This window comes from Ensifer sp., from assembly GCF_031989085.1.
In the GTDB taxonomy this organism is placed as follows: domain Bacteria; phylum Pseudomonadota; class Alphaproteobacteria; order Rhizobiales; family Rhizobiaceae; genus Ensifer.
In genome coordinates, this window is record NZ_DALZXU010000001.1 from 113,208 (window position 1) to 169,152 (window position 55,945).

The window sequence follows — 55,945 nt, forward strand, 5'->3', positions numbered from 1 at the left end:
TGAGCGGAAAATTCCACGGCACCACGGCGCCGACGACGCCGAGCGGCACCCGGCGGATCAGGCCGACATTGCCGACGGGCAGGGGAGCGACTTCGTCATAGGTCTTGTCGACCTCCTCGGCGTGCCACTGCAGGATGTTGATCGCGGTCGGTATGTCATTGCCGGCGGCGTCGCGCACCAGCTTGCCCATGTCGAGCGATTCCATCGCCGCCAATTGCTGCTGTTCGGCATTCAGCAGCTCGGCCAGTTTCAGGAGCACGCGCTTGCGGGCCAATGGGCTCTGGTTGCGCCAGTGGCCAGCATCGAAGCTTCGTCGCGCAGAGGTGACCGCATCGTCGACATCGGTTGCGTCGCCTTCGACAATGTCTGCGAGGGTTTCACCCGTCGCCGGATTGATCGTGGCAAAGCGCTTCCCGGAGCGGGCATCGACTTGCCGCCCGCCAATGATGGCCTGCGTGGGCAGGGGCACGGATTTGGCTGTTTTGTGCCAGTAGCTGCGATCTTCGATGTCTGCAATTTTAGCCATCTATCATTCACCCTGATCTGTAGTTTTTCCGCGCTAATTTTGGTCCGTGTCGAAATTTTATGTCGTTTTTTTAGTGCTTTATGGCATCTAAAAATGAAATTATCAAACATCATTGCGCGATTTGCGATCGCAGTATATTGATACCTTCAGAGCTTGCCAAGCGCCTTGTGTGTGCTGGCTGGCATAATCTTTTCGGCAGCCAGGCGGGGCGGATAGGCAATGGATGTGATGGCAGTTCGCCCCAACCTGATCGGTGGTGCGTGGATCGGCGGCGACGAGGTGCGCGAGAACCGCAACCCTTCCGATATCGATGAGACCGTCGGGCTCTATGCAAGCGGTACGAAAGCCTGCGTCGATGCGGCCGTGGATGCGGCGCGCAAGGCGTTTCCGGCGTGGGCGATGTCGACGCCCCAGCAGCGTTTTGAGATCCTCGATCGTGCCGCGACGGAAATACTGGCCCGGCGTGACGAGCTGGGCGACCTGCTGAGCCGGGAGGAAGGCAAGATCAGCGCCGAGGGGCGTGCCGAGGTGCAGCGCGCCGGCATGGTGTTCAAATACATGGCGGGCGAAGCCCTGCGCAACCCTGGCGACGTGCTGCCTTCCGTGCGTGCCGGCGTCAAGGCGGAGGTCACGCGGGAGCCTGTCGGCGTCATCGGCATCGTGACGCCATGGAACTTCCCGATCGCGATCCCGGCCTGGAAGATCGCCCCCGCGCTCGCCTATGGCAACACGGTGGTGTTCAAACCGGCCGACCTCGTTCCTGCCTCGGCCTGGGCCCTGGTCGATATCCTGCATCGCTCGGGCCTGCCGGCCGGTGTGCTCAACCTGGTCATGGGCCCCGGCCGCGTGGTCGGGCAGGCGATCATGGCGCACCGCGGCGTCGACGCCGTGTCGTTCACGGGGTCGGTCGCGACCGGTCGCGCCGCCATTGCGACGGTCGCCGGGCGCGGCGCGCGCATCCAGGCCGAAATGGGTGGCAAGAACCCCTATGTCGTGCTCGACGATGCCGATCTCGATACGGCCGTCGAAGCCGTTGTCAGCGGGTCCTATTATTCCACCGGCCAGCGCTGCACCGCGTCGAGCCGGATCATCGCGACGAGGGGCATCCATGACCGCCTGATGGATGCGTTGCGTCGGCGGATCGCCGACATTCGCGTGGGTCATGCGCTGGATGCGGCCACTCAGGTCGGTCCCGTGGTCGACGCACGGCAGTTGCAGCAAGACCTCGACTACATAGCGATCGCCAAAGGCGAGGGTGGGATACTCGAGGCCGGTGGCGAACTGGTCGAGCGGCCGACCAGGGGCTTTTTCCTGCAGCCTGCCCTGTTTTCGGGAACGCACAACGCCATGCGGATCAATCAGGAGGAAGTGTTCGGTCCGGTTGCCTGCCTCATTCGTGTCGAGGATTACGAGGAGGCGCTGGCCGTGTCCCAGGATACCGAGTTCGGCCTCTCGGCGGGGATCGCCACGACGTCGATCAAATATGCCGAGCACTTCAAGCGCCATGCCCGCAGCGGCATGGTGATGGTCAACGTACCCACGGCCGGCGTCGACTTCCACGTGCCGTTTGGCGGCACCAAGGCGTCCAACTACGGGCCACGCGAACAGGGTGCCTACGCCAAGGAATTCTATACCACCGTCAAGACGTCCTACGAGGGCTGGTAGGGGCATGGACACCAACCGCGCCCGGCTCGGCAGCATCCATATCTATCCGCTGAAGTCGGCCGGTGGCGTTGCCGTCGCCAGTGCCCGGCTGGAGGCGAAGGGCCTGGTCGGTGACCGTCGGATGATGGTCGTCGATGCGGATGGCGCCGCGCTGACCGCGCGAACGGCGCCGGCTCTGCTGACGGTCAACGTGCAGCTCGATCAGGACGAAGTGGTGCTGACGGCACCGGCAATGGCGCCGTTGACGATAGCGCTGTCGGAGTTGCTCCCGATGGCGCAGCAGACCAGCGTATGGGGCGATGTGGTGGCGACCCTGGATGGCGGCGACGCCGCCTCAGCCTGGATGACGTCGCTGCTCGGGCGTTCGTGCCGCCTGGCTGTCGAACGCTGGGACACCGAGCGGCAAGCGGGGTTGGCTGAGGGCGGTCCGGTGAGCTTCGCCGATACCGCGCCCTTGCTGCTGGTCAATGCCGCGTCGCTTGCCGCAGTCAATGCCCAACTCGAAACCCCCGTCGACATGGCGCGCTTCCGGGGCAATCTGATCGTCGACGGTGCTTCGGCCTTCGATGAAGACGAATGGGACACCATTCGTATCGGCGGTGTCGAGTTTACGGCTGCCGGGCCCTGCGACCGCTGCGTCATGATCACGCTCGATCCCGAAAGCGGCGCTGCCGACCCGGAGCGCGAGCCCCTTTCGGTTCTGGTGCGTCACCGGCGCGGCGCGGACGGCAAGGTCTATTTCGGCCAATTTCTTGTGCCGCGCTCGACCGGTCGCGTGTTCGCAGGCGATCCGATCGAGGTCCTCACCCGCAAGGTGCCGCCCGTCCTGTCCGGGCCGCCGCTCGTCGCGCCGAAATCCTTGGCTCCCCTGGCTCGGCCGGCAGCGAGCGGCAAGCGCTCGGAACTGATGCTGACCTGCGTCGCCCGGATCCGGGAAAGCGCTGACATGACGACCTTTCGCTTTGCCGCGGACCGGCCGGTCGATTATCTGCCCGGGCAGTACATCGCCATCTTCCCGGCGATCGACGGCAAGGAGACGCGCCGGAACTACACGATCTCGTCCTCGCCATCGCGTCCCTCGCACCTTTCCATCACGGTCAAGCGCGTGGCGGATGGCCTCGTATCCAATCATCTGCATGACAATCTGCAGATCGGCGATCGCCTGCGCGCCCAAAGCCCGGCCGGTAAGTTCCACCTCGGCTCCGCCATCGACGGGCACGGCATTCTCATGATTTCGGCCGGCAGCGGCATCACGCCGATGATTGCCATGCTGCGTTACATTGCCGACCACAACCTCGATCGAGATGTCATTTTCCATCACAGTAGCCGCAGCGAAGCTGACCTGCCGTTCCGGCGCGAACTGGAGGTGCTGCGGCGCCAAATGGTCGGATCGCTCACGGTATCCTGGAATGTCACGGGCGAGGGGCGCGGCGCGGGATCTGCCGGCAATATCCATCTCGGGCGCCTCGATATGGCCATGCTGGCCACTGTTGCTCCCGACCTTGGCCGGCGCTCGGTCCTGTGTTGCGGACCGGACGGCTTTCGCGCGCTGGTGCGCGAGCTGCATTCCAGCTGGCCGGCACCGATTTCCGGCCTCTATGCGGAAGAGAGCTTTGGCGGCGGAAGCATCGCAGCAAGCCAGTTGCCGCCGATCGCCTCCTACGACGTCGCTTTCCTCAAGAGCGGCCAGACGTCGCAAGGCGAAGGCGCCCGCACACTGCTCGAACTGGCGCGAGACCGGGGCATCTCGATGTCATCAGACTGCGAGGCGGGCATTTGCGGTTCCTGCCGTTGCCGCGTGCGCTCCGGTCAGTGGCAGCTGGCCGAAAACTGCGCCGATCCGGCTCGAAATGCCCTGTCGGAACAAGACAAGCAAGACGGTTACGTGTTGGCCTGCACCACCAATCCGGTTGGCGTTGTCGAGGTCGAACTCTAGAATTTTGCTTGTCTGAGCATGAACTTTCTTTGGTAGCATTGTGCGATCTGCGATCGCATTATATAGAAGCAATCAGGGATGGTCGGATCTGCAGAAATGCAATGTCCGGTTCGAGGATGGGAGGGTGTGATGGAGAGTGCGTTTGATGGTGCCGCTGCGGGTATCGACCATCTGAAGGAGCAGGATCGCTCTTCCTTCTTCCACCCGTTCACCGCGATCAAGGACCAGCGCGCCGGCAGCCCCATCGTCATGGCGCGGGCCAATGGTTGCTCCATCACCGATGTCGATGGCCGGACCTATCTCGACGGTGCCGCCGGCCTCTGGTGCGTCAATGTCGGCTATGGCCGCGAAGAAATTTCATCCGCTATCGCTGCCCAATCACGCGAGCTGCCGTATTTTCATTCGTTCAACGGCATCAGCAACGCTCCCAGCATTGCCTTGTCCGAGCGGCTGCTGCGTCTGGCGCCCGCGGGCATGAAGCGGGTGTTTTACGGCTCCTCGGGTTCGGATGCCAACGACACGGCCGTCAAGATGCTCTGGAGCTACAACATCTGCCGCGGCAAGCCGGAAAAGCGCAAGATCATCTCGCGCGCTTATGCCTATCACGGCGTGTCGGTCGCCTCCGGCAGCCTGTCCGGCGTGCCGATGGTGCATCAGCATTTCGGCCTGCCGCTGGATTTCGCGCGTCACGTCTCGCGGCCTGACGTCTATCGCGACGCGCCAGCCCGGCAGTGCCGCAGCGAAGTTGAATATTCCGCGCTGCTGGCACGCGAAATCGAGGACATGATCCTTGCCGAGGGCCCCGATACCGTTGCCGGCTTCATCGCCGAACCCGTCATGGGCACGGGTGGTGTGCTGCCGCCGCCCGAGGGCTACTTTCAGGCCATCCGTGCCGTGCTCGACCGCTACGACGTGCGGCTCGTCGCCGACGAGGTCATCACCGGCTTCGGACGCCTCGGCGCATGGTTCGGTTCGCAACTCTACGGCATGCAGCCCGACCTCATCCTGACCGCCAAAGGGCTCACAAGTGGCTATCTTCCGCTGTCGGCGGTGCTGGTCGGCGACAAGATATGGTCGGTTTTCGAGGAGGCCTCCGCCGACGGCCGGGTCTTTGCCCATGGCTTCACCTATTCGGGTCACCCGACCTGTGCTGCGGCCGCCATGGCCAATCTCGACATCCTGGAAAGGGAGGGGCTGGTCGACCGTGTCGCCGAGATCGCGCCGGTCTTTGTGCGTCTGTTCCGCGACACCCTATCCGGGCTGCAACTCGTCGGCGATATCAGGTCCGCCGGATTGATGCTGGGCGTGGAACTCGTCGCCGATCAGGCGAGCAAGGCGGCCTTTTCCCCGGCGCTCAAGGTCGCCGGGCGTGTGTCCCTTGCGGCCCGCCGCCGTGGCAGTCTCGTGCGGGCTCTGCCCAATTCCGACACGATTGCGCTCTCGCCTCCTTTCATCGTCAGCGAGGCAGAACTGGCAGCGCTGGCCGTCGGCCTTGGCGAGGCCATCAATGAGGTCGCCGCCGAACTGCGCGCGGAGGGGCATCTTTGAGCGAGCCCCAATTCCGGTCAGATCGCATTGCGACTGTCGCCATCATCGGCGGCGGTCTCATCGGCGGGTCATGGATAGCGTTCTTTCTCAGTCGTGGCCTGGCGGTGCGCGTCCACGATCCACGACCGGATGCGGAGGCTACCATTCGTCCGATCGTCGAGCGGGCACTGGCGGACCTGGCGCAACTGGCCCCGCTGGCGCCACTGCCGGCGATGTCCGCCGCCGCGCTGGAATTCTGCACTGAGCTCGAGGATGCCGTCGCGCGGGCCGATTATGTTCAGGAAAACGCGCCTGAAGTCCTGGACCTGAAGCGGAGCTTGCTGGCGCGGATCGACGCAGCCGCAGCGCCCGACGTGCTGATCGGCTCAAGCACCTCGTCCTTGCGCGCGACCGATCTGCAGCGCGACTGCAAGCATCCTCAGCGGGTCATGGTGGCCCATCCGTTCAATCCGCCCCATCTCGTGCCGTTGGTGGAGCTGGTGCGCGGCGACAAGACCGCGCCGGAGGCCCAGGACGCCGCCTATCTGTGGTTCGTATCGCTGGGCAAAGCGCCTATCCGCGTCATTAGGGAAGCCCGGGGCCACGTCGCCAACCGAATGAGCTCGGCCCTCTGGCGTGAAGCCGTGCACATTGTCGCCGAAGGCATCGCCAGCGTCGAAGACGTGGACCGGGCGATCCGCTTCGGTCCCGGTCTGCGCTGGGCCGTGGATGGTCCACATATGCTCTATCATCTCGGTGGTGGCGAAGGCGGCATGGCAGACTATCTCGCTCATCTGGGGCCGGCACAGGAGGCCCGCTGGGCCGAGCTGGGTGCGCCGGTGCTCGACGGCCGCACGCGTGAGCTGCTGGTGGCGGGCGTCACCGACGAAGCCGGCAGTCGCTCTATCGCCGACCTGGCGAGTGCGCGGGATCGGAGGCTGATCGCAGTCCTGCAGGCGCTGGACGAAACGTCATGATGACCTTGCCACAGATCATGGTGGCTCCAACGGGCGCCCGCCGCACCAAGACTGACCATCCCCAGCTGCCGATGACGCCGCGCGAGATCGCGCAGACGGCCCGGGCGTGTCAACTGGCGGGTGCTGGTGCAATTCACGTGCATGTGCGCGACGACGCGGGCGGGCACTTGCTTGAGGCTGAGCGCTATCGTCGCGTCATGGAAATGATCGCCGAACAGGCGCCGGGTTTGCTGGTGCAGGTCTCGACCGAAGCGGTCGGGCGCTATGAGCCACCGCAGCAGATCCAGCTCGTGCGCGACCTGCGTCCAGCCGCCATTTCGATTGCATTGCGCGAGATCGCTCCGACCAGCGCGGACGAGATGCGTGCGGCGCAGTTCTATGCCTGGTGCGCCCATGCCGGCATCGCCGTGCAGCATATTCTCTATGACGCCGCGGATCTGCAGCGGCTTGGCGGCATGATCCAATCCGGTGCCGTGGACGGGAGCGGTCTTTCGCTGCTCTACGTTCTGGGACGCTATACGTCGGGTCAGCAAAGCGCGCCTTCGGATCTCGACCCCTTCCTGACGGGTGCATCTCATCTGGCCAAGGCGCCCGATTGGATGGTCTGCGCCTTCGGGCAGGGGGAAACCGAATGCCTGGCGACGGCGCTGCGAGCAGGAGGCAAGGTGCGGGTTGGCTTTGAAAACAACCTGCTTCACGCCGATGGCAGTCTGGCTCCCTCAAATCAATCGCGCGTTGCAGCTATCCGGCAGATCGCCGACACGCTTCCATCAACCCTCCATCAAGGCGTTGCCCAATCATGATCGCCGTCTCAACCCCTTCGCCAAGCTGCCGGCGTTTTGAACTGCTGCGCCTATGCGCCCGCATCGGCTATTCGCCGCCCGTCCATTCCTGAGCGCGCTCCCGACCGATTTTCAAAGATAGCAATCAGGATAATGTGATGACCAAGACCGGTTATTCCCGCCAGCAACTGCAGCAGGCCGACACCCACCACTTGCACCCCTTTACCGACCACAAGGAACTGCGTGCCAATGGCGCCCGCATGATCGTGCGCGGTGAGGGCTCCTATATCTACGATACCGAAGGCCTCGAGCTGCTTGACGGCATGGCCGGCCTCTGGTGCGTCAACGTCGGATACGGGCGCAAGGAACTGGCCAATGCCGCGGCCCAGCAGATGGAAGAACTGCCGTTCTACAATTCCTTTTTCCGGTGCTCGACGCCGGCACCGGTCATGCTGGCCGCCAAACTGACGGAAATCGCCCCTGACAATATGAACCAGGTGTTCTTCGGCACGTCAGGCTCGGAGGCCAACGATACGGCTCTGCGCCTTGTGCGTCACTTCTGGGCGCTCGAAGGCAAGCCGGAGAAGAACATGGTGATCGCCCGTACGTACGGCTATCACGGCTCGACCATTGCCGGCGCATCGCTCAGCGGCATGCCGGACATGCACAACCAGCTCAATGGTGCTGTGCCGAACATCGTCCATGTCATGCCGCCCTATGCGTTCGAGCTGGCAAGGGCCGGTGAGAGCGATCACGATTTCGGTCTGCGCGCCGCCCGTGCCGTCGAGGACGCGATCCTTACGGCCGGAGCAGACAAGGTCGCGGCCTTTATCGGCGAGCCCATTCTCGGCGCCGGCGGCGTCAAGATCCCGCCCGCCAGTTATTGGCCGGAAATCCAGCGCATTTGCGCCAAGTATGACGTGCTGCTGATGCTCGACGAAGTCATCACCGGCTACGGCCGCACCGGCAATTGGTTCGCGGCTCAGACCTTCGGGATCAAGGCCGATACCATCACGACCGCCAAGGCGCTGACATCGGGCTACCAGCCACTCTCCGCACTGCTGGTGGGTGACCGGATCGCCAACACGCTGGTCGAAAAGGGCGGGGAATTCTTCCACGGCTACACCTATTCGGCTCACCCGGTCTGCTGCGCCGTGGCGCTCAAGAACCTTGAAATCATCGAGCGGGAAGGACTGATCGACCGCGTTCGCGAAGATACCGGCCCCTATCTTGAAACGGTGCTCAAGGAGCGGATCGCCAGCCATCCGTTGGTCGGCGAAGTGCGCAGCGTCGGGCTGATGGCGGCGGTCGAACTCGTCAGCGACAAGGCAACCCGCGCGCGTTACATGCCGTCCGGCATCGCCGGCTCCAAGGTGCGCGATTACGCGATCGCCAATGGCTTGATGGTGCGCGCGGTCGGCAGCTCCATCATCATGGCTCCGCCCCTGACCTGGGACCGCGCGACCATCGATCTGGCCGCAGACCGCCTGTCGAAAGCGCTCGATAGCGCCCTGGCCGAGCTGCAGGCCTGAACTGATGCGGGTCGGCCAGGCGCCGGCCCGCATCTCTGTCGGCCCCGACAAAGCGGGCTGATCGCCGTCCGACAAGGTTCTGACAGATGACAAGTGGAGATCCTATCCAATGACGCAGCCATTCAATCGTCGCGATGTCACGCTGAGCAATTGGCGTACCTTGCCCTATTCGCAATGGGCGTTTCAAAATGCCTGCGAATTGGTCCCGTCCGCCATCATCGCCTCCAGGCGCCAGGCTGAAACAGCGCCCCTTGATCTCGGGGCTTTGGCCACTCTTCCGGTTCAGTCGCTCTCAGGAGCGATGGTGACGCTGCCGGAATTCCTGACACAAAACTCCACTGACGCCTTTGTCGTGATGCGCAAGGGCGTGATCGAGGCGGAGTGGTATGCCCCCCACTACGATCCCGCCCAGCCACACCTGCTGTTCTCGATCACCAAATCGATCACCGGGCTGATCGCCGAAATCCTTGCCGAACAGGGCAAGCTCTCTTTCGACGATCTGGTCGGCGACCACATGCCCGATATGATCGGCTCCGCCTATGGCGATGTCAGCCTTCGGCACCTGTTCGACATGCAGGTCAGCGTCCAGTTCACCGACGATTTTCTCGATACCAGCGGCGCCTTCGATCGCTATCGCCGCGCCATGCTTTGGAACCCGGAAAAGCCGGGCGAGACAGCGCCTGATCTGCGGCCTTTCCTGGCCAGCATAGAGAGGGCGGCCCACGCGCACGGGACCTGCCATTCCTACCACTCCATCAACACCGACCTTGCCGGCATCCTGCTGGAAGTGATCACCGGTTCCCGCTTCGCAGACCTCGTTCGCGACATGATCTGGCTGCCGATCGGCGCCCATTCCGACGCCCACATCACGGTTGATCGCGCCGGCACGGCGCGGGCCGGGGGTGGCATGTCGGCAACGGCACGCGATCTTGCGCGGGTCGGCGAAATGCTGCGCCTCGGCGGTCTCGGCGTTGTCCCCGCCGACCGCGTTGCTGCGCTCTGGCGCGGCGGAGATCGCCAGATCTGGGCCGATGGGGACCAGGCTTACCTCTTCGACGGCGGCAGCTACCGCTCCTATTTTTATGAGGACGGGCACGGCGTTGTGGCTGGCATCGGCATTCACGGCCAATGGCTGTGGATCGACCCAGCCACCGAAACGGTCATCGTGCGGCTTTCGGCTGAACCCCTGCCGAGCAACGAGGAGCTCGACCACGTCGTCATCGCCATGTTGCGCGACGTCAGCAAGGCGTGACGTTCGGATCAGCCTGTCGAGGAGGCCTCTGGATGAACCACGGGCGTGACGCCAGCTGAATGTTGCGGGCCGCGACGTCGTGCGTTCATTGGCGCACGCCGTCGGCTCGTCAACCTGAGTTGACGGCGCGCATATCGTCAACTAACGTTGACGGCATGATTGATCCCGATGCCTTTCAGCCGTCCGAAGATCCCGCCGAAACGCTTGCCACCGTCGTGGCGCTCCGAAGGCTCGCTGACAGCCTGGAGCGCCAGGCCGTCGCGGCGGCGCTGGAAAAGGGGTGGTCGTGGGCAAGGGTTGCGCAGTGCCTCGGAATCTCGAAGCAGGCGGCACACAAGCGATTGTCGGATCTCGTCACGGTCAACAGGCGATAGGGAGCTCCATGTTCAAGCTGATCAAGCAGCGTCTCAACGATATCGGCACGCTAAAGGCGCTTTGTGAAGGCGCGGAGCGGCACGCCTTGCAAGACCAGCAGCGTGCTCCGGGAGCGGAGCACTTCCTGCTGGCCGCTCTCGATCTGCCGGACGGGACGGCGGGTCGGTCATTCGAGCGCGTCGGCGTCGACGCGTCCGGTCTTCCGCAGGCCATTCAGCGCCAATACGCCGAGGCGCTTCGTCCACTCGGCCTCGATCCCAGGATCGCAGCCGAGCTTGCACAGGCGCAGGCACCGTTGCCCAGCAATCGTGGTGCCTATGCTGCGGCCCCCTCGGGAGAAGAGGTGATGCAGGCACTGGCGGCCGACCGGGCAGGTCGAGGGCCGTTGCTCGGTGCCGATGTGGTGGCAAAGGTCGCCGGTCTCGATCGAGGCGTCGCCGCGCGCGCCTTGCGCCTGATGGGCGTCGAACCCGCTGCCCTCAGGGCCGCAGCCGAGGCGGAAGGCGATGCATGGCGCAATGCGCGTTGATCCGTCGCAGCGTATCGTTTTGCTCCGGCCGGATCCTGTGCGCCGACCTCACCGCGACAGCGATCGACCCCGCCGGCTGATCGTCGCAGCTGAATACTAATCCATTGCGCTAAGTGTCGGCATGTGATACTTAGCCTTATGGAACAGTATTCAGATCCACTCGACGGCATTTTCCAGGCTCTGGCCGATCCGACACGACGCGCGGTGCTGGCAAGGCTCGGGCGCGGTCCCGCCAGCATCAGCGATCTGGCAGGACCCTTCAGCATGGCCCTGCCATCATTCATGAAGCACATCCACGCCCTTGAAGGCAGCGGCCTGATCCGCACGCAGAAGCAGGGTCGGGTGCGCACCTGCGCCATCGAGGAAAGCCGCTTTGCCGCGATCGAAGCGTGGATGTCGACGCAGCGTGCGCTCTGGCAAGGCCGCACCGATCGGCTGGAGCAGTTCGTCACATCTGCAGAAAACAAGGAGAAATGACATGATCCGCTCTCCCGACCCCGATCTCGACCTGACGATATCGCGCCTGATCAAGGCGCCGCGGTCGGTGATCTGGCATGCCTGGACCGATCCAGCCCGCTTCGAACAATGGTGGGTGCCGGCGCCGGCCCGGTGCCAGGTGGTCGATATGGATCTGAGGCCGGGCGGCGCCTTCGTCACCCGGATCAGCGAGGGCGGCGGCGCTTTCGTGCCGCATCTGGATGCCTGTTTTCTGGCCGTCGACGACCACGCGCGCATCGTCTTCACCAATTCGCTGGTTGCCGGATGGCGCCCGGCCGAAAACCCTTTCATGACGGCGATCATCACGCTCAAGGATCATCCCGAGGGCACAGACTATGCCGCCCATGTCATGCACCGCAGCAATGCTGATCGAAACATGCACGAAGAAATGGGCTTCCACGATGGCTGGGGCACGGTCATCGGCCAGCTCGCCCGGCTCGTGGAGGGCAAGATCCAATAGCGGAGGCTCGCATGCGCAAGATTGTCCTGCAGATGATGACGACGCTCAACGGACGCCTCGACGATCCGCTCGCCTGGATGGGCACCGTCGGCGACGACCAGTACCAGGCGATCGACCGGCTCTACGCCGCCTATGACACCGTGCTCGTCGGCCGTGTCACCTACGAGGAGATGGCAGCCTATTGGCCGGGGGCCCTGTCGGAAGAGGTCGGCACCGAAACCAACCGCAAGATGGCGCGGCGCATGCACGACTATCGCAAACTGGTCTTCTCGCGCTCGGGGTCGCAGGCTCTGACAGAGTGGCATAATGTCGATCAGGTCGTTGCGGCCGACGACGCGGCACTGGCCGCCTGCCTTCGCGATTTGAAAGCGCGGCCGGGCGGCGACATCCACCTTTCGGGCGGTGCGAGCCTGGCGCGGAGCGTTGTCGGCCTCGGTCTCGTCGACGCCTTCCACTTCTTCGTCTATCCCGTCACATCGCCGGGCGTTTCATGGTTTTGCGGGCTTTCGCAACGGTACGACCTGCGCCTGATCGGCACGCAGACCTATGCGAACGGCGTCGTCGGTCTGCATTACGAGCCGCTCAAGGACCAGGGCGCGGAGCGGGCGGCGAGCTTTTCCGAACTGCTGGTTTGACGCCGCGCCGCCCGGCTTAACGGCGGGCCCTGTTTCATTCGTGCGCCTGACCGTCGCCGACGACACCGACCGCCCGCAGCAGGACGGCGGCAAGAACGGCGAGAATGCAGACGCCGGCGGCACTGACCATGGCGGCGCTGGAAAACCCTGCCATGAACGCCGCCTGTGCCTCCATGATCAGCCCGGCCGGCAGGGACAGGCCGGCCGCAGAGGCGGCCCACAGGCTGTCGGCGACCGCCCCCCGGACGTCGTCGCTCAGACCCGCCGGAATGCGGTCGAGGATGGCGCTGCGGTAGATGGCGGTCGCAAGGCTGCCCAGTATGGCGATGCCGAGCGAGATGCCGAGGTCCTGAACCGTTTCGGAGAGCGCCGCGGCCGAACCTGCCTTTTCGGACGGCGCCGATCCGACCACGAGGTCGGTGCCGAGCGCTGCGATCGTGCCCAGTCCGAGATAGGCAAGCGAAAATCCGGCGACGGCGATAATCGCTCCGGAAGCGTCACCGGCCACCTGGCTCAGCATCAGATAGCCGGGAACCGAGAGCCCCAGCGCGCCGGCCACCACGAAACCGGGGCGAACGCGCCGCGCAATCAGCGGTGCGGCAATACCGGCCGCAACCATGGCAAGGGCCGGCGGCCCCATCCAGAGACCGGCGACGAGCGGCGAGAAACCGGCCACGAGTTGCAGATACTGGGTCACCAGCAGCATCGTGCCGCCGACGGCAACGAGGCCGAAGAGGAGCACGATCAACGCGACGCTGAAGGCCCTGTCGGCAAACAGCGAAATGTCGAGCAGCGGATCGGCAAGGCGCCGCTGGCGGCGCACGAACAGGGCGGCAAAGACAAGGCCGACCACGATACCCGCCACCGGATCTGGACCAAGACCGCCTTTGGCGATCTGCTTGATGCCATAGATCACCGGCAGCATGGCGGCGAGCGACAGGCCGACGCTTGCCAGGTCCAGCGCGCCGGCCCGTGGCGCGCGATATTCCGGCAGAAGCACGGGCGCCAGGATAAGTAGTAGGCCGACGACGGGCACGGCGATCAGAAAGGCGGCCCCCCACCAGAAATGCGCCAGCAGTCCTCCGCCGACGACGGGGCCGAGCGCCATGCCGAGCGCGAACATCGTCGCCCAGATGCCGAAGCCAAGGGCGCGCTGGCGCGGATCGGCAAACATGTTGGTGATGAGCGCCAGCGTCGAGGGCATCAGGGTCGCACCCGCAATGCCCAGCAGCGCCCGGGCCGCGATGAGCATCGCGGCGGTGGTGGAAAAGGCGGCGATCGTCGAGGCCACGGCAAAGGCCGCCGCACCGATCATCAGCAGCCTGCGCCGTCCGATGCGATCACCGAGGGTTCCCATGGTGATGAGGAAACCGGCGATCATGAAGCCGTAGGCATCCATGATCCAGAGCGCCTCGGTGCTCGTCGGCTGCAGGTCGGCGGCCAGCGCCGGCAGCGCCAGATGAAGCAGGGTCAGATCGAGGCCGAGCAGGATGGTCGGCAGCGCCAGGAGGGCGAGCCCGAGCCATTCTCGGGCGCCGGCCGTGGCGGCGCGTGTCCGGGCTGCGCCTGTGGCATTGTCGGAAATCGTGTCGTGGAATTCGCACTGGGAAGTCATGTTGCCTCCTTGTTGTCGGCAGACTTTCCAGATGCAATCATCCTGTTACAATATGGGAAATTATCCTGTTACCAGAGGCAATAGCCATGTCCGACCGCACGCTTTCGCGCACGCGAGCCGATCTCTCTGCATTCCTGACGCGCCACCGCAAGAAACTCACTCCCCTCGACGCGGGCCTGCCGGCCACCGGCCACCGCCGCACCCCGGGGCTGAGGCGTGAGGAAGTGGCGTCCCTCGCGGGCGTCGGGCTCACCTGGTACACCTGGTTCGAGCAGGGGCGGGATATTCAGGTTTCGGAGAGTTTTCTGCTCAAGGTGGCGAAGGCGTTGAAGCTGGATGATGCCGAGTGCAGCCACCTGTTCCTGCTGGCGCACAGGCGGCCGCCGCCACCGGAAGCCTATCAGTGGCCATCGGTCAGCCCGCTGATCCAGCAATTGCTCGACGATCTCTCCGCCCGGCCTGCCTATGTCTTCAACCTGCGCTGGGACGTCGTCGCGTGGAACGGGCCTGCCGATGCCCTGTTTGCCTTTACCGGCCGCGCGCGATCGGATCGCAACATCATGCGGTTGATCTTCGCCGATCCGCAGTTCCGCCAACGGCTCCTCCACTGGCGAGACGAGGCGCCGAAGCTGCTGGCGCAGTTTCGCTATGATCTGGCGACCGCGCCCGACGATCCGGCGATGCTTCAGCTCGTCGACGAGCTGAGGCGGTTGTCGCCCGATTTCCGCCGCTGGTTCGACGAGCCGGGCGTGGAAAGCTGCGCGCGGGGCATCGAGGCCATGCTCGATGGCGGCGATGCCCCGCGGGCTTTCAAGCATGAAGTGCTGACCGTCGACGCGTACCGGCACCTCAGGATGGTCGTCTATTTCAGGCAGTAGCGCGGCCGCTCGCTGCGGCGGCCGTGCCACGTTTGTCGGGAGCCGGCTTATCCGTCGTGCTCCAGCGCCGCCTTCATGCGGTCATAGGTCGGGGCGAGGTCGCGCAGAATGGCGGCCGCTGCCGCATCCTTGTGCACGACCAGCGGATGCTGCAGCGCGCCGATGAGCCGGGCCTGTTCATCGGCAATGCGCGCCCCCTTCCGATAGCCCGCCCGTGCAAGGCAGGCGGCCGCGTCGGCCGCGCGACGGGCGCCGACGCCGACGGCAAAGTGGACCATGTGCGCGCGCAATCCCTTGTCGCAATTCGTCTCGATGCGTGCGGCAAGCGCTTCCGCGGCTCGCGAATTGCCGAGCGTCCCCGGGGGAACAGGCAGGGTTGTCTCCATCGACAGCCAGTGGATGGCAGCGGGGATCGACGCCCGGATCGTCTCGACCTCCGAAATCTCGGCAATACGGACGAAATCGGTGCGCATCGTATAGGCATCCCCATAGGTCAGCGTGTCGGCGCGCCAGGCTGCCATGAAGTTGGCAAGCGGCAGGCGCACATAGGGATGGCCGTGCGGATCGTGCATCAGCACGCTGTCCTCGTCCAGTTCGAGCACGACGACATAGTGGTCGGCCTCGATCGGCCCGCTCATGCCGGGCTGGTGGCGCAGGTGCCCCATCTCGACCGGGCCGATCCAGACCGGCCCGTCCTTGAGGGCCGAGCGCAGGCGCGAAAGCGCATCGTCGGCATCGCCGCCTTTGCTCAAGGTCGATGTCCAGCCGAGCGCGGCAAGCGCGCCCTCGGAACCGGCCTCCGGATCCCAGCCATAGGGGTCGAAAAAGGGCAGGGTGCCGCCGAGCATCTGCATGCCGAACGGACTGCCGGTGGCAAACTCGATCACCGCGGTGGAAGGCGCCTGCCCGCCGAACATCATCGCAAAAGAGTTGGCGTAGCAATAGGGGCCGGAGCCCGTATAGGCGAAAGGCGTCATGGTCATCGGTCCTTCTGGATCGTTTGAGACGTTGGATCGTGGGAGGTGATTCAGGTGATCGGGTAGGCGACGTCGAAGGATGCGCCGTGGCTACCCGGGGTGATCTCGTAAGGGCTGCCGCTGCCGTTGATGTCGCTTTGCGCATCGAGCCAGGCCTCGATGGCGTCGTAGACCCGCAGTATCCGCGGGAAGGCTTCGTAGGATGGCGGCACCGGCAGATAGACCTCGCGCCGTGTCGCCTGAAGGCGGATGCGCAGATCGTCGGCCGGTTCGACGCTGCCGGCATAGGCAATGGCGACCTCCACCAGTCCCTCGCTGTCGCGACTGACGGTGTCGTGGAAATGCACCGTCATGGCGCCGTCATTGGCAATGCCGCAGCGGCCGAGATAGCTGCGTATGTCTGCCTCGGCAGAGGCAACGAACGGATCGAGGCCATCGATCGCGACCAGCCGTTGGCGGTAGATCAGCTTGCAGGCGGGCACATCGCGTATCGCGATGGCTTGCGCCAGTTCGGCGTCTTGGCCATCGGTCTGGCGCGCGATCGCGTCCACCAGTTCGCTCTGCTCAACCAGCCGCTCGTTTTGCGCCGCGAGCCAGGATCGCAATTCGGCAAGCCGGCTTGTCGCATCGAGTTCGATCAGTTGCGCCACGCGACCAACCGGAATTCCGAGGCGCCGCAGGCGTGCGATCAGCCGCGCCCGGGCGGCCTGCTCCGGTGCATAGTAGCGATAGCCGGTCGCCGGATCGGTATAGGCAGGCACCAGCAGCCCCTGCTCGGCATAGAGCCGCAGCGCCTTCGGCGTAAGTCGTGTGGCCGCCCCGAAGCGGCCGGCAAGAAGATAGGATTCGCTCATGCAGTCGACTGTGGGGCTTGCCCCAGGGGCGAGGTCAAGAGCTATTCTTCGTCGTTGCGCGTCTCTGTGATCGCGCCTTCATTGATCCCCGGGCGACGGCGGGCACGGAGGTCTACCGCAGGGCGTTCCCACATGGCCGGAACGCCCTGCAGTGCTGTCATACGCTTAGGCCCGCGCTGCCCGCTGTCGCTTCAGCAAGCCGAGCGCGGCCAGCGTGACGACGGCCATCGTCGACGAATAGCCGGCTAATGGATAGGCGGTGTCGCCCCCGAGCAGCACCACCGCCAGCGTACCGAGCACCCCGACGATCAGGCTCTGGACGCAGAAATAAAGCGCGACCGCAGTTCCCGCCACGTGGCCGAAGGCCTCAAGCGCACCATTGGCGGTGACAGAACCGGTCAAGACGATGCCGACGGCGATCACCCACATCGGCGCCACGAAGGTTGAGAACGACGGGACGCCGAAGCTCTGCCCGATGACAAGCAGCACCGCGCCGACCATGAGAAGCGTCATGCCGCGGGCAAGACTGCCGGCAACGCCCCAGTGCGGCACGAGGCGTTTGGCGAAGCGGGTGGTGACGATCATCACCGCGGCCGCGGTCGCAAAGATCAGGCTGAAGGCGAGCTCGGAATAGCCCGCCCGGTCGATCAGCACGCGCGGCGCGGTCGAGAAGAACACGAAGAACGCGCCCATCGCCGCACTGAAGCCGAGCGTGTAGGTCCAGAACGCGCCGTTGCGCAGGATTGGCGCAAAGGACGGCCGGTGGCGGTCGATGCGGACAGGTCGGGTTTCCGGCCAGCGGGCGAGGGCGTGTGCGGTGGCACCTATCGCCAGCAGGCCGAGCGTGATGAAGATCGCCCGCCAGCCGTACTGGCCGGCGACAAGCGCACCGGCGATCGGTCCGAGCGCCGGCACGAAGGCGAGCATGGCGCTGAACAGAGCATAGATGGTCACGCCTTCGGGCCGCTCCGCATAGACATCGCGAACCGTGGCGAAGGTGGCGACAAGGGCCGCCGATGCGCCGATCGCCTGCAGCAGGCGCAGCGCGAGAAAGGCCGGGGCGGTCGACGTGGCAGCGATCATCAGGGACGCCGCCGCAAACAGAAGCGCGCCGCCGAGAAGCACCGGGCGCCGGCCGATGCGATCGGAAACCGGTCCGAAGACGATCTGGCCGACGCCGAGCACGATCATGTAGAGGCTGAGGCTCAATTGGATGACCGCCGGCGTGGTGCCGAGAATGCCGGGCATGGCCGGAACGACCGGCAGGTAGATATCCATCGCCAGCGAGGCGAGGATGTCGAAGGGCGCCATCAACAGCAGCGCTGCCGGCACCGAATAGGTCCAGTTAGGTGAATTGTGATTGGGCACGATAAAACATCCGCTCAAATGAATGACATTCGGCGGCGCTCTGCCTTGATATCGGGGCATTCAGTGACCGGACAGGCGCCGCAACAACGATTGGGACAGTTGTTGCGGCTTACCTGGTTGCTGTTTCAGTCGTCCCCATTCCGGTCTCCATCGAAATTCTGTGCGCCGTGGTTGACGCGCAATCCGTCATACCAGTCGAGCGGGCAAGCGACAACCGCTGGGCGCGGGTCTTTCCGGATCACGATTGCGGGCCGGGTTTCACCGTAAGCCGGTTCTCGACGGTCGCGACGCCAATGACCGATCGCGCCGCATCGCCCGCGCAGGCGACATCGGCCTCGCTTGGCACCTGGCCTGACAGCACGATCATTTCGCCAAGCGCGAACACCTCCATATCGGTGGTGTCGATGAAGGTGGCATAGCGGATGAAGCGCAGGACCTTGCCCGCCAGATCGTCATCCTTCAGGTGAGGATCGTCGTCTTGATGCGAATAGATCGGCTTCTCTGTTGGCATTGGCTTTTTCCCGGTGCTGTTCGGGAACGCTGGGGATAGTGGAATGTTCCGGCCTTTCGTCTCCGGCCCTGCGGCTGCGGCCGATGGATCCCGCAACCTTGCGGCGGGGCCGCGAACGGGTCTATCTCTGTCGGACCGATCGCAAGGCTGATGCATGTCCGATATTTTCCTGAACGTCCTGCCCGTCTTCATCCTCATCCTCACCGGCTGGCTGATCGTCAGGTTTGGCTACCTGAAGCCGACCGTCGGCGACGCGCTCGGCGATTTCGTCTTTCGCGTCGCGGTGCCGGTTCTCTTGTTTCGCACGATCGCGGAGGCAGACTTCAAGGACGGCTCGCCCTGGCCGCTTTGGGTCGCCTATTTTTCCGGTGTCGCGGTCACCTGGACCATCGGGCATCTGGTGGCAACGCTCGCCTTCGGGCGCGATGCGCGCATGGGCGTGCTTGCCGGCGTTTCCTCCGCCTTCGCCAACACGGTCTTCATCGGCCTGCCGCTGGTGTCGCGCATCGTCGGCGAGGAGGGGATCGTGGCGTTGTCGATCCTGTTGTCGGTGCATCTGCCTTTCATGATGATCGCCGGCACGGTGCTGATGGAGCGCGCCGAGCGCAAGGTGAGCGGCAAGCCGGGGCAAAGCCCGCTGAAGCTCTTGGCCGGCGTTGCCCGCAACCTCGCGCGCAACCCTCTCGTCATCGGTCTTGCCCTGGGCGCCGCCTTCCACCTCGTCGACCAGCCGCTCGTGGGCCCGCTCAAGAGTGTCGTGGATCAGCTTGCAGCCGTCGCGGCGCCAGCCGCACTCGTCTCGATTGGCATGGCGCTCGACAAGTATGGCCTTGCCGGCAATCTGGGTCTCGCGACGGTGACGAGCCTTCTGAAGCTCGTCGTCCTTCCGGGTGTCGTCTTTGCCGCCTGCCACCTACTCGGCCTCAACGATAACTGGACGACGGCGCTCGTCTTGACCTCGGCGGTGCCAACCGGCGTCAACGCCTGGCTGATCGCCAACCACTTCAATGTCGGACATGCGCTGGCGTCTTCGACGATCACCCTGACGACGGCACTCGGGGTCGTCAGCGTTTCGGCCTGGGCCTATGTGTTGATGTAGAGCAACGCGGGGCACGCGGGCTTCCCAGACGAAAGACAGCAAAAAGCCCGGCGCGGTGGCCGGGCTTCTCGAAATCGGATCTTGAAGATGCTGCGGCTTATTGCGCCGGTGCCGGCTGGCCTTCCGGAGCAGCCTGGCCCTCGGTCGGCTTGGCTTCGGTTGCCGGTGCTGCGGCCGGAGCCTGCTGGCCTTCGGCCGGCTTCTCGGCGGCACCTTCGGCAGCAGGAGCGGGTGCAGCTTCTGCGGAAGAAGCGGATGCGTCTGGCAGAGCGACCGGGGTGTCGGCATGTTCGCGCAGATAGGCGATCAGGTTGGCGCGCTCGTCAGGCTTCTTGACGCCGGCAAAGCCCATGGCGGTGCCCGGAACGTGCTTCTTCGGTGCTTCGATGAAGAAGCTGAGGTGGTCGTAGTCCCAGACGACCTTGCCGCCTTCGGCAAAGGTCTTCATGCCAGCCGAATAGCTGAAACCTTCATGCGAGGCGATCGGGCGGTCGACGAGACCCCACAGGTTGGGGCCGACCTTGTTGGCCCCTCCCTTATCCACGGTGTGACAGCTTGCGCATTTCTTGAACACGGTTTCGCCGGCCGCAGCGTCTGCCTTCAGCAGCAACGGCTTGATGTCGACTTCGGCCGCTTCCTGGGCGCCTGCGCCGGCGTCAGCGGTGCCTTCTTCGGCAACGATCGCGAAGCCTTCCTTTTCGGGAGCCTCGGAATGGAAAATGCCTTCCGACGCAATGGATACGGACATCAGAACGAAAACCGTACCCAGAAAGGCACCCACGCCCATGTTCACATATGAGTTCATCTGCAAACGCTCCCTTTGCCACCGGCGTAAACAAAAACCCGGCCCATCTTGAAATCGCGCGGAACCTATGTCTTTTGGCTCTGCGTTGCAACAGACATTATGGGCCCCGAACTGAGACTTTTTGACACTTTGGCGGGGTTTTTGAAGGCCACATCATGAATCGCGAAAATTCAGGCAAAGCCATCGTGCTCATTCCGGCGCGCATGGCCTCCACCCGTCTGCCGGGCAAGCCGCTCGCCGATATTTGCGGCCTGCCGATGATCGTCCAGGTTGCCAGGCGCGCGGCGGAAGCTGGTGTCGGACGCGTCGTCGTCGCCGTCGACGACCAGACCGTGTTCGATGTCGTACGCGACGCCGGCTTCGAAGCGATCATGACAAGGGTCGACCACCAGTCCGGATCCGACCGTATTTACGAGGCCCTGCAAAAGGCCGACCCGCACCGCGAGGCGGAATTCGTCATCAACGTGCAGGGCGATCTGCCGACGATCGAACCCGCTCCGATCCGCGCCTCGCTGCGGCCGCTCCTCGACAACGCGGCGACCGATATTGCCACCCTGACGGTGGCAATCACCGACGAGGACGAGAAGAAGAGCCCGAACATCGTCAAGATCGTCGGCTCGCCATTGTCCCAGACGCGCCTGCGCGCGCTTTATTTTACGCGCGCGACCGCGCCCTATGGCGAAGGTCCGCTCTATCACCACATCGGTCTTTATGCCTATCGCCGCCAGGCGCTCGAAAACTTCGTTGCCCTGAAGCCGTCGACGCTCGAAAAACGCGAATCGCTTGAGCAGCTGCGGGCGCTTGAAGCCGGCATGCGCATCGATGTCGAAATCGTCGACACGGTTCCGCTCGGTGTCGATACGCCGGTCGAGCTGGAAAAAGCCCGCCGCATCCTTTCCGAAAAAGCCTGAGAAGGAAGACAGTGTGACCACGAAGACCAACAGGATCTCCTTCCAGGGCGACTACGGCGCCAATTCCGACATGGCCTGCCGCGACATGTTTCCGTCGATGGAGCCGCTTCCCTGCCAGACCTTCGAAGACGCCTTCGTGGCGGTGGAAAACGGTGAAGCCGATCTGGCGATGATCCCGATCGAAAACACCATTGCCGGCCGCGTCGCCGACATCCATCACCTTTTGCCCGAATCGCGCCTGCATATCGTCGGCGAGTATTTCATGCCGATTCGCTTCCAGCTGATGGTGCTGCCGGGCGTGGCGCGTGACGAGATCCGCACGGTGCACAGCCACATTCACGCACTCGGCCAATGCCGCAAGATCGTGCGCGCCAACGGCTGGAAGCCGGTGGTCGCCGGCGATACGGCCGGTGCCGCCAAGCTGGTATCGGAACAGGGCGATCGCTCCATGGCGGCGCTGGCGCCGCGGCTTGCAGCCGATCTCTATGGTCTCGACATCGTCGCAGAAAATGTCGAGGACACGGAAAGCAACGTGACGCGCTTCGTCGTGCTGTCGCGCGAGGAGGTGCGTCACGACCGTCATGCCGATGACGAACTGATCATCACGACATTCGTGTTCAACGTGCGCAACATCCCGGCCGCCCTCTACAAGGCGATGGGCGGCTTTGCCACCAACGGCATCAACATGACGAAGCTCGAGAGCTATCAGCTCGGCGGCAAGTTCGTCGCCACGCAGTTTTATGCCGACATCGAGGGGCATCCGGATGACGTCGGCGTGCGTCACGCCATGGACGAGTTGCGCTTCTTCTCCGAAAAGGTCCGCATCCTCGGCATTTACAAGGCGCACCCGATGCGCGGAGTCCTCTAGGTCTCCGCAACTGCAGATCAGGCTTACCAATGCGTTAACCCGCTACGCGTCTGGTGCATGCCCGGTCTGCAATCGCGGAGGTACCTAAATAATGTGCAAATGCCTATTTGACACTCGTTCACATATGGAGTGTTAAAAATGAAGATCCGTCAGAAGATCGTTGAATATGCAAAAATGCGCCGTGCGATCCGCGAGCTGAATTCGCTGGACGACCACGCCCTGAGCGATATCGGTATCTCCCGTTCGCAGATCCAGGCTGCCGTTTACGGTCGCTAAACAGCACCATTCGCCGTATCCCGCCACCCAAGCTGGCGGGATACGCGCAACGCACTACGGCGTCCTTTGCACATCGCTACGATGCGCAAAGGACGCCGTAGCACTTTGAAGCGTCAGCATGATTTCATGCTGTGGACCTAGTCGTCGAAGAGGCACACGCGCAGGCGGTGTCCATCCGGGTCAAGCGCTACGAAGGTCGGTCCGAAATCCATCTTCGTCAGCTCCTGCGCGATCGCCAGGCCAGCACTTTTCCAGTTTTCATAGTGCGCGCGCACCGCGTCTTCGTCCTTCACCATGAAGGCCAATTCGCTGCGGCTGGCGATCTTTGAAGGTGGCGGCACGACCGTGTCCTGCGCCCAGAGCCCGAGCACGAAACCGTTCTGCAGGTCGAAGGACGAAAAGGTCGGGAAGGAAACGAGCGGCTCCCTGCCGAGCAGCTTGCGATAGAAGCCGACGCTTGCCAGCGGATCGGCGACATAGAAAATGATGAGATTAGCCTGAGCCATGATCTGTCTCCTTGTTGGGAGTTCAGACTAGCGCGCCATACTGCCAATTCCTGTCAGCATCGATGGGGCTGCGCTACGGCGAATTCGCCCCGGTGTCAGGGGCGGTAATCTTCTGGCTCGCCCGCCATTCGGCAAGCAGCGCCTGCCGCCGGCGACCATAGCGCGTGGCGCTCATATCGGCCCGCCGGATCCTGTCGGTGCGGAAATGCCGGAACCCCTGGCGCAGCTCGCACCATGCCACCAGCACCCGGACATTCTCGAAGAAGCCGAGCGCAAACGGCCAGACGGTGCGTCGGGTCTCGCCGCCATCGGTGTCGATATAGGCGATGTCGAGCTTGTGCTCTTGGCGGATGGCTTTGCGCAGAAGCGCAACGTCGATGCGCTCGGCTGCGGTCGGGGCTGGTCCGACAAGCAGCGTCGAGGCGTCGAGTTCGTCGCGAAGGTCTGCCGGAAGCACTGCGGCGATCTTGGCAAGCGCGTTGCCGGCCGCCGCCGCCAGATGGGTGTCGGCACGTTTTGCCACCCAGCGCGAGCCGAGCACCAGCGCCTCGATCTCCTCCTGCGAGAACATCATCGGCGGCAGCATGAAGCCGGGCTTCAGAATGTAGCCGAGCCCCGGCTCGCCCTCGATATGGGCGCCCTGCGCTTGCAGGCTGGCGATGTCGCGGTAGAGCGTCCTGAGGCTGACGCCGGTTTCCTCGGCCAGCCGTCGGCCGCTAACGGGCTGCCGGAAGCGCCGGAGAACCTGCAGGAGGTCGAGCAGCCGTTCGGAGCGGGACACGTCGGACCTCCACGTATCGGCTGGCGATGCTCAGCCGTTTTCGCCCCAGGCCAGCCAGTCGCGCATCAGCTGATGGGCGATGGCGCCCTTCGGCGGCGGGACATGTTGGTTGCCGGTATCGGCTACACCGGTCGTGCGTTCCAGCATTGCAGCGGTTTCTGCGCGCGTGAACCAGCGCACGTCCTCGAGTTCCTGTTCGTCGCGTTTGATGACGGTCGATTGCGCCTCCGCATAGCAGCCGATCATCAGCGTATGCGGCATCGGCCAGGGTTGAGAGGCATGGTAGCGCACCCGGCCGACGCGGATACCGGATTCCTCATGGGTCTCGCGGCGGACGGCATTCTCGATGGTCTCGCCCGGCTCGACGAAGCCGGCAAGGCACGAATACATGCCTGCGGTGAAGTGCGGGCTGCGGCCGAGCAGGCAAAGATCGCGCTCAAGGTCGATCGTCAGCATGATGACCACGGGGTCGGTGCGCGGAAAGACCAGGTGGCCGCAGGCGGTGCAAACCCGGCGATAGCCTCCGGCCTTGCCCTCCATCGGTCCGGCGCAACGGCCGCAAAAGCGGTTGTTGGCGTTCCAGGTGATGAGGCTCGATCCTTGCGCGAATTGCCCGAGAAGCTCTTCGCGCAGCATCTGCTGGCGATAGAGCGTGCGCCCGTCGGCGATCTTGAACGGCTCGGCGATCGTGTCCTCGGTCAGCCCGGTCGGCACGGCCAGTCGCGGCTCGCCGTTCGGCAGGTAGCCGAGCAGGATGGTTTCGTCGAGCACCGGGTCGAGCCCCTCGAGTTCATAGGGGGCAAACAGCGGATCGATGATCTTCTCGTCGTGCTTGACGATGAGCTTCGGTCCCGAGAAGGCGAGGAAATGCGCGCCGGGATGCTTGAGCGCGACCTCGACGCAATCGTCGGCGCGGTGCTCGGACTGGCGATCGAGGTGATTTTCGGAAAAGGCGACGAGGGTGCTCGGCTCCGGATGTGGGCTTCGAAGGTCAAAGATCGATTTCGTCATGTTCAGAGATTTTCCAGAATGCGGGCTGCAAATACCTGATGGTCTCTTTCGCCCCACGGCTGCGACGTGCCGAAGCCCCAGACGGGTCCGGGCCAGTTCGGGTCGCCGTCGCTGCGGGCGATGATATGCACGTGGAGCTGCCGGACGATGTTGCCAAGCGCGCCGACATTGATCTTCTCGGCGCCCGTCACCTTTTTCAAGGCCGTCGCAACCATGTTGGTCTCGAACGTCAGCATCGTCTGGTCGAGCGGCGTCAGATCGAAGATCTCGGAAATGCCCGCCCGTTGGGGAATGAGGACAAGCCAGGGCCAGCGGCGATCGTTCATCAGGCGCATCTGGCAAAGGCCGATCGAGGCGATCGGAATGCCATCGCGTTCAAGCCGCTCGTCAAGGGTGAATGTCGTCAAGCAAGTCTCCTTGGGCCGGCGGCAGATTCGTCTTGTTTTGCATATCGATATCAGTTTTTTGACGGCTTGGCTTGCATTTGCTTGCGATATTGCCGATATGGGAGCCGGGAGGTTGGTGGTGGACGAGCCACTCGCCAACCGGGTCAGGTCCGGAAGGAAGCAGCCCTAACGAGCCCCGGCACGGGTCATCGTGCCAGCCTCCCACCTGCCTGTTTGCTGAGGTCGAAACCGCTCTCAGCAAACAGGCAGAACCACACAAGGTTACGGCGATCAGGCGCATCCGTTGCGAGGCGCGGTCCCGTAAATCCGTCCTGTCGGGACACGAATTCATAAAGCGGCAGGGTCGATGAGCGACGAAACGTCCATTTCATCCGAACAGAAACCAGCCGCCTATCGCGTTCTGGCGCGCAAGTATCGCCCCAAGGATTTCTCCGACCTGATGGTCGGCCAGGAGCCGATGGTGCGCACGCTGACCAACGCGTTCGAAACCGGCCGCATCGCCCAGGCCTATATGCTGACCGGCGTTCGCGGGGTTGGAAAGACCACCACCGCCCGTATTCTCGCCCGCGCGCTGAACTACAAGACGGCCGATATCGATCGGCCGACGATCGACCTGCGCGTCCCCGGCGAGCACTGTCAGGCGATCATGGAGGGGCGCCACGTCGACGTCATCGAGATGGACGCCGCTTCCCATACCGGCATCGACGACATCAGAGAGATCATCGAGCAGGTCCGCTACCGTCCCGTGTCGGCGCGCTACAAGGTCTATATCATCGACGAAGTGCACATGCTGTCGACGCAGGCCTTCAACGGCCTGTTGAAGACGCTCGAAGAGCCGCCGGAGCATGTGAAATTCATCTTCGCGACCACCGAAATCCGTAAGGTTCCGATCACCGTTCTGTCGCGCTGCCAGCGCTTCGATCTCCGGCGCATCAGCGGCTCCGACCTCGTCGGCCTGTTTTCCACCATTCTCGGCAAGGAAGGCGTTTCGTTCGATCCCGAAGCGCTGGCGATGGTCGCGCGCGCAGCCGAAGGTTCGGCCCGTGACGGCCTGTCTCTGTTAGACCAGGCGATCGCCCATGGCGGCGGTTCGGTCGAGGTCGAGACTGTGCGCTCGATGCTCGGCCTTGCCGATCGCGCCCGCATCGTCGATCTGTTCGAGCATATCGTTAAGGGCGATGTTGCCGCGGCGCTCGGCGAATTCACGGCGCAATACGAGGCCGGCGCCAACCCGACCGTTGTTCTGACCGACCTTGCCGATTTCACCCATCTCGTCACCCGGCTCAAATACGTGCCGGATGCCGCCAGCGATCAGTCGCTGAGCGAGATCGAGCGCACGCGCGGCGCGGAATTTGCCGGCAGCGTCGCCGTCACCACGCTCTCGCGCATCTGGCAGATGCTGTTGAAGGGCATTCCAGAGGCCGAAAGCTCGTCGCGCCCGGCGGGTGCGGCCGAGATGGTGCTGATCCGGCTTGCCCATGCGGCCCATCTGCCCTCGCCGGAAGACGCGGCGCGACGGGTGCTTGAACTGTCGGGCAGCGATGGCGGCGGTGCCCGCCCGGCCCCAGGTGGCGGCAATGGCGGCGGCATGCAGGCGTCAGTCGGTGCACCCGTGCAGGCACAGGCCATTCAGCCGGCATCGATGGGACGCCCGACCGGCAATGGCGCGACGATGCTGCGCGCGGTCCCCGATGTCAGCCCTCAGCCGATCAGCGTCGGACAGATCGAAGAGCGACCCGCGATCGCGCCTGTCGCCAAGGCGCAAGCCTCGGTGCCGGTCAATTCGGTCAGCGACATCGCCGATCTCTGCGGCAAGAACAAGGATATCAAGCTCAAGACGCTGGTGCGCGGCTTCGTGCGGCTGGTTCGCATCGAGCCCGGGCGTCTCGATGTCAATGTGACCGATGACGCGCCCAAGACCTTGCTCGGCGAACTCGCCGTCAAGCTCAAGGAGTGGACGGGCATTCACTGGATCGTCAGCTACAGCCGCGAGCCCGGCGAGCCGACCCTGATCGAAGCCGAGCAGCGCGCCCAGGAAAAACGTGTGAGCGATGCGCGCCAGGATCCTGATGTCGCCGCCATTCTCGCCCGCTTCCCGGGCGCCAAGATCACCGACGTGCGCATCCGCGCCGTCGAGGAGGAAGAGACCGAGAGCGTTGCTCCGGCCACAGCCGAATCTGCCGATGGCGATATCGTCCCCGGCGACGATATCGAATAATCAGTCGGACGAACGACCGGACATTTTTTGAGAGAACAGGAGACGACGATGCGCGACATCATGGGGATGATGGGCAAGGTCAAGGAAATGCAGGCCAAGATGGAGAAGATGCAGGCGGAAATCGCCGCACTCGAAGTCGACGGCACCTCCGGCGGCGGTCTCGTCACCGTCCGCCTCGACGGCAAGGGCGCGCTCAAGAGCCTGAAGATCGATCCGTCGCTGTTCAAGGAAGACGACGTCGAGATCCTCGAAGACCTGATCGTCGCCGCCCACAAGGACGCCAAGGACAAGGCCGAAGCCGTCCAGGCGGAAAAGACCCGCGAACTCACCGCCGGCCTGCCGATCCCGCCCGGCATGAAGCTGCCGTTCTGATTGTTTCTCAATTCATCGATGCGTAAGCAGGCGGGCTGTTGACCGGTTCGGTTACCAGCCTTGACCGTTCTGAAAATACCCTGCGCCGCCGGTTGATCCGCACGGCGCAGTGCCGTTTGATCGTTCGCCTCGACCCGCCACTGGCGCCGACGGCAAAGCGTGGTAAATTGCCGCCTCCTGAGGAGGATCGCGCAATGTCGCTCACATCCCTGCTTATGTTTGCCGGCGCCTTGTTGCTGGCGGCCGGTTCGCCCGGGCCGAGTGTCGCAGCACTTGTGGCTCGCGTCCTGTCCAAGGGCGCGCGCGACGTCCTGCCTTTCCTCATGGCGCTCTGGATCGGCGAGGCCATCTGGCTTTCGTTTGCGGTCGCGGGTCTTGCGGCGATTGCCGAAAGCTTCCACCTGCTCTTCGTCGCCATCAAATGGCTGGGTGTCGCCTACCTGCTCTATCTCGCCTGGAAGATGTGGACGGCCGAGCCCGATATGCCGGGCGAGGGCCTGCCGCCGTCCCGTTCGGCCTCGAAGCTCTTCTTCGCCGGCCTGACCGTCACGCTCGGCAATCCCAAGGTGATGATGTTCTACGTGGCGCTGCTGCCCTCGATCATCGATCTGCGCTCGGTCACCCTGATCGGCTGGATGCAGCTGGTCGCAACCATGCTGGTTGTCCTCGTCGTCGTCGATCTCGGTTGGGTCACCATGGCTGCCAATGCGCGCAAGCTGTTGAAGAGCAAGCGTGCGGTTCGCATCGCCAATCGCGCCAGCGCCGGAACCATTGCCGGAGCAGCCGTCGTCATCGCCAGCCGTTGAGCCTTGTTCCGCTGCGTCCGTTGGCCGCGTCATATTCCGGTTAGGCGATTCCGTTTGCCGGCGATATGGGCTAAAAGCGCGGCATGGCAAAGCGAGTCACCGGTCCCGAAATCGAAAAACTGATCCAGCTTCTGGCGAAGGTGCCGGGGCTCGGGCCGCGCTCGGCGCGGCGCGCGGCGTTGCATCTGGTCAAGAAGAAGGACCAGCTTCTTGGCCCCTTGGCGGAAGCCATGGGCGAGGCCCACCGCAAGGTGCGCATCTGCTCGTGCTGCGGCAATGTCGACACCATCGATCCCTGCACGGTGTGCGCCGATGAGCGCCGCGACCACACGATGATAATCGTCGTCGAGGACGTTGCTGATCTCTGGGCGCTCGAGCGCGCCGGCGCCATGAACGCCGCCTATCACGTGCTCGGCGGCACGCTGTCTCCGCTCGACGGCGTCGGCCCCGACGACCTCAACATCAAGGGCCTGGTGCAGCGCGTGGCCAATGGCGGCGTGCGTGAACTGATTATCGCCGTCAATGCCACCGTCGAGGGCCAGACAACCGCCCACTACATCACTGACCAGCTCGAGGGCATGGACGTGAAGATCACCCGGCTCGCCCACGGCGTGCCGGTCGGCGGCGAGCTCGACTATCTCGACGAGGGCACGCTGGCCGCTGCCCTTCGCGCCCGCACCTCGATCTGACGCTGTGAACCGCCGCGCACTTTCGCGCGACACGCATTAGGAAAGCCGGATGCTGAGATTTCTATCACTGTCGACCCTGCTGTTGGTTGTTTTCGCGGGCTTCGCCCAGGCCGCCTCCAAAGCGGATGTCGAAAACCAGTTTCGCCAGTGGCTGCAACGCGATCTCTGGCCTGAAGCCGAAAAATCGGGCGTGTCGGCGCGGTCCTTCAAGGCGGCCTTTGCCGACGTGAAGCTCAACTGGGACCTGCCCGACCTGGCACCTCCCGGTTTTCCGAAACCCAGGGAACAGAAGCAGAGCCAGGCGGAGTTTTCCTCGCCCGGCAGCTACTTCTCGGAAAAGCGCCTGCAGGGGCTGGCGGCAACCGGGCGGAGCCTTGCCTCGACCCACGCTTCCACCTTGAAGCGGATCGAGAAGACCTATGGCGTGCCGGCATCGGTGGTGGTGGCGATCTGGGGGCGAGAATCCGGCTTCGGCCGTGCGAAAATTCCCTATCCGGTCGTTGACGTGCTGGCGACCAAGGCCTTCATGTCGACGCGACCGGACCTGTTTCGCCGCGAACTGATCGCCGCCCTGCATATCCTGGAAAGCGGCGACGTCGAGGAGGCCTCGATGCGCGGTTCCTGGGCCGGCGCCATGGGCCAGCCGCAGTTCATGCCGTCGAGTTTCCTGCAATATGCCGTCGATTTCGACGGCGACGGTCGCCGCGACATCTGGAATTCGGTGCCCGACAGCCTGGCCTCGATCGCCAACTATCTCGTCAAGAAGGGTTGGCAGCGCGGTCGCGACTGGGGCTTCGAAGTGTCGATCCCGGCGGGCGTCACCTGCGCGCAGGAAGGACCCGATCTCGCACGGCCGATGTCTGACTGGGCCGCCAAGGGCATCACCCGCATTTCTGGCAAGGCGTTCCCCTCGCACGAGCTTTCCGCGCCGTCGATGATGCTGGTTCCGGCCGGCACTCATGGGCCGGAATTCATCGTCACGCCGAATTTCTACGTGCTCAAGGAGTACAACAACTCCGACCTCTATGCGCTGTTCATCGGTAATCTCGCCGATCGCATCGGCTCGGGCGGCGGTGCGTTCCGGGGCGCCTGGGGCGATGTCGGCAACATGCTGCGCTCCGATGTGCTCGCGATGCAGAAGGCGCTGGTCGCCAAGGGTTACGACGTCGGCAAGGCCGACGGTCTTGCCGGCTACAAGACCCGCCGCTCGCTCGGCGACTGGCAGGCCAAGAATGGTCTGGCGCCGACGTGCTTTCCCGATGCCTCGCTGAAGGCGAAGCTTCGGTAAGCCGGCACTCTCCGTCAGCGGCGAGCAGTCCGGGCCGTTCGGCGTCGATTGGAGGGGAGTGCGCCCTCGACCGGGCGCAGTCGGTCAGTGCATGTCGACATCCACCTGTCGCTTGTAGCGCTCGTAGTGGGTGGGAACGATCGTCTGGCGCTCGATCATGCGGTGCACCCGCGGCGGTGCGGCACCGCGATGCAGAGCCGTCAGTTTCTCGCCGACCGAGGCGTCGGCCTGGGTGCGGCGCTGGTTGTGGCGCACATATTCCACCCAGGTCGGCACGTGATAGGTCTCCGTCCAGGTGGTCGGGATTTCGAGGTCCCGCATCAGCGCCCAGTGGCCGGCGCCGTCGCGGATGCGGATGCGCCGCCGCTCGGCCATGGTTTCCAGAAACTCCGGAATGTCGCCATCGTCGATCTCGTAATCGATCATGATGACGATCGGGCCGCTGCGCGGCTTGAGGTCAAGCTCGAGCAGCGGCTCGTTGAACCGGTTGAGCGGATCGAGATTGAGCGACTTGAACTCCGGCAGCGGCAGGCGCAGGCCGACAACCGCCCCCGCCAGCATCAGCAGACAGGAGGCGAGCAGCGCGGTGGTCGCGCCATATTGTTCGGCCGTCGTGCCCCAGAGCCAGCTGCCGCCGGCAATGCCGCCGAAGGTCATGGTCTGGTAGAGCGACAGCGCCCGGCCGACGACCCAGCGCGGGGCCGAGAGCTGGACCGTGGTGTTGAACAGCGACAGCGCCAGCACCCAGGACGCGCCCGAAGCCAAAAGCACGAGACAGCTCAGCCATGCATAGGGGCTGAACGCGATCACTAGCGTGCTCAAGGCAAAGCCGCCGAAGGCCAGACGCACGATCGCCTCGCTCGACATCATCTCGCGCAGCCTTGCGCTCAACAACGCGCCGCCGATGGCGCCGAGGCCGAAGCCGCCGAGCATCAGGCCATAGGTGAGCGGGCCGCCCTTGACCAGATCGCGCGCCACCAGCGGCAGAAGCGCCAGGATGGCGCTCGCCGACAGGCCGAACAGGAAGCCGCGCACCAGCACCTTGCCGATGTTGGGCGACATCACGACATAGCGCAGCCCCGCCGTGATCGCCCGCCCGAGCGTTTCGCGCGGCAGCGGGCTCATCGTCACCTCTCGCCGCCAGCGCACCAGCGCGAACAGGATGGCGAAGTAGCTGAGCGTGTTGGCGGCAAAGGCCGCCGCCGCCCCGGCGGTCGCCACGATCACGCCGCCGATCGCCGGGCCGACGCTGCGGGTGATGTTGAAGCCCATGCTGTTGAGCGCGACGGCTGCAGGAAGATCGTCGCGCGGGACCATGTCGCCGACCGAGGCCTGCCATGAGGGGTTGTTGAGCGCGGTGCCGCAGCCGATCAGGAAGGTGAAGAGCAGGAGAAGCCACGGCGTGATGAGGCCGAGATAGGCACAGACGGTCAGAAGTGCGGACACGGTCAGCATGAAACACTGGGCGATCAGCATGATCCGGCGCCGGTCGAAATTGTCGGCGAGCGCGCCCGACACCAGCGAGAACATCATGATGGGAAGCGAGGTCGAGGCCTGCACCAGCGCGACCATGTTGGCCGAGGAGGAGATCGAGGTCATCAGCCAGGCGGCGCCGACCGACTGGATGAGGCCGCCGAAATTGGAGGCGAGGCTCGCGATCCAGATCGTGCGGAAGATGTCATGCTTGAAGGGGGCAAGTGGGGAAATTCGGGTGGGCACCTCGTCTTCTCTCTCGTGTCTCTTGATTGCGATATCGAAGCGGTTCGTTGCCTGTTATAAACCTCGAAGACCGAAGTGCCAGCCGCTGAAACTTGCCGTCCTGTCGATTGCGTCTCGCTCGCGCCGCGCGGGCGCCCCGGGCGGCCTGCGGTCTAACACCTTGCAATTTGCGGCAACGAGGCGTATATGGGCCTCAAATTCTTGATCGGTAGATGAAGAGTGGGCCCGTCAGGACCCGCTCTTTTTTATTACCCGGTCCCATGAGGAGACATCGTTTGTCCGATCCGACAACCGCTGAAAATGAATATGAACCCCGCCTGATCACCGAGACCGGTCTTGATCAGCGCATTGCCGACATCATCGAGCCGGTGCTGACGCCGATGGGCTATCGCCTGGTTCGCGTGCGCATGTCCGGCCAGAATGGCATGACGCTGCAGATCATGGCCGAGCGCAACGACGGCACCATGACCGTCGACGATTGCGAAGCCATTTCGATGGCCATCTCGCCGGTGCTCGATGTGGAAGATCCGGTCGACAAGGCGTATCATCTGGAAGTGTCGTCGCCCGGCATCGACCGCCCGATGGTTCGCAAGTCCGATTTCTTCCGCTGGCAGGGTCACCTGCTGAAATGCGAGACTTCGGTCCTGGTTGAGGGCCGCAAGCGTTTCCGTGGTAAGATCGTGTCCGTGGATGCGGATGGCTTCCAGCTCGAGCGCGACCAGCCTGCCTATGGCGAGGAAGCCACGGTCAACGTTCCGTTCACCACGCTTGCGGAAGCGCGGCTGATCCTGACCGACGATCTGATCCGCGACGCCCTGACGGCCGACAAGAAGGCCAAGGCAGCGCGCGCCGCGAACGAGAATTTCGAAGACGAAGATTCACCTATCGAAGAATAAAAGCCGGGGCGGTGCTTGAGGCCCCCTGCAACCAGACGGAGACATGAGATGGCAGTCAGTGCTAACCGGCTCGAGCTTCTGCAGATCGCAGATGCAGTGGCACGCGAAAAGGTGATCGACCGCGAGATCGTTCTGGCCGCGATGGCCGATGCGATCCAGAAGGCCGCGCGCTCCCGCTATGGCTCGGAATCCAACATCCGCGCCGACATCAATTCCAAGACCGGCGAAATCCGCCTGCAGCGTCTCCTGGAAGTGGTCGAGAAGGCGGAAGACTATTCCACGCAGATCCCGCTCGAACTGGCACGCGACCGCAATCCGGACGCCAAGCTCGGCGACTTCATCGCCGACCCGCTGCCGCCGATGGATTTCGGCCGTATCGCCGCCCAGTCGGCCAAGCAGGTCATCGTGCAGAAGGTGCGCGAAGCCGAGCGTGACCGCCAGTTCGACGAGTTCAAGGATCGCGTCGGCGAGATCGTCAACGGCACGGTCAAGCGCGTCGAATACGGCAACGTCATCGTCGATCTCGGCCGTGGCGAAGGCATCATCCGTCGCGACGAGATGATCCCGCGCGAAAACATGCGCTACGGCGACCGCGTCCGCGCCTTCGTCTACGACGTTCGCCGCGAACAGCGCGGCCCGCAGATCTTCCTTTCGCGCACGCATCCGCAGTTCATGGTCAAGCTCTTCACCATGGAAGTGCCTGAAATCTATGACGGCATCATCCAGATCAAGTCGGTTGCCCGCGACCCGGGTTCGCGCGCCAAGATCGCCGTGATCTCGAACGATAGTTCGATCGATCCGGTCGGTGCATGCGTCGGTATGCGCGGTTCGCGCGTTCAGGCCGTCGTCGGCGAACTGCAGGGCGAAAAGATCGATATCATTCCGTGGTCGCAGGACCCGGCATCGTTCATCGTCAACGCGCTGCAGCCGGCGGAAGTCGCCAAGGTCGTTCTCGACGAAGATGCAGAGCGCATCGAAGTGGTCGTTCCCGACGAGCAGCTGTCGCTGGCCATCGGCCGTCGCGGCCAGAACGTTCGCCTCGCTTCGCAGCTGACCGGCTGGGACATCGATATCCTCACCGAGCAGGAAGAAAGCGAACGTCGCCAGAAGGAATTCAACGAGCGCACCAACCTGTTCATGGACTCGCTCGACGTCGACGAAATGGTCGGCCAGGTCCTGGCTTCCGAAGGCTTTGCCGCCGTCGAGGAGCTTGCCTATGTCGAACTCGACGAAATTGCCTCGATCGACGGCTTCGACGACGAGACCGCCACCGAAATCCAGACCCGCGCCCGCGAGTACCTGGACCGGCTGGAAGCCGAGATGGATGCCAAGCGCAAGGAGCTCGGCGTTGCCGACGAACTGCGCACGATCAACGGCCTGACCAGCCCGATGCTGGTTGCGCTCGGCGAGGAAGGCATCAAGACCATCGAGGACTTCGCCGGTTGCGCCGCCGACGACCTGGTCGGCTGGAGCGAACGCAAGGATGGCGAGACCAAGCGCTTCGACGGCACGTTCTCGAAGTTCGAGGTTTCCCGCGCCGAAGCGGAAGCCATGATCGTTCAGGCCCGTCTTGCGGCCGGCTGGATCACTGAAGACGACATTGCCGGTGAACAGGAAGAAGAAGAGGCGATCGAGGTTGCCGAAGGCGCGGAACAGGACGCCTGATGGCGACGACCGCATCGACTGACGCTGATGCTCTGCCTTCGGACAAGGGTCCGAAGGACAAGAGCGACAGCACAAGGACTTGCATCGTCACGCGCGAGAGTGGCTCGCCCGACGATCTGATCCGCTTTGTTGCCGGACCCGACGGCCGCATCGTTCCCGATCTGAAGCGTCAGCTTCCGGGACGCGGCTGCTGGATCAAGGCGGAGCGGGCGCTGGTCGAAAAGGCCATGGCGAAGAAACTCTTCGCCCGGGCCCTGAAGGCCGACGTCAAGGTCGATGCGACGCTTGCCGACGACTTGGACAGGCTGCTCGTCGAGCAGCTTGCCGGCATGATGAACTTGGCGCGCAAGGCGGCCCAGTTCATCTCCGGGGCGACGAAGACCGAGCAGGCAGTTCGTGGATTGGCGGCGCTTGCCGTCTTCCACGCGAGTGATGCGGCCGCCGACGGCGTCCGCAAGATAGACCAGGCCCGCAAGGCGATGAGCTTTGTGGTTGAAGATGAAACGGAAATACCCGCGTTCCGCCCCTTCACGGCGGCGGAAATGGAGGGCCTTTTGGGAAGTAATGCTTTTATCCATGCCGCAACGCTTGCAGGGCAGGCGGGTGAGGGTGTAGTGAAGCGCGCAATCATGCTCGAAAAGTACCGTGGATCCGTCCCGGTCCGGGCCGAAGGCGGCGCTGGCAAGCCACAGCAATGACCCGCGTCACCGGCACAGTCTGGCACCGCGTACATTGTTTGAGACAATTTGGAAGACAGGGTCAGGTGATACGCATCCGGCCCTGATCGCTAGGAACGGAACGGAATGACCGACGACAACAACGATGACAAGACTGGCGCAGCAGGCAAGAAGACGCTGACCCTGAAGCCTTCCGGGGTTTCGCAAGGGACCGTGCGTCAGGATATCGGCCGTGGCCGCACCAAGGCGGTCGTGGTCGAAAGGAAGCGTCCTTCTTCTTTCCACCGCCCCAAAGATGAACGCACGATCACGCCGGTCGCCGCGGCTCCCGCCGCACGCCCGGTCGAGCAGCGTCCGGCTCAGCCGCAGCAGTCGGGCCGCCCGGCACCGCAGCCGCAGCAGCATACGACCCGCCAGGAAGCCAATCAGGCCAACCGTCCCCGTGTCGGTGTCGTTCTGAACCAGCTCTCCGCCAGCGAGATCGATGCGCGCCGCCGTGCTCTGGCCGAAGCCCAGATCCGCGAAGCGGAAGAAGCCGTCATCCGCGCCGAGAACGAAGCGCGCCGCAAGCGTGAGGAAGAAGCCCGTCTCCTGCAGGAGAAGGAAGAAGCCGCACGCCGCGCCGCAGAGGAAGCAGCCCGCCCGGCTGTCGAGCCCGAAGCAAAGACCGAAGAGGTTGTCGAAGAGCGCCCCGCGGCTGCTCGCGCACCTGCTGCCGGCGAGCGTCGCGTCGACAGCCGTCCGCAGGCTGGACGTCCCGCCGCTCCGGCAGCAGCCGTTCCGACGCCGGCACCGGCCGGTGCTCTGCGCGGCCGCAAGGTCGACAACGAAAAGGATGACGACCGTAGCAGCCCGCGTCCAGGTGCAGGCCCGGTTCGTGGCAAGGTCGTTCGTCCGGAGCCGGCAAAGCCGGTTACCCGTCCGAAGGGTGACGATGGTCGCCGCCAGGGCAAGCTCACGCTGACGACCGCTGCCGACGAGGATGCCGGCCAGCGCGCCCGTTCGCTGTCGGCGATGCGTCGCCGCCAGGAAAAGTTCAAGCGCAGCCAGATGCAGGAGACCCGCGAAAAGATTTCGCGCGAAGTCGTTCTGCCGGAAACCATCACGATTCAGGAACTGTCGCAGCGTATGTCCGAACGGGCCGTTGACGTCATCAAGTACCTGATGAAGGAAGGCCAGATGATGAAGCCCGGCGATCTTATCGACGCCGACCTAGCAGAGCTCATCGCCGGCGAATTCGGCCACACGGTCAAGCGCGTCTCCGAGTCCGACGTCGAAGAAGGCATCTTCAACGTTTCCGACGTCGAGGAAGAGCTGGAATCGCGTCCGCCGATCGTCACGATCATGGGTCACGTCGACCACGGCAAGACCTCGCTGCTCGACGCCATCCGTCATGCAAACGTCGTTGCCGGCGAAGCGGGTGGTATCACCCAGCACATTGGCGCCTACCAGGTCGAGCAGAACGGTCACAAGATCACCTTCATCGACACCCCCGGCCACGCGGCGTTTACCGCCATGCGTGCCCGCGGCGCCCAGGCGACCGACATTGCCATCCTGGTGGTGGCGGCCGACGACAGCGTGATGCCGCAGACGATCGAATCCATCAACCACGCCAAGGCGGCTGGTGTTCCGATCATCGTGGCGATCAACAAGGTCGACAAGCCGACGGCCAATGCCCAGAAGGTTCGCACCGAACTTCTGCAGCACGAAGTCTTCGTCGAATCCATGGGCGGTGAAGTTCTCGACGTCGAAGTCTCGGCCAAGAACGGCACCAACCTCGACAAGCTGCTCGAAGCGATCCTGCTCCAGGCCGAAATCCTCGACCTCAAGGCCAATCCGAACCGGACGGCCGAAGGTACTGTGGTCGAAGCCGAGCTTGACCGCGGTCGCGGTGCGGTTGCGACCGTTCTCGTCCAGAAGGGCACGTTGCGTCCGGGCCAGATCATCGTTGCCGGCGACCAGTGGGGCCGTGTGCGCGCGCTCGTCAACGACAAGGGTGAGCACGTCAAGGAAGCTGGCCCGTCCATGCCGGTCGAAGTTCTCGGCCTGTCGGGCACGCCTGCAGCCGGCGACAAGTTCGCCGTCGTCGAGAACGAAAGCCGCGCTCGCGAGATCTCGGAATACCGCCTGCGGCTTGCCCGCGACAAGGCCGTTGCCCGCCAGTCCGGTTCGCGCGGTTCGCTCGAGCAGATGATGACCCAGCTTCAGACCTCCGGTCTCAAGGAGTTCCCGCTGGTCATCAAGGGCGACGTGCAGGGTTCGATCGAAGCGATCGCCGGTGCGCTGGAGAAGCTCGGAACCGACGAAGTGCGTGCGCGCATCGTCCATTCGGGCGCCGGCGGTATCACCGAGTCGGATATCTCGCTCGCAGAAGCGTCGAATGCCGCCATCATCGGCTTCAACGTTCGTGCCAACAACCAGGCCCGTTCGGCAGCCGAGCGTGCCGGCATCGAAATCCGCTACTACAACATCATCTACGATCTGGTGGATGACGTTAAGGCGGCGATGTCCGGCCTGCTTTCGCCCGAGCGTCGCGAAACGTTCCTCGGCAATGCCGAGATCCTGGAGGTGTTCAACATCACCAAGGTCGGCAAGGTCGCGGGTTGCCGCGTCACCGAAGGCAAGGTCGAGCGTGGCGTCGGCGTCCGTCTGGTTCGCGACAACGTCGTCATCCACGAAGGCAAGCTCAAGACGCTCAAGCGCTTCAAGGACGAAGTCTCGGAAGTCAACGTGGGTCAGGAATGCGGTATGGCATTCGAGAACTACGAAGACATCCGCGCCGGCGACACGATCGAGTGCTTCCGCGTCGAACACATCACGCGGACGCTGTAAGATCCGTCCGATTAGAAATTGTGCGGGCGCCGGGTTATCCTTCGGCGCTCGCATTTTTTTGAGGTATTGACCAATGACCAGAGCCACAACCTCTGCCCCCAATCAGCGCATGCTGCGCATCGCAGAACAGGTGCGCGCCGCGATCACGCAGGTTCTACAGCGTGGCGAAGTCCGCGACCCCGTGATCGAGAAGACGCTGATCGCGATTTCCGAAGTGCGCATGTCGCCCGACCTGAAGATCGCCACCGCTTTCGTCACGCCGCTCGGCGTTGCCGACCATTCGCAGGTCATCGAGGCGCTGAACAAGCACGCCAAGTATATCCGCGGCCGTCTCGGCCCGCAGCTTCGCCAGCTGAAGTACATGCCGGAAGTCCGCTTCCGCGATGATACGAGCTTCGACAACTACAAGAAGATCGACGCCCTCCTTCGCTCGCCCGAAGTCAGCCGCGATCTCGATCCGAATACCGACGACGAAGAATAGAAGAGTTCATGTCCAAACCGCGTAAACCCAAGGGCCGCCCGATTTCGGGCTGGCTGATCCTCGACAAGCCGCTCGATTTCGGCTCGACCGAAGCCGTCTCAAAGATCAAGTGGCTGTTCAAGGCGCAGAAGGCGGGCCACGCCGGCACGCTCGATCCGCTGGCTTCCGGCATGCTGCCGATTGCCCTTGGCGACGCGACCAAGACCGTCCCCTATGTCATGGACGGCCGCAAGATCTACGAATTCACTGTCGCATGGGGCGAGGAACGCTCGACCGACGACCTCGAAGGCCAGGTCACGCATTCCTCGGCAGAACGGCCGACGGAAGAGGCGATCCGCGCCCTGTTGCCGAACTATACCGGCGTCATTAGCCAGGTGCCGCCGCAGTTTTCCGCGATCAAGATCGACGGCGAGCGCGCCTACGATCTCGCGCGCGAAGGCGAGACGGTCGATATCCCGGCGCGCGAAGTGGAAGTCTTCCGCCTGACGCTGCTTGGCGCAACACCCAATCTCGCCCAGTTCGAGATCGAATGCGGCAAGGGCACCTATGTTCGGTCGCTCGCCCGCGACATGGGCCGGGACCTTGGCTGTTTCGGACACATCGCGTCGCTGCGGCGTACCTTCGTTGCGCCCTTCGGCGAGGATGACATGGTGCCGCTTGCCGATCTGGTCGCGCTCGAAAAGATCGAGAGCGACGAGGAGCGGCTGGCAGCGCTCGACGCCTTCGTTATCGAGACCGGCGAGGCGCTTTCGAGCCTGCCGCATATCGCCGTCAGCGACGACCAGGCGCACCGGCTGAAGATGGGCAATCCGATCATCCTGCGCGGCCGCGATGCACCGCTGGCGACACCCGAGGCCTATGCCACGACACGCGGCAAGCTGATCGCCATCGGCGAGATCGCCGAAGGCGAGTTCCGCCCCAAGCGCGTCTTTGCCGTCGGCTGATTACGTCGATCGCGGCATTTGCCTTTGCCGCATCGCTGACGCATGATCCGGCCCAAGGGGCTTGCGACTGCTTCGGCGCGTTTCCGCTTCGCACGGGCGCGCACGTATCCTTCGGTTGCAGCGAGCGCCCGTCTCGGCCGCCGTTCGGCGGTCGCTTCACCTGCGCGTCACGGTCGACGCGCGGATCGGTCAATGAGAGGCGGTACGGTTGGCGCAGGTTTCGCATGAGCAGAGGGAGCATGCCGCGGGTCGCCTGTCGACAGCGCTCGATTTCATCCGCCACCGACTGACGCGGCCCTTTCGCTTCTACCTGACATCGTTGCTTCTGATCGCAATCGTGCCTGCGTTCATCTTCTCGCTCGTCGTGCTGAAACGCAGTGTCGATGCGCAGGAGCAGGTGATCACCGCGCTCTTGCAGGCCTCGACCGGATCGGTCACCCGCATCGTCGAGCGCGATGTGGAGGGAATGCTGACGACGCTGAAAGTGCTCTCCACGGCACCGGCGATGGAGGGAGGCGACATGGAAGCCTTCTACCGCAGGGCTTCGACGGCGCTGGCCGATACCGGTTCCTACCTGATCGTCATCGACCGCAAGCATGATCAGCAGCTGAATACGCGGGTGCCCTACGGCACGCCGCTCGGCAAGGGCTCCGATCCCGAATCCGTCGAACGGGCCTTCACCAACAACGGCGCACCGCTGGTCTCGAACGTCTTCTTCGGCCAGACCGCCGGCAAGTGGGTTTTCAATGTCTATCTGCCGGCGAAGCTTCCAACCGGTGAGGACTACCTGCTGACGCTGACGCAGAACGCCGAGAGCATGGCCAAGGCCGTCAATCGCGAGACGCTGTCGCCGGGCTGGAACGCGGCGCTGATCGACGGAAACGGCAAGGTCATCATTTCCTCCGACGCCGCGGTCAAGGCGGGCGAGCCGTTCTTCCTCGACAAGGTGCCGGCCATCAGCATCGGCGTGCGCAACATCACCGAGAACGGCACGGCCTATCGGGTGGCGACGGAATTCTCGGTCATCACCGGCTGGCGGATCATCGCCTGGGCGCCGCGCACCACCGTCGACGCGCCGGCCGCCTGGTCGTTCCTCTGGCTGTCGCTCGGCGGCATCATCTTTGCCGGCATCGCCGTTGCCGGCTCGCTGGCGATCGCGCGGCTGCTGTCGCAAGGGGTCAAGCTGGTCGCGCAGGACGCACGCCGTCTCGGCGCCGGCGAGAGCATCGAGCCGCGGCCGCACATGATCGCCGAAGTCGAGACCGTGTCTGCAGCCCTGGCAAAAGCGGCAGCGTCGCGCACCAAGGCCGAGAGCGAAATCCGCTTCCTCATGCGCGAGGTGGCCCACCGTTCGAAGAACCAGCTGACGGTCATCCAGTCGATGCTGAACCAGTCGGTGCACTCGGCGGAAAGCGTTGCCGATTTCGCCGAATCCTTCCGCAAGCGTATCGCCGGCCTTGCCCGCTCCACCGATCTGATGATCGCCAATGCCGCCCAGGGCGTCGATTTCCGCGAGCTTGCCCAGAACCAGCTGCAGCCGTTTACGCCCGATGATCCCAAGCGCGTGGTGCTGTCGGGACCGCCCTTGAGGCTCGACACGGAAAGCGCCCAGACGCTCGGCATGGCGCTGCACGAGCTGGCGACGAACGCCACCAAATATGGCGCGCTCGCCAACACGTCGGGGGTGGTGAAACTCTCCTGGTCGCTGTCCGATCAGGGCATTGCCATCCGCTGGCGCGAGGAGGGGGCCGATATCGGCCCGCAGATCGCGCCGGCTCGCAAGGGATTTGGCACGCTGGTGCTCGAGCGCATGCTCGGCATGGCGCTGAAGGCCAAGCTCGAGCGGATCATGCATCCCGATGGTATCGAGTGGCGCATCGACATTCCGCGCAACGCCGGCGAAACCGACGGAGAGGATGTCTAGACCTCAAGGCGCAGCCGGACGACCGCATCGTCATGACGCTCGCCAATGGCCGCACGGTTCGAAGGGGCGCCGCAGGCCAGCCTCTATGGCGTTGCTGTGGACGGCAACTGGCGGAAATCGGCGCCGATGCGTCCGCGGTCCTCGATCAATTGTGAGGCGCCCGGCCTGCGCGCAAGGGCAATTTCATGACCCTTTCCTTTTTCATCCAATTCGGTTATAGGCACGCCAGCAAAAGGCGCATGCCCATTGCATTCACGGCCACAGCTGGACGACATCCCGGCTGGAGGCGTCCCTAAATCCTCGAATTTGAAAGGATCATCCGATGTCGATTGCTGCAGAGCGTAAGGCTCAGCTCATCAAGGAATACGCAACCGTTGAAGGCGACACCGGTTCTCCGGAAGTCCAGGTAGCTATCCTGACGGAACGGATCAACAACCTGACCGAACACTTCAAGGGCCACAAGAAGGATAACCATTCCCGCCGTGGCCTTCTCGCGATGGTTTCCAGCCGTCGTTCGCTCCTCGACTATCTGAAGAAGAAAGACGAAGCGCGCTACACCAAGCTGATCGGTGCCCTCGGCATCCGTCGCTAAGCGACTTGCCCGGCGGATCGCATGCGGTCCGCCGGCCTTTTTTATTATGGGGCGCAGAGCGCTCGAGAAATGAACTCTCCACACGCGCACTAGGCGCAAAAAGGAGAGGTATCCAGCGGGCCGGATGGGCCGGATCCGCGGATCAACCGATGGCCCGTCATGGGGCAGGATTGCAGGATGCTTCGGCGCCTGCTTGCAGAACCCGCTGCGGAGCAGCCAGGTCTTGCACAGCGGAAAGCGGCCGGTCTCGTTTGAAGCCTCCCGTTGTCTTGCCCGTGATGCGCCATACCAGGCGGTTTTCCGACCACCCGCGCTGCAACAGCCGCGGAAAGGTCTGCCGCACACGAAGGACAGAACATGTTCGATACCCATAAGGTCGAAATCGAATGGGCTGGGCGTCCGCTCAAGCTCGAAACCGGCAAGGTCGCCCGTCAGGCTGACGGCGCCGTTCTCGCCACCTACGGCGAAACCGTCGTTCTCGCCACCGTCGTTTCGGCCAAGGCGCCGAAGCCGGGCCAGGACTTCTTCCCGCTGACCGTCAACTACCAGGAAAAGACCTACGCTGCCGGCAAGATCCCGGGTGGCTACTTCAAGCGCGAAGGTCGTCCGAGCGAAAACGAAACGCTGGTTTCGCGCCTGATCGACCGCCCGATCCGCCCGCTTTTCCCCGATGGCTACAAGAACGACACCCAGGTCGTCGTTACGGTCATGCAGCATGACCTCGAAAACAATCCCGACATCCTGTCGATGGTTGCCGCTTCCGCTGCGCTGACGCTGTCCGGCATCCCGTTCATGGGCCCGATCGGCGGCGCGCGCGTCGGCTACATCAACGGCCAGTACGTTCTCAACCCGCATCTCGACGAGATGGACGAATCGACCCTCGACCTCGTCGTCGCCGGCACGCAGGAAGCCGTGCTGATGGTCGAGTCGGAAGCCAAGGAACTGGGCGAAGACGTCATGCTCGGCGCCGTCGTGTTCGGCCAGAAGGGTTTCCAGCCCGTCATCGACGCCATCATCAAGCTCGCTGAAGTCGCTGCCAAGGAGCCGCGCGATTTCCAGCCGGAAGATCATTCCGCGCTCGAAGCCGAAATGCTCGGCATGGCCGAAGCCGAACTGCGCGACGCCTACAAGATCACCGAGAAGGCTGCCCGCTACGCTGCCGTTGACGCCGTCAAGGCAAAGGTGAAGGCACACTTCTTCCCGGAAGGCGCAGAGCCGAAGTACGCCGCTGAAGTCATCGGCGCGGTCTTCAAGCACCTGCAGGCCAAGATCGTTCGCTGGAACATCCTCGACACCAAGAGCCGCATCGACGGCCGCGATCTGGAAACCGTTCGCGCGATCGTTTCGGAAGTCGGCCTTCTGCCGCGCACTCACGGTTCGGCGCTGTTCACCCGCGGCGAAACACAGGCGATCGTCGTCGCCACGCTCGGCACCGGCGAAGACGAGCAGTACGTCGACAGCCTGACCGGCATGTACAAAGAACGCTTCATGCTGCACTACAACTTCCCGCCCTACTCGGTCGGTGAAACCGGTCGCATGGGCTCCCCGGGCCGCCGCGAAATCGGTCACGGCAAGCTCGCCTGGCGCGCTATCCGCCCGATGCTGCCGGAAGCCGAGCAGTTCCCCTACACGCTGCGCGTCGTGTCCGAAATCACCGAATCCAACGGCTCCTCGTCGATGGCAACGGTCTGCGGCACCTCGCTCGCACTCATGGATGCAGGCGTTCCGCTCGCAAAGCCGGTTGCCGGTATCGCCATGGGCCTGATCAAGGAAGATGAGCGCTTCGCCGTTCTCTCCGACATCCTCGGCGACGAAGACCACCTCGGCGACATGGACTTCAAGGTTGCAGGCACCGACGCCGGCATCACCTCGCTGCAGATGGACATCAAGATCGAGGGCATCACCGAAGAGATCATGGGCATCGCGCTCAACCAGGCCAAGGGCGGCCGTCTCCACATCCTCGGCGAAATGGCCAAGGCCATCTCCGAAAGCCGTGGCCAGCTCGGCGAATTCGCACCGCGCATCGAAGTCATGAACATCCCGGTCGACAAGATCCGTGAAGTCATCGGCTCGGGCGGCAAGGTCATCCGCGAAATCGTCGAAAAGACCGGCGCCAAGATCAACATCGAAGACGATGGCACCGTGAAGATCGCCTCTTCGTCGGGCAAGGAAATCGAAGCGGCCCGCAAGTGGATCCACTCGATCGTTGCCGAGCCGGAAGTCGGCCAGGTGTACGAGGGTACTGTTGTCAAGACCGCCGACTTCGGCGCCTTCGTCAACTTCTTCGGCGCCCGCGACGGCCTCGTCCACATCTCGCAGCTCGCCTCCGAGCGCGTTGCCAAGACGACCGACGTCGTCAAGGAAGGCGACAAGGTCTGGGTCAAGCTGATGGGCTTCGACGAGCGTGGCAAGGTTCGCCTTTCCATGAAGGTCGTCGACCAGGCGACCGGCAAGGAAGTTGCTGCAGAAAAGAAGGGTGACGGCGAAGCCGCTGAATAAGCGGTCTCTGCCCGAACGCATTCGGGGCGCGGAGCGGATCGCTCCGCGCCCTTTTCTTGTACGAGATCGACGGAAGAAACCGATGAGCCGAGATGCATTGAAGACCCTGTTCCACCCGTTCGAAACCGGGATTATCGACCCGCCGGGCGAGGGCGAGCGTGTGCTCTTCCTCGGCGCAGAGGCGGGCTACAGGCTGCCCGAGGGCTTCGGGGCGTCGATCGCCGCCGTCCAGCCGCTGAGGCCGCTCTATCGCGCCCTGGAGGCCCAGCGTGCCGATGTGGCGCCTGTCGTCACCGGCGAGGACTATGACGTCGCCCTGATCCTGTGCGGCAAGCACAAAGGCGAAAACGAGGACCGCATCGCCGAGGCGCTGAAGCGCACCCGCGATGGCGCGCTGATCGTCGTTGCCGGCGGCAAGGAAGATGGCATCCAGTCGCTGAGAAAGCGCATCGCCAAGTTCGAATGGGACGGCGATCACCTGCCGAAGTATCACGGCGTCGCCTTCTGGTTCACGCGGCCGGAAGACGCAACCGATGCCGTGCAGAAGCTTGCCAAGGTGCCGGTTCGCGTCGATGGCCTGTTCGAGGCGTCGCCCGGAATGTTCTCGCACGACCGCATCGATGCCGGCTCGGAACTGCTGGCCTCGCGCCTGCCGCGCGACTTCAACGGCCATGCCGCCGATTTCGGCGCCGGCTGGGGCTACCTGGCGGTCAAGCTCGCCGAGACGTCGCCGGGCACCAAGGGCATCGATCTGTTCGAAGCCGATCACGATGCGCTGGAAGCGGCCCGCGTCAACATGATGGCGAACGCGCCGCGCATGCCGGCGCGCTTCTACTGGTTCGACCTGACGAGCGAAGAACCGCGCGACAAGTACGACCTCATCGTCATGAACCCGCCCTTCCACGAAGGCCATGCCGCTGAGCCGGCGCTGGGCGTGGCGATCATCAAGGCGGCGCACAAGGCGCTGAAGCAGGGCGGCAAGGTCATGCTGGTCGCCAATCGCGGCCTGCAATACGAGCCGGTACTCGCCGAGACCTTCAAGGAATATGGCGAGACCTGCCGCAACGCGCGCTTCAAGGTCCTTTGGGGCAAGCGCTGAGCCGCAAATAAAGTAAAGCAAAAGAGCCGGGTTCGTCGCCCGGCTCTTTTGTTTTCGCGCGCAGGCGATCGGTGGATGCAAACGCCGATGATTGCCTGTTGCCATCCCTTGCGATCGGGCTCACCATGGTCGACGCCGACGTGTCTCGCCGAAGGATGGGTGCCATGACGTGGGGATTGAACAGGCCGCCACTGACCGAGGATGCGGCCGAAGCCATCGCAAAAGATATCAAGCATTCCGAGGGGCACGGCGCCACCTCCGAAGTGCCACTGTCGTTCCTGCAAAGCCTCTACCGTCTGCCGATGGGGCAGGCGCGGCGCACGCACACCGGATTGGTCGTTCTGGCGATCATCGTCGTCGTGCTTGCCCTGTTCCTCTGGACCTGAAGCTGCCGATTTTCGGCCATCTGGCGCCGGCGTCGGTCGTACGCCGGCACAGCAAACCCGCTTTTCCCTTTCGCCTGACCCGCCAATGGTCGACACCCGTGATGTCGCCTGCGCATTCAAGCGGCGTTATCGGTTGCGCCAGCGCCACCGGTGGCGTGGCGAACCTCGACCAAAAGACACAGCGCCGTCGAAAAAATGGGCCAGCGCTCCGCGATCCCGGTTGTGTTGCGCTCGCTTTTTTTCTCGCGCTATCGTTGGTTTTAATCCACGGATATGCAACCTTATTGGCGGCGATGGGTGATCTGCGCGGATCTTGACAGAGACATTTTCTTCGACGGGCACCATTGCCGCATGGGGAATGCGGCTTGAAATTGTTCTTAAAACAGTCGGGATCAGGGGCGCATCTTTGCTCGGAACGAAAGTGCTACGTGACGGCCTTCTTTTTTGCGCGGCAACCGTCTGCCTGATGGCCGCGCTCGTGGCCTCGGCCGCCACAGTTCGTGCAGCACCGGCCGGCGGCGATGCCATGCAATTCCTCGTGGTGCGCAGCAATCAGGTGGGGTGTGAGCCGACATGCCCGGAGTGGATCTCGGCTGAAGGTACGATCGTTCGCGACAGTCCGGCGCGCTTGCAGAAGCTGCTCAAATCCATCGGCAATCGCCGCTTGCCGATCGTGGTGACATCGCCCGGCGGCGACGTCGACGCCGCCATGGCGCTCGGGCGGATCATCCGGGCGCGAAAGCTCGATGTGGCGGTGGGCAAGACGCGCTTTATCGGTTGCCAGCCGCAGCAGAAGGATTGCCGCGACAATGACGGCAAGGGCGCCCGTTTCATCGGCATTACCTATTCGGGCGAGGCCTATTGTGCGTCTGCCTGCCCGCTGATGCTTGCCGGCGGCATCCGGCGCGTCGTCGGGCAATGGGCATACCTCGGCGTCCATCAGATCACCACCGTGCAAACGCGGATCCAGACAAAGTATCTGGAGAAGTATCGCATCGTGAACGGCAAGAAGAAGGTGACCAGCAAGAAGGTCGTCAGCCGAAAGAATGTCGGCACCCGCACGATCTATGAGATGAGCAAGGCGATGGAGCGCGAGCTGGCGGCCTACCTGGCGGAAATGGGTGTCGGGCGTGCGGTCATCGATCAGATGAAGATCACGTTCGCCAACGACATGCGCAAGATCGAGCCGGTGGCGATGATGGAAATGAAGTTGATCACGCAACTGGGCGGGGTCGAATTGCTGACCGCGGCCGGGGTCTGCAAGACGGTGCCCGCCTCCGCCCATTGCCGGGTTTTCGTCATGTCGGACCTGAAGCGTTAGCCGCCGGGGTCGTTAGGGTTGGAGACTGCGATGCGCGTATTGAGTTCGTCAACCGGTGTCGCCAAGCTTGACCTGCGATCGGTGCTGGCTCTGATCTGCCTGCTGGCCGCAAGTCTGCTCCTGGAACGGCCGGCAATGGCGGCTGAAGAGCAGATGCGGTTTGTCGTCGTGCGCTCCAACCAGGATGGTTGCGAGCCGACATGTCCGGAATGGATCTCCGCAACGGGCACCATAGGTCCGAAGACGCCGGCCCTCCTGAAGGCAACGTTGAAGACGCTTGCCGGGCGCAAGCTGCCGTTGGTCCTGCGATCGCCCGGTGGCGACATCGCGGCGGCGATGGCGCTCGGCCGCCTCATCCGCAAGAACCAGCTGAGCGTGGCGGTGGGCACGACCATGTTTTTCGGATGTCAGCGCGACGAGAAGAACTGCACCGCAAACGACGGCAAGGGAGCCGACTATATCGGCAAGGCCGTTTCGCTTGGTGCCTGCTCACGGGCCTGTACGCTCGTCCTTGCCGCAGGCAAAAGGCGGATCGCGGGAGAAGGGACGCTCGTCGAAGACATCCCGACGCTTGGCGGAAACGAGCGCGAGACCCGCAAACTCGTGGCCTACTACGGTGAAATGGGCGTGCGCTACCAGTCCCTGGTCGAACGCCTGCGCGACACCGGCGGCAATCCCGGCCACTATGATCTATCCACGGTGCTCCTGTTGACGAGCACGCTTCCTGTCGGCCAGCTGGTCGATGCGGTGATTTGCCGTGGCACGCCCGCGCCAGACAATTGCCGGGTCTTTACCACGATGGACCTGGAATAGCCGCAGGCATCAGCCAAACGGCAAGACACCCCAACGAAAAAGCCCCGGCGAGAACCTCACCGGGGCTTTTGCATGCAGTTCGCAGAGCCCATAGACCTGTGGTCCTGGGCTGGATGTTCTACTCGACGTCGGCCGTCCTCAGCGCCTCGAGCGCCGGCATCGAGGTGATGTTGTAGCCGGAGTCCACATAGTGGATTTCGCCGGTGACGCCGCTCGACAGATCGGACAGCAGGTAAAGCGCGGAGTTACCGACATCGTCGATGGTGACGGTGCGGCGCAACGGCGAGTTCTTCTGCTGCCAGGAGAGCATGGCGCGGGCGTCGGCAATGCCGGCGCCGGCGAGCGTGCGGATCGGGCCGGCGGAAATGGCGTTGACGCGGATGCCGCGCACGCCATAGTCGGCCGCCAGATAGCGCACGGACGCCTCGAGTGCGGCCTTGGCAACGCCCATGACGTTGTAGTTCGGCATCACTCGCATCGAGCCGCCATAGGTCAGCGTCAGCATGGAGCCGCCGTCGTTCATCAGTTCGGCGGCGCGCCTGGCGATCTCGGTAAACGAGAAGCAGGAGATCACCATGGTGCGGCTGAAGTTGTCACGGCTGGTGTCGGCGTAGAGGCCCTTCAGCTCGTTCTTGTCGGAGAAGCCAATGGCATGGACGATGAAGTCGAGCGTGCCCCAGCGCTCCTTGATGGCCGAGATGACCGCATCGACGGAAGCGATATCCTCGACGTCGCAGGGAAGCAGGAAGTCGGAACCGACTTCGGCCGCCAGCGGCTTCACGCGCTTGCCGAGCGCTTCACCCTGGTAGGTGAAGGCCAGTTCCGCGCCCTGGGCTGCCAGCGCCTTGGAAATGCCCCAGGCAATGGAGTGGTTGTTGGCCACACCCATGATGAGGCCACGCTTTCCGTTCATCAGTCCCGTCATGGTGTTATCCGTTGTAGCGCTGGAAGACGAGCGTCGCATTGGTGCCGCCGAAACCGAACGAGTTGGAAAGCACCGTATCGATCTTGGCATTGTCGATGCGCTTGCGCACGATCGGCACGCCGTCGAATTCCGGGTCGAGCTCGGTGATGTGGGCGCTTTCGCCGATGAAGCCAGCCTGCATCATCAACAGGCCGTAGATCGATTCCTGCACGCCCGCAGCGCCCAGCGAATGGCCGGTCAGCGACTTGGTCGACTGGATGTGCGGAATCTTCGAGCCGAACACTTCGCGGATGGCGCCGATTTCCTTGCTGTCGCCAACCGGGGTCGAGGTGCCGTGCGTGTTGATGTAGTCGACGTCGCCCCTAACGGTCGACAGCGCCTGACGCATGCAGCGGATGGCGCCTTCGCCCGAGGGCGCGACCATGTCGTAACCATCGGATGTCGCGCCGTAGCCGACGATTTCGGCGTAGATCTTGGCGCCGCGGGCCTTGGCATGTTCCAGCTCTTCGAGCACCAGCACGCCGGCGCCGCCGGCGATGACGAAGCCGTCGCGGCTGGCGTCATAGGCGCGCGAGGCGGTCGCGGGCGTGTCGTTGTATTTGGAGGACATCGCGCCCATGGCATCGAACAGGTTGGACATCGTCCAGTCCAGGTCCTCGTGGCCGCCAGCGAACATCACGTCCTGCTTGCCCCACTGGATCATCTCGGCGGCATTGCCGATGCAGTGCGCCGAGGTCGAGCAGGCCGACGAGATCGAGTAGTTGACGCCGTGGATCTGGAACCAGGTCGCAAGCGTGGCCGAGGCCGTCGACGACATCGCCTTCGGCACGGCAAACGGGCCGATGCGCTTCGGGCTGTTGTTCTTGCGGGTGATATCGGACGCTTCGACGATGGTGCGGGTGGACGGTCCGCCCGAGCCCATGATGATGCCGGTGCGTTCGTTGCGGGAAATCACCGCTTCCTCGAGACCGGAATCGGCGATTGCCTGCTTCATCGCCACGTGGTTCCAGGCGCCGCCCTGCGACAGGAAGCGCATGGCGCGCCGGTCGACGAGATCGGTCGGATCAAGCGTCGGTGCGCCCCAGACCTGGCACTTGAAGCCGTTTTCGGCGAAATCCGGAGAAAACGTGATGCCCGACTTGGCGTCGCGCAGCGATGCCGTGACTTCGTCGGCATTGTTTCCGATCGAGGAAACGACCCCGAGGCCCGTGACAACAACCCGTCTCATGGTGATGACCTTTTCTTTATCTCATTCGGTGCGGAGAACCCGCGGCTTAGTCGGTCTTTTCCTTCGACAGACCGACGCGCAGGTCGGTTGCCTGGTAGATGGTCTCGCCATCGGCCTTGAGCCAGCCGTCGGCCGTGCCGAGCACGAGACGTCCGCGCATGACGCGCTTGAAGTCGATGCCGTACTGGAGCAGCTTGGTGTGCGGGCGAACCATGCCCTTGAACTTCACTTCGCCCGTCGACAGCGCCATGCCGCGGCCCGGCTCGCCGAGCCAGCCGAGGAAGAAGCCCGTCAGCTGCCACATGCCGTCGAGGCCGAGGCAGCCGGGCATGATCGGATTGCCCTGGAAATGGCAGGGAAAGTACCAGTCGTCCGGGCTGACGTCGTATTCGGCGCGGATGAAGCCCTTGTCGAAAGCGCCGCCCGTCTCGGAGATTTCCGTGATGCGGTGAACCATGAGCATGGGCGGCAGCGGCAGCTGCGCATTGCCCGGGCCAAACAGTTCGCCTCGGCCGCAGGTCAGGATTTCCTCATAGCTGAAGCTGGATTGTCTGGTCGTCATCAATGGTTGTTTCCCCGAGTAACAAAAAGTGTTGTCAGACCTGCTTTAGAGCAAGTTCGCTGTGAAATGAAGCGCGCCGATGGCCGTTTTCGATGTTTCCGGTGTCGGCATCGCCCATTGTGGTGGCGATATCGTCTCGCCGTCGCTTACAGGATCAATGTGGGTCCGACCAGAGTTAAATACCAGACTTACCCGAAATAGGCCGGTTTTTCAGGCATTCCAGCCCATCTGCACCTTAGAATCTATTGAAAGAACGGTGCGCAAAAGTTATATCGCAACGGAAGTATTGTAAATTTTACGGGATCCATGGAACGCGCCTTGATGATCAAAGCAACCGAAGTGAATTCGGAAGAGAGATTGCGCAGCTCGGGCCTGCGCCCCACGCGTCAGCGTGTCGCGCTTGCCGATCTGATCTTTGCCAAGGGCGATCGTCATCTGACCGTGGAAGAGCTGCATGAAGAGGCTGTCGTTGCCGGCGTGCCGGTTTCACTGGCAACCGTCTACAACACGCTGCACCAGTTCACCGAGGCTGGCATGATCCGCGTGCTCGCGGTGGAAAGCGCCAAGACCTACTTCGACACCAACGTGTCCGACCATCACCATTTCTTCGTCGAAGGCCAGAACGAAGTCCTCGATATCCCGGTCAACAATATCGAGATCGGCAACCTGCCTGAGCCGCCCGAAGGCATGGAGATTGCCCATGTCGACGTCGTCATTCGTCTGCGCCGCAAGCGCGAGCGGTCGTAACCGCCCATCTCCTACATAACATCGTCGGGATCGCGGCCGGGGCCCGCCTTGCCGATCGGCAGCGTCCAGCCATATTTGAGTGCGCCGGCGCGCACGGTGAAGGCTGCGACCACGCCAAGCGTCGACGTTGCAAGCAGCGGCAGTCCGAGCATCGTCGCGACGACGAACACGGCAGAGCCGACGAGGGCGGCCGTCACATACACCTCCGGACGCAGCAGCACGGAAGGTTCTCCGGCCAGAATGTCGCGCAGTACGCCGCCGAAGGTCGCCGTCAGCATGCCGGTGACCAGCGCGACCCCCGGCGAACCGGTCGCAGCCAGCCCCTTGGCCGCGCCCATGACGCAATAGGCCGACAGCCCGATCGCATCGAGCCAGACCAGCACGCGGTAGCGCGATTCGAACAGGTGTGCCGTGAAGAACAAAAGCACCGCCACCGAAGCGCAGACCAGCAGATAGTTGGGGTTGAGCACCCAGAATACCGGCGTCGCGCCGAGAACGACGTCGCGCATCGTTCCGCCGCCGATGCCGGTGACCGAGGCGAGGAACAGATAACCGATGATGTCGAGCTGTTTGCGCGATGCCGAGAGCGCGCCCGTCGCCGCGAAGACGGCAACGCCGGCATAATCGAGGATTTCGAGGATCGTCATGGCCGCTCCTTTGGAAGGGGCATCGCTTTGGTCGGTCGCGCTGCAGGCTGGAGCATCAGGGCCTGCCGCGTCAACGGGGTGTCGCGTCTGTCGTTGCAGCGGGCTCGGCAGGGCCCGGAAACAGGCTGTGCGTGCGGCCGCCATAGGCGTAGGCGGCAAGCCCGATCCATTCGCGCATGGCCGTCGTCGTCAGCTGGGCATTGAGCGAGGGCTGGGTGAAGTCGAAGCCGAGCGTGACCGTGCCGCTGGTGCGATAGTCCGCCGGCCACGGCGTGACCTTGAGCCCGAGCGTGCGGAACAGCCCCACCGAACGGGGCATGTGGAAGGCCGACGTCACCAGTGCGCAGTTGGAGAGGCCGTTTTCGGTGAGCAGTTCTTCGGTGTTGCGGGCGTTTTCGAATGTCGTCCGGCTCTGTTCCTCGCGGATCAGTCGCTCCGGGCCGATGCCGAAGGCGGCAAAGAACGCTGCCGATGCCTTGGCGTCGCCGTCATAGGTGCCGCTGAACGAGCCGTCGCCGCCGGAGACCAGGATGCGGGCCTGTGGGTAGCGCTTGGCCAACGTCGCCGCTTCGATGAAGCGGTCGGCCGCCTGGTTGAATTCGATGCCGCCACGGCTCGCCATCACCTCGTTCTCGAAGGCGCCGCCAAGCACGATGATGCAGGAGAGCGTCAATGGCGGCTCTGCCGGCCGCTGGAAGCGATCCTCGAGCCTCTGCAGGAAATAGGATCCCGTCGTCGTGAACAGGCTGACGAAGAGCACCAACGCGCCAAGCAGGCCGAGGCCGGCGCCGATGCGCCGGAGCCCGGCGGCCGTCGTCAGCAGGCCGGTGAAGGCGGCAAGGAACGCCAGGGAAAGGGGCTGCGCGAAGAGCCAGAAGATCTTGGAAAGCAGAAACATCAGCTGCGTTTCTTGCTGCCAACACTTAATATTTCGCAAAGCCCGGGTTTCAGGCGGTGACGCCACCCGCGATCGGCTTGGCCTTGCCGGCGCGAAGGTAGAAGATCGCGAAGCCGACCAACGCCCCGGCGGCGACGATCGCCAGCGACAGCAACGGGCGATACGCAAACCAGGCGATCGCGATCACCAGCGGACCGAGGAGCAGCGTCAGGATCGCCGCGATGATGCCGGTTCCGAATGCCACCACCGAGCCAAGCACCGGGATGACATCGGCGATGATCGAAATCAGCGACAGCATCAGCGTGAAGCCGATGAACAGGCCGATGAGCCCGCCGACCCGAACGAGCCATGTGATCAGCGTGTTCTCGCTCTGGGCGGCGTTGAACATGTCGGCGGCGCTGGCGATACCGGCTGAACTCAAGAACAGATCGCGCCCGTTGCTGGTGCGATAGGAAACAAGGCCGCCGCCCTTCTGCGCGCCAACGAAGCTCGCCGCCTCGGTGTCTTCGCGGGTAAAGCTGATGCGCAGGTCGCCGACAGCCGGGTTCTGGCGATCGGCGGAGACGAAGATCGTCTGGCTGTCGGTCTTGACGGGGCGGGTCACGCCGAGCGCCTCGGCCATGCGCTCAAGATCGGCGTTCGCCACGGGCACGACGCTGTCGCTCCCGAGATCGGCAACGGCCCGGCCATCGATCGAGAATGCACCGAGCATCGCGCGTTCGACGGTAAAGCGTTCGCCCGAGATCGGCATTTCCGGGTTCTGGTGGCCGTTGCCGTCGCGGAAGTCGGCCGAATCGGCGCGGTCGCTACGCCATTCCTTGGCGTAGGCGTAGGTCGTGACCGTTTCCTCGCCGCCGCCGAGCGTCTTGCGCGTCTCGCTCTTCTTCTCCTCGACCCATTGATACATCTCGACCGAGCGGCGCAGGCCCGAGGCGCCGCTCGCCGATACTCCGAGCACGCTGTCCGTCGGGGTGCCGATCGGATCGACGCGGCCGGCGATGTGCACCAGCTTGCCCTCGTTGCCAGCCTCCACGGCGCCGATGTCGATATCGATGACGGCGCCGGCGCCTTCGACCAGCGCCCGGTAGGTCTTGACCGATCGGCCTTCGTTCCAGGCCAGCAACCAGATCATGCCGAAAACCAGGATGAGGCCGATGAAGATGCCGATGACGCCGCTCTTGAGGCGCGAAAACCACGACGTTCTGGTCGTTTCAGTAAAGCTCATCGGATCCCCCGGCACGTGCATTCCCCCGGATCGCAAAGCGAATCCTTCGATTTTCCCGTTGGTATCAGAAAAATGGCGCAAGGGAACATTGTGGCCGGCATGCGCGGGCGTTTGGCCCAAACATGGTGAAATCGGTCGTTTCAGAAGCGTGTATCGAGGGAGAAATTTGGTGGAGCTAAGCGGGATCGAACCGCTGACCTCTTGCATGCCATGCAAGCGCTCTCCCAGCTGAGCTATAGCCCCATATCGGGTCCGGCTAGGCCGGTTCCGGGAAACTTGTCGGGTTGTTGTGCCCGGCGAGTGGCGGCTTATTACGTCTGCTTTTCGCGGATAGCAAGCCGAAAATGTGAGGCCAGGCGAAAAAAATTCTGGACCGGGCCATTTTTCTCCCGTCCACGCCAGTTGGCTGTGGACGGGAGGCATTCGCGAATGGTTTTAAGCGCTTAGACGTCGTCTTCGTCGTCGGACACGCCGATGAGGTCGCTCATGTCGTCGTCATCGTCTTCGTCGTCGGTCTGCAGGAAGGTATCGTCGTCGTCATCGTCGCCGTCGATCTCGACGTCGTCGTCACCCAGATCCGGGATCTCGTCGCCGCCGGCTGCCTCGTCGTCTGCTTCCTCGAGCGATACGAGTTCGACTTCCGTGTTCTCGGTGTCGACTTCAGCGACGTCCTCTTCCTCTTCCTTCTCGAGCACCTTGGCAACCGAGGTTTCTTCGAAGAAGGACAGCGGGTAGGACTTGCCGGTGTAGGGGGAAACGATCGGATCACGATTCAGATCGTAGAATTTGCGCCCCGTTTCCGGGTCGATGCGCTTTGTGCCGAGTTCCGCTTTTGCCACAGTCAAAGCCTCTTGAATGGCCGGCCGAGCCGGCGCTTGCCGGAAAGCCGGCGGGTGGAAATGATATCAAGCCTATGATGATTAGCCGGTCC

Annotated in this window: 55 protein-coding genes, 1 tRNA gene and 1 other RNA gene (1 of these 57 running past the window's edge); 37 read left to right on the forward strand and 20 right to left on the reverse strand. The window is 63.7% G+C overall.

The genetic code is table 11. The features are described 5' to 3' along the window. Positions 1–526 carry the 5' portion of an aldehyde dehydrogenase gene (locus RTP54_RS00515; RefSeq protein ID WP_312359999.1) on the reverse strand. It extends 983 nt beyond the left edge of the window, so the window shows 526 of its 1,509 coding nt (coding positions 1–526); it begins with the start codon at positions 524–526; its stop codon lies beyond the left edge, outside the window. Positions 527–754: 228 nt separating this feature from the next. On the opposite strand from RTP54_RS00515, the gene RTP54_RS00520 reads away from it, so the two are divergent. From RTP54_RS00520 to RTP54_RS00575, 12 genes are all read left to right on the forward strand, one after another. Continuing rightward, the gene (locus RTP54_RS00520; RefSeq protein WP_312363110.1) at positions 755–2,191 is read left to right on the forward strand and encodes an aldehyde dehydrogenase family protein; all 1,437 of its coding nucleotides are present in this window, start codon (positions 755–757) and stop codon (positions 2,189–2,191) included. A 4-nt stretch (positions 2,192–2,195) separates the two neighbouring features. After that, entirely contained in the window at positions 2,196–4,127 is a 1,932-nt protein-coding gene (locus RTP54_RS00525) for an MOSC N-terminal beta barrel domain-containing protein (protein WP_312360002.1), read from the forward strand. 129 nt (positions 4,128–4,256) lie between these two features. Continuing rightward, positions 4,257–5,675 carry an aminotransferase gene (locus RTP54_RS00530; RefSeq protein ID WP_312360003.1) on the forward strand — a complete coding sequence of 473 codons (1,419 nt, stop codon included), beginning with the start codon at positions 4,257–4,259 and terminating at the stop codon, positions 5,673–5,675. Beyond that, complete coding sequence (locus tag RTP54_RS00535; RefSeq protein WP_312360004.1) at positions 5,672–6,631, forward strand: 3-hydroxyacyl-CoA dehydrogenase NAD-binding domain-containing protein; 960 nt, start codon at positions 5,672–5,674, stop codon at positions 6,629–6,631. The genes RTP54_RS00530 and RTP54_RS00535 overlap by 4 nt, the downstream gene beginning before the upstream one ends. After that, positions 6,628–7,434, forward strand: coding sequence for a 3-keto-5-aminohexanoate cleavage protein (locus RTP54_RS00540; RefSeq protein WP_312360006.1), 807 nt, complete (start codon positions 6,628–6,630; stop codon positions 7,432–7,434). The genes RTP54_RS00535 and RTP54_RS00540 overlap by 4 nt, the downstream gene beginning before the upstream one ends. A 137-nt stretch (positions 7,435–7,571) precedes the next feature. Continuing rightward, the gene (locus RTP54_RS00545) at positions 7,572–8,945 is read left to right on the forward strand and encodes an aspartate aminotransferase family protein (RefSeq protein WP_312360007.1); all 1,374 of its coding nucleotides are present in this window, start codon (positions 7,572–7,574) and stop codon (positions 8,943–8,945) included. A 109-nt stretch (positions 8,946–9,054) separates the two neighbouring features. Continuing rightward, positions 9,055–10,197: a serine hydrolase gene (locus RTP54_RS00550; protein ID WP_312360009.1), complete on the forward strand. Its 1,143-nt coding sequence runs from the start codon at positions 9,055–9,057 to the stop codon at positions 10,195–10,197. 155 nt (positions 10,198–10,352) lie between these two features. Further along, positions 10,353–10,571, forward strand: a complete 219-nt coding sequence (locus RTP54_RS00555; protein ID WP_112809490.1) for a helix-turn-helix domain-containing protein — start codon at positions 10,353–10,355, stop codon at positions 10,569–10,571. A gap of 8 nt (positions 10,572–10,579) precedes the next feature. Next, a complete protein-coding gene (locus RTP54_RS00560; RefSeq protein WP_312360015.1) occupies positions 10,580–11,101 on the forward strand; it encodes a Clp protease N-terminal domain-containing protein in 522 nt (173 codons plus the stop codon). Positions 11,102–11,239: 138 nt separating this feature from the next. Further along, a complete protein-coding gene (locus RTP54_RS00565) occupies positions 11,240–11,578 on the forward strand; it encodes a metalloregulator ArsR/SmtB family transcription factor (RefSeq protein WP_312360018.1) in 339 nt (112 codons plus the stop codon). 1 nt (position 11,579) lies between these two features. Continuing rightward, positions 11,580–12,059, forward strand: a complete 480-nt coding sequence (locus RTP54_RS00570) for an SRPBCC family protein (protein ID WP_312360021.1) — start codon at positions 11,580–11,582, stop codon at positions 12,057–12,059. An 11-nt stretch (positions 12,060–12,070) separates the two neighbouring features. After that, entirely contained in the window at positions 12,071–12,694 is a 624-nt protein-coding gene (locus RTP54_RS00575; RefSeq protein ID WP_312360024.1) for a dihydrofolate reductase family protein, read from the forward strand. A gap of 34 nt (positions 12,695–12,728) precedes the next feature. Here the strand turns inward: RTP54_RS00575 and RTP54_RS00580 are convergent, their stop codons facing one another. Continuing rightward, positions 12,729–14,309 carry an MFS transporter gene (locus RTP54_RS00580; RefSeq protein WP_312360027.1) on the reverse strand — a complete coding sequence of 527 codons (1,581 nt, stop codon included), beginning with the start codon at positions 14,307–14,309 and terminating at the stop codon, positions 12,729–12,731. Between the two features lie 86 nt (positions 14,310–14,395). Between RTP54_RS00580 and RTP54_RS00585 the strand changes: the two genes are divergently transcribed. After that, positions 14,396–15,187 (forward strand): helix-turn-helix transcriptional regulator, encoded by a 792-nt coding sequence (locus RTP54_RS00585; protein WP_312360028.1) that lies wholly within the window; start codon positions 14,396–14,398, stop codon positions 15,185–15,187. 47 nt (positions 15,188–15,234) lie between these two features. Here the strand turns inward: RTP54_RS00585 and RTP54_RS00590 are convergent, their stop codons facing one another. The 4 genes from RTP54_RS00590 to RTP54_RS00605 all read right to left on the reverse strand — a co-directional run bounded on the left by RTP54_RS00590 (position 15,235) and on the right by RTP54_RS00605 (position 18,897). Beyond that, positions 15,235–16,164, reverse strand: a complete 930-nt coding sequence (locus RTP54_RS00590; RefSeq protein WP_312363112.1) for a hypothetical protein — start codon at positions 16,162–16,164, stop codon at positions 15,235–15,237. Positions 16,165–16,214: 50 nt separating this feature from the next. Next, entirely contained in the window at positions 16,215–17,018 is an 804-nt protein-coding gene (locus tag RTP54_RS00595; RefSeq protein WP_112809301.1) for a MerR family transcriptional regulator, read from the reverse strand. A gap of 165 nt (positions 17,019–17,183) precedes the next feature. Continuing rightward, a complete protein-coding gene (gene cml / locus RTP54_RS00600) occupies positions 17,184–18,386 on the reverse strand; it encodes a CmlA/FloR family chloramphenicol efflux MFS transporter (RefSeq protein ID WP_312360030.1) in 1,203 nt (400 codons plus the stop codon). Positions 18,387–18,624: 238 nt separating this feature from the next. Further along, the gene (locus RTP54_RS00605; RefSeq protein WP_312360033.1) at positions 18,625–18,897 is read right to left on the reverse strand and encodes a BON domain-containing protein; all 273 of its coding nucleotides are present in this window, start codon (positions 18,895–18,897) and stop codon (positions 18,625–18,627) included. Between the two features lie 154 nt (positions 18,898–19,051). Here RTP54_RS00605 and RTP54_RS00610 point away from each other — a divergent pair, with 154 nt between their 5' ends. Further along, the gene (locus RTP54_RS00610; RefSeq protein WP_312360035.1) at positions 19,052–19,996 is read left to right on the forward strand and encodes an AEC family transporter; all 945 of its coding nucleotides are present in this window, start codon (positions 19,052–19,054) and stop codon (positions 19,994–19,996) included. 97 nt (positions 19,997–20,093) lie between these two features. Here RTP54_RS00610 and RTP54_RS00615 read toward each other — a convergent pair whose 3' ends face one another. Beyond that, positions 20,094–20,801 (reverse strand): cytochrome c family protein, encoded by a 708-nt coding sequence (locus tag RTP54_RS00615; RefSeq protein ID WP_312360037.1) that lies wholly within the window; start codon positions 20,799–20,801, stop codon positions 20,094–20,096. Between the two features lie 155 nt (positions 20,802–20,956). On the opposite strand from RTP54_RS00615, the gene RTP54_RS00620 reads away from it, so the two are divergent. The 3 genes from RTP54_RS00620 to RTP54_RS00630 all read left to right on the forward strand — a co-directional run bounded on the left by RTP54_RS00620 (position 20,957) and on the right by RTP54_RS00630 (position 22,856). Continuing rightward, the gene (locus RTP54_RS00620) at positions 20,957–21,712 is read left to right on the forward strand and encodes a 3-deoxy-manno-octulosonate cytidylyltransferase (RefSeq protein WP_312360039.1); all 756 of its coding nucleotides are present in this window, start codon (positions 20,957–20,959) and stop codon (positions 21,710–21,712) included. A 13-nt stretch (positions 21,713–21,725) separates the two neighbouring features. Next, positions 21,726–22,580, forward strand: a complete 855-nt coding sequence (locus RTP54_RS00625; protein ID WP_312360042.1) for a prephenate dehydratase — start codon at positions 21,726–21,728, stop codon at positions 22,578–22,580. Between the two features lie 138 nt (positions 22,581–22,718). After that, positions 22,719–22,856 (forward strand): DUF1127 domain-containing protein, encoded by a 138-nt coding sequence (locus RTP54_RS00630; RefSeq protein WP_065784874.1) that lies wholly within the window; start codon positions 22,719–22,721, stop codon positions 22,854–22,856. Positions 22,857–22,993: 137 nt separating this feature from the next. Here RTP54_RS00630 and RTP54_RS00635 read toward each other — a convergent pair whose 3' ends face one another. From RTP54_RS00635 to RTP54_RS00650, 4 genes are all read right to left on the reverse strand, one after another. Next, positions 22,994–23,362: a VOC family protein gene (locus tag RTP54_RS00635; RefSeq protein ID WP_312360056.1), complete on the reverse strand. Its 369-nt coding sequence runs from the start codon at positions 23,360–23,362 to the stop codon at positions 22,994–22,996. A 73-nt stretch (positions 23,363–23,435) separates the two neighbouring features. Then, positions 23,436–24,143: a helix-turn-helix transcriptional regulator gene (locus RTP54_RS00640; protein ID WP_112809293.1), complete on the reverse strand. Its 708-nt coding sequence runs from the start codon at positions 24,141–24,143 to the stop codon at positions 23,436–23,438. Between the two features lie 30 nt (positions 24,144–24,173). Continuing rightward, positions 24,174–25,154, reverse strand: coding sequence for an NAD(+) diphosphatase (nudC, locus tag RTP54_RS00645; RefSeq protein ID WP_112809292.1), 981 nt, complete (start codon positions 25,152–25,154; stop codon positions 24,174–24,176). Between the two features lie 2 nt (positions 25,155–25,156). After that, entirely contained in the window at positions 25,157–25,561 is a 405-nt protein-coding gene (locus RTP54_RS00650) for an HIT domain-containing protein (protein WP_112809291.1), read from the reverse strand. Between the two features lie 107 nt (positions 25,562–25,668). Here RTP54_RS00650 and ffs point away from each other — a divergent pair. The 6 genes from ffs to RTP54_RS00680 all read left to right on the forward strand — a co-directional run bounded on the left by ffs (position 25,669) and on the right by RTP54_RS00680 (position 30,934). Beyond that, an RNA gene (ffs, locus tag RTP54_RS00655) (signal recognition particle sRNA small type) lies at positions 25,669–25,766 on the forward strand. A 141-nt stretch (positions 25,767–25,907) separates the two neighbouring features. Next, on the forward strand, positions 25,908–27,779 hold the full coding sequence (locus RTP54_RS00660; RefSeq protein ID WP_112816387.1) for a DNA polymerase III subunit gamma/tau: 1,872 nt from the start codon (positions 25,908–25,910) through the stop codon (positions 27,777–27,779). A gap of 48 nt (positions 27,780–27,827) precedes the next feature. Next, positions 27,828–28,151 carry a YbaB/EbfC family nucleoid-associated protein gene (locus RTP54_RS00665; RefSeq protein WP_112809289.1) on the forward strand — a complete coding sequence of 108 codons (324 nt, stop codon included), beginning with the start codon at positions 27,828–27,830 and terminating at the stop codon, positions 28,149–28,151. A 194-nt stretch (positions 28,152–28,345) separates the two neighbouring features. Beyond that, positions 28,346–28,957, forward strand: coding sequence for a LysE family translocator (locus RTP54_RS00670; protein ID WP_112809288.1), 612 nt, complete (start codon positions 28,346–28,348; stop codon positions 28,955–28,957). Between the two features lie 83 nt (positions 28,958–29,040). Then, a complete protein-coding gene (gene recR / locus RTP54_RS00675) occupies positions 29,041–29,646 on the forward strand; it encodes a recombination mediator RecR (RefSeq protein ID WP_112809287.1) in 606 nt (201 codons plus the stop codon). Positions 29,647–29,695: 49 nt separating this feature from the next. After that, positions 29,696–30,934: a lytic murein transglycosylase gene (locus RTP54_RS00680; protein WP_312360078.1), complete on the forward strand. Its 1,239-nt coding sequence runs from the start codon at positions 29,696–29,698 to the stop codon at positions 30,932–30,934. Between the two features lie 84 nt (positions 30,935–31,018). On the opposite strand, the gene RTP54_RS00685 is transcribed toward RTP54_RS00680, so the two are convergent. Next, entirely contained in the window at positions 31,019–32,653 is a 1,635-nt protein-coding gene (locus RTP54_RS00685; RefSeq protein WP_112809285.1) for an MFS transporter, read from the reverse strand. A gap of 260 nt (positions 32,654–32,913) precedes the next feature. On the opposite strand from RTP54_RS00685, the gene rimP reads away from it, so the two are divergent. The 13 genes from rimP (at position 32,914) to RTP54_RS00750 (ending at position 48,782) form a co-directional block, all read left to right on the forward strand. Next, positions 32,914–33,549 carry a ribosome maturation factor RimP gene (gene rimP, locus RTP54_RS00690; protein WP_312360080.1) on the forward strand — a complete coding sequence of 212 codons (636 nt, stop codon included), beginning with the start codon at positions 32,914–32,916 and terminating at the stop codon, positions 33,547–33,549. Between the two features lie 48 nt (positions 33,550–33,597). Beyond that, positions 33,598–35,214 (forward strand): transcription termination factor NusA, encoded by a 1,617-nt coding sequence (nusA, locus tag RTP54_RS00695; protein ID WP_112816389.1) that lies wholly within the window; start codon positions 33,598–33,600, stop codon positions 35,212–35,214. After that, positions 35,214–35,912, forward strand: coding sequence for an RNA-binding protein (locus RTP54_RS00700; protein WP_112809282.1), 699 nt, complete (start codon positions 35,214–35,216; stop codon positions 35,910–35,912). The genes nusA and RTP54_RS00700 overlap by 1 nt, the downstream gene beginning before the upstream one ends. Positions 35,913–36,017: 105 nt before the next feature. Beyond that, positions 36,018–38,723 (forward strand): translation initiation factor IF-2, encoded by a 2,706-nt coding sequence (infB, locus tag RTP54_RS00705; protein ID WP_112809281.1) that lies wholly within the window; start codon positions 36,018–36,020, stop codon positions 38,721–38,723. Positions 38,724–38,796: 73 nt separating this feature from the next. Beyond that, positions 38,797–39,204, forward strand: a complete 408-nt coding sequence (gene rbfA, locus RTP54_RS00710; RefSeq protein WP_112809280.1) for a 30S ribosome-binding factor RbfA — start codon at positions 38,797–38,799, stop codon at positions 39,202–39,204. Positions 39,205–39,212: 8 nt separating this feature from the next. Beyond that, on the forward strand, positions 39,213–40,148 hold the full coding sequence (truB, locus tag RTP54_RS00715; protein ID WP_112816390.1) for a tRNA pseudouridine(55) synthase TruB: 936 nt from the start codon (positions 39,213–39,215) through the stop codon (positions 40,146–40,148). 208 nt (positions 40,149–40,356) lie between these two features. Beyond that, positions 40,357–42,072: a sensor histidine kinase gene (locus tag RTP54_RS00720; RefSeq protein WP_112809278.1), complete on the forward strand. Its 1,716-nt coding sequence runs from the start codon at positions 40,357–40,359 to the stop codon at positions 42,070–42,072. A 322-nt stretch (positions 42,073–42,394) separates the two neighbouring features. Further along, positions 42,395–42,664 carry a 30S ribosomal protein S15 gene (gene rpsO / locus RTP54_RS00725; protein ID WP_025425494.1) on the forward strand — a complete coding sequence of 90 codons (270 nt, stop codon included), beginning with the start codon at positions 42,395–42,397 and terminating at the stop codon, positions 42,662–42,664. A 357-nt stretch (positions 42,665–43,021) separates the two neighbouring features. Then, positions 43,022–45,163, forward strand: coding sequence for a polyribonucleotide nucleotidyltransferase (pnp, locus tag RTP54_RS00730; protein WP_112809277.1), 2,142 nt, complete (start codon positions 43,022–43,024; stop codon positions 45,161–45,163). Between the two features lie 82 nt (positions 45,164–45,245). Continuing rightward, positions 45,246–46,262 carry a class I SAM-dependent methyltransferase gene (locus tag RTP54_RS00735; protein WP_112809276.1) on the forward strand — a complete coding sequence of 339 codons (1,017 nt, stop codon included), beginning with the start codon at positions 45,246–45,248 and terminating at the stop codon, positions 46,260–46,262. Between the two features lie 164 nt (positions 46,263–46,426). Then, positions 46,427–46,648: a hypothetical protein gene (locus RTP54_RS00740; protein ID WP_112809488.1), complete on the forward strand. Its 222-nt coding sequence runs from the start codon at positions 46,427–46,429 to the stop codon at positions 46,646–46,648. A gap of 466 nt (positions 46,649–47,114) precedes the next feature. Next, entirely contained in the window at positions 47,115–47,969 is an 855-nt protein-coding gene (locus RTP54_RS00745; protein ID WP_162704272.1) for a hypothetical protein, read from the forward strand. Positions 47,970–47,999: 30 nt separating this feature from the next. Further along, entirely contained in the window at positions 48,000–48,782 is a 783-nt protein-coding gene (locus RTP54_RS00750) for a hypothetical protein (protein WP_312360104.1), read from the forward strand. 118 nt (positions 48,783–48,900) lie between these two features. Here RTP54_RS00750 and fabI read toward each other — a convergent pair whose 3' ends face one another. The 3 genes from fabI to fabA are packed head-to-tail and all read right to left on the reverse strand — an operon-like array spanning position 48,901 to position 51,497. Further along, complete coding sequence (gene fabI, locus RTP54_RS00755) at positions 48,901–49,707, reverse strand: enoyl-ACP reductase FabI (RefSeq protein WP_312360106.1); 807 nt, start codon at positions 49,705–49,707, stop codon at positions 48,901–48,903. 4 nt (positions 49,708–49,711) lie between these two features. Further along, the gene (gene fabB / locus RTP54_RS00760) at positions 49,712–50,935 is read right to left on the reverse strand and encodes a beta-ketoacyl-ACP synthase I (RefSeq protein WP_312360108.1); all 1,224 of its coding nucleotides are present in this window, start codon (positions 50,933–50,935) and stop codon (positions 49,712–49,714) included. Between the two features lie 46 nt (positions 50,936–50,981). After that, positions 50,982–51,497 carry a 3-hydroxyacyl-[acyl-carrier-protein] dehydratase FabA gene (gene fabA / locus RTP54_RS00765; protein WP_112809270.1) on the reverse strand — a complete coding sequence of 172 codons (516 nt, stop codon included), beginning with the start codon at positions 51,495–51,497 and terminating at the stop codon, positions 50,982–50,984. 321 nt (positions 51,498–51,818) lie between these two features. Between fabA and irrA the strand changes: the two genes are divergently transcribed. After that, complete coding sequence (irrA, locus tag RTP54_RS00770) at positions 51,819–52,244, forward strand: iron response transcriptional regulator IrrA (protein WP_112809487.1); 426 nt, start codon at positions 51,819–51,821, stop codon at positions 52,242–52,244. Between the two features lie 11 nt (positions 52,245–52,255). Here irrA and RTP54_RS00775 read toward each other — a convergent pair whose 3' ends face one another. The 5 genes from RTP54_RS00775 to RTP54_RS00795 form a co-directional block, all read right to left on the reverse strand. Further along, a complete protein-coding gene (locus tag RTP54_RS00775) occupies positions 52,256–52,891 on the reverse strand; it encodes a trimeric intracellular cation channel family protein (RefSeq protein ID WP_112809269.1) in 636 nt (211 codons plus the stop codon). Between the two features lie 70 nt (positions 52,892–52,961). Further along, the gene (locus tag RTP54_RS00780) at positions 52,962–53,789 is read right to left on the reverse strand and encodes a YdcF family protein (RefSeq protein ID WP_312360113.1); all 828 of its coding nucleotides are present in this window, start codon (positions 53,787–53,789) and stop codon (positions 52,962–52,964) included. A gap of 49 nt (positions 53,790–53,838) precedes the next feature. Further along, positions 53,839–55,014: a TMEM43 family protein gene (locus tag RTP54_RS00785; RefSeq protein ID WP_312360116.1), complete on the reverse strand. Its 1,176-nt coding sequence runs from the start codon at positions 55,012–55,014 to the stop codon at positions 53,839–53,841. 167 nt (positions 55,015–55,181) lie between these two features. Further along, a tRNA-Ala gene (locus RTP54_RS00790) sits at positions 55,182–55,257 on the reverse strand. A gap of 200 nt (positions 55,258–55,457) precedes the next feature. After that, positions 55,458–55,853: a TIGR02300 family protein gene (locus tag RTP54_RS00795; protein ID WP_112809486.1), complete on the reverse strand. Its 396-nt coding sequence runs from the start codon at positions 55,851–55,853 to the stop codon at positions 55,458–55,460. Positions 55,854–55,945 lie beyond the last annotated feature (92 nt).

Excerpts from the sequence above, each read along its gene's own strand:
- RTP54_RS00620 (WP_312360039.1), top strand. The coding sequence starts at position 20,957 with ATGAATCGCGAAAATTCAGGCAAAGCCATCGTGCTCATTCCGGCGCGC.
- RTP54_RS00560 (WP_312360015.1), top strand. The coding sequence starts at position 10,580 with ATGTTCAAGCTGATCAAGCAGCGTCTCAACGATATCGGCACGCTAAAG.
- RTP54_RS00575 (WP_312360024.1), top strand. The coding sequence starts at position 12,071 with ATGCGCAAGATTGTCCTGCAGATGATGACGACGCTCAACGGACGCCTC.
- RTP54_RS00735 (WP_112809276.1), top strand. The coding sequence starts at position 45,246 with ATGAGCCGAGATGCATTGAAGACCCTGTTCCACCCGTTCGAAACCGGG.
- fabA (WP_112809270.1), bottom strand. The coding sequence starts at position 51,497 with ATGACGACCAGACAATCCAGCTTCAGCTATGAGGAAATCCTGACCTGC.
- RTP54_RS00630 (WP_065784874.1), top strand. The coding sequence starts at position 22,719 with ATGAAGATCCGTCAGAAGATCGTTGAATATGCAAAAATGCGCCGTGCG.
- RTP54_RS00545 (WP_312360007.1), top strand. The coding sequence starts at position 7,572 with ATGACCAAGACCGGTTATTCCCGCCAGCAACTGCAGCAGGCCGACACC.
- rbfA (WP_112809280.1), top strand. The coding sequence starts at position 38,797 with ATGACCAGAGCCACAACCTCTGCCCCCAATCAGCGCATGCTGCGCATC.
- RTP54_RS00525 (WP_312360002.1), top strand. The coding sequence starts at position 2,196 with ATGGACACCAACCGCGCCCGGCTCGGCAGCATCCATATCTATCCGCTG.
- RTP54_RS00550 (WP_312360009.1), top strand. The coding sequence starts at position 9,055 with ATGACGCAGCCATTCAATCGTCGCGATGTCACGCTGAGCAATTGGCGT.
- pnp (WP_112809277.1), top strand. The coding sequence starts at position 43,022 with ATGTTCGATACCCATAAGGTCGAAATCGAATGGGCTGGGCGTCCGCTC.
- infB (WP_112809281.1), top strand. The coding sequence starts at position 36,018 with ATGACCGACGACAACAACGATGACAAGACTGGCGCAGCAGGCAAGAAG.
- RTP54_RS00775 (WP_112809269.1), bottom strand. The coding sequence starts at position 52,891 with ATGACGATCCTCGAAATCCTCGATTATGCCGGCGTTGCCGTCTTCGCG.
- fabB (WP_312360108.1), bottom strand. The coding sequence starts at position 50,935 with ATGAGACGGGTTGTTGTCACGGGCCTCGGGGTCGTTTCCTCGATCGGA.
- RTP54_RS00635 (WP_312360056.1), bottom strand. The coding sequence starts at position 23,362 with ATGGCTCAGGCTAATCTCATCATTTTCTATGTCGCCGATCCGCTGGCA.
- RTP54_RS00740 (WP_112809488.1), top strand. The coding sequence starts at position 46,427 with ATGACGTGGGGATTGAACAGGCCGCCACTGACCGAGGATGCGGCCGAA.
- RTP54_RS00665 (WP_112809289.1), top strand. The coding sequence starts at position 27,828 with ATGCGCGACATCATGGGGATGATGGGCAAGGTCAAGGAAATGCAGGCC.
- RTP54_RS00750 (WP_312360104.1), top strand. The coding sequence starts at position 48,000 with ATGCGCGTATTGAGTTCGTCAACCGGTGTCGCCAAGCTTGACCTGCGA.
- RTP54_RS00785 (WP_312360116.1), bottom strand. The coding sequence starts at position 55,014 with ATGAGCTTTACTGAAACGACCAGAACGTCGTGGTTTTCGCGCCTCAAG.
- RTP54_RS00570 (WP_312360021.1), top strand. The coding sequence starts at position 11,580 with ATGATCCGCTCTCCCGACCCCGATCTCGACCTGACGATATCGCGCCTG.
- RTP54_RS00585 (WP_312360028.1), top strand. The coding sequence starts at position 14,396 with ATGTCCGACCGCACGCTTTCGCGCACGCGAGCCGATCTCTCTGCATTC.
- nudC (WP_112809292.1), bottom strand. The coding sequence starts at position 25,154 with ATGACGAAATCGATCTTTGACCTTCGAAGCCCACATCCGGAGCCGAGC.
- RTP54_RS00530 (WP_312360003.1), top strand. The coding sequence starts at position 4,257 with ATGGAGAGTGCGTTTGATGGTGCCGCTGCGGGTATCGACCATCTGAAG.
- RTP54_RS00540 (WP_312360006.1), top strand. The coding sequence starts at position 6,628 with ATGATGACCTTGCCACAGATCATGGTGGCTCCAACGGGCGCCCGCCGC.
- RTP54_RS00555 (WP_112809490.1), top strand. The coding sequence starts at position 10,353 with ATGATTGATCCCGATGCCTTTCAGCCGTCCGAAGATCCCGCCGAAACG.
- rimP (WP_312360080.1), top strand. The coding sequence starts at position 32,914 with ATGAGGAGACATCGTTTGTCCGATCCGACAACCGCTGAAAATGAATAT.
- rpsO (WP_025425494.1), top strand. The coding sequence starts at position 42,395 with ATGTCGATTGCTGCAGAGCGTAAGGCTCAGCTCATCAAGGAATACGCA.
- irrA (WP_112809487.1), top strand. The coding sequence starts at position 51,819 with ATGATCAAAGCAACCGAAGTGAATTCGGAAGAGAGATTGCGCAGCTCG.
- RTP54_RS00590 (WP_312363112.1), bottom strand. The coding sequence starts at position 16,164 with ATGACGCCTTTCGCCTATACGGGCTCCGGCCCCTATTGCTACGCCAAC.
- RTP54_RS00520 (WP_312363110.1), top strand. The coding sequence starts at position 755 with ATGGCAGTTCGCCCCAACCTGATCGGTGGTGCGTGGATCGGCGGCGAC.
- RTP54_RS00565 (WP_312360018.1), top strand. The coding sequence starts at position 11,240 with ATGGAACAGTATTCAGATCCACTCGACGGCATTTTCCAGGCTCTGGCC.
- RTP54_RS00700 (WP_112809282.1), top strand. The coding sequence starts at position 35,214 with ATGGCGACGACCGCATCGACTGACGCTGATGCTCTGCCTTCGGACAAG.
- nusA (WP_112816389.1), top strand. The coding sequence starts at position 33,598 with ATGGCAGTCAGTGCTAACCGGCTCGAGCTTCTGCAGATCGCAGATGCA.
- RTP54_RS00745 (WP_162704272.1), top strand. The coding sequence starts at position 47,115 with ATGGCCGCGCTCGTGGCCTCGGCCGCCACAGTTCGTGCAGCACCGGCC.
- RTP54_RS00610 (WP_312360035.1), top strand. The coding sequence starts at position 19,052 with ATGTCCGATATTTTCCTGAACGTCCTGCCCGTCTTCATCCTCATCCTC.
- RTP54_RS00670 (WP_112809288.1), top strand. The coding sequence starts at position 28,346 with ATGTCGCTCACATCCCTGCTTATGTTTGCCGGCGCCTTGTTGCTGGCG.
- RTP54_RS00780 (WP_312360113.1), bottom strand. The coding sequence starts at position 53,789 with ATGTTTCTGCTTTCCAAGATCTTCTGGCTCTTCGCGCAGCCCCTTTCC.
- RTP54_RS00680 (WP_312360078.1), top strand. The coding sequence starts at position 29,696 with ATGCTGAGATTTCTATCACTGTCGACCCTGCTGTTGGTTGTTTTCGCG.
- RTP54_RS00580 (WP_312360027.1), bottom strand. The coding sequence starts at position 14,309 with ATGACTTCCCAGTGCGAATTCCACGACACGATTTCCGACAATGCCACA.
- recR (WP_112809287.1), top strand. The coding sequence starts at position 29,041 with ATGGCAAAGCGAGTCACCGGTCCCGAAATCGAAAAACTGATCCAGCTT.
- truB (WP_112816390.1), top strand. The coding sequence starts at position 39,213 with ATGTCCAAACCGCGTAAACCCAAGGGCCGCCCGATTTCGGGCTGGCTG.
- RTP54_RS00615 (WP_312360037.1), bottom strand. The coding sequence starts at position 20,801 with ATGAACTCATATGTGAACATGGGCGTGGGTGCCTTTCTGGGTACGGTT.
- RTP54_RS00605 (WP_312360033.1), bottom strand. The coding sequence starts at position 18,897 with ATGCCAACAGAGAAGCCGATCTATTCGCATCAAGACGACGATCCTCAC.
- fabI (WP_312360106.1), bottom strand. The coding sequence starts at position 49,707 with ATGACGGGACTGATGAACGGAAAGCGTGGCCTCATCATGGGTGTGGCC.
- RTP54_RS00660 (WP_112816387.1), top strand. The coding sequence starts at position 25,908 with ATGAGCGACGAAACGTCCATTTCATCCGAACAGAAACCAGCCGCCTAT.
- RTP54_RS00595 (WP_112809301.1), bottom strand. The coding sequence starts at position 17,018 with ATGAGCGAATCCTATCTTCTTGCCGGCCGCTTCGGGGCGGCCACACGA.